Below are 41,310 nucleotides of genomic sequence, written 5' to 3'. Positions count from 1 at the left end.
AGGGAGGTGGAGGGGGTCGTGCAGGGGTGGTGTCCGGGACGTAAAGCGTGATTTGTGGCGCTCGCCTACGAGTCACTCGGCAGCCGGGCCGCACGCGCCGTAAATCATGCAGTCCAGGACACCATCCCGGAACGACACCCGGCGACAACCCGCACGGAACCACCGGCCCCCGCCCAGACCGGACGGCAACCCGCAACCCTGCCGGAGGCGACCCGCACGGAACCACCGGACCGCACCCACAACGCACCGCGCAAACCCGCAACCCCCGCCGGAGGCGCACCGCACCACCGGGCCCCGCCCAAACCGGACCGCAACCCGCAACCCCCGCCGGAGGCGACCCGCACCACCGGACCGCACCCGCAACGGACCGCACAAGCCCGCAACCCCCGCCGGAGGCGCGAGGCGCACCTCAGGAGTGGCCCAGGTCTTCCGACTCGTCCTCCTCGGCCGGGACCGAGCCGCTGTCCCGCGACGGCCGCAGCGGGAACGCGTCCGCCGCCATCGAGTCCAGGACCGGCGGCGACGGCCGCGAGGGCGTCGGCATCACGGCCGCCTCCGAGTGGCCGCCACAGCCGTACGCCAGCGAGACGACCCTGCCGTCCGCCGGAGAGAATTCGTTCGCGCAGACGCCGAAGGCCTGCCGCAGCGAGCCCGCCAGCGGCAGCAGGAAGCCGCAGGAGACGCACGGCGCCGGTGCCGCCTGGGCCATGGGCGTCTTCGCGCCGAACGCCTCGTCCCAGCGGTCGGCCGCCACATGCAGCCCGTACCGCGACAGCACCCGCGCCCGGCGCATGCCGAGTTCCTCGGCGACCGAGGCGATCGTGCCGCGTTCGATGGTCGCCGGCTCGTCGTCCTCCGCCGGCTCCGCGTCCTCCGCCTCGACGAGATCCACGAGATTCTGCGGAGTGACCGTGTCCGACACCACGGAGTTCGGCGGCGGCACGTCCTCGCCGGTGTAGCCGGGCTCCAGCCGCAGATCCTCCGCCTCGGTGGGCAGCAGGTCGCCGGGGCCCATGTCGCCGGGCCGGAGCCGCTCGCTCCAGGGCACCCATTCGGGCGCCAGCAGCGCGTCCGGTCCCGGCAGCAGGACCGTCTCGTCCAGGCTGACGGTCTTCGCGCGGGACGCCCGCGCGACCGTCACGGCCCAGCGCCAGCCCCGGTAGCCGGGCTCCTTGCACTCGAAGAAGTGCGTGACGACGCGGTCCCCGTCCGCCACCACCGAGACATGCTCTCCGACGACCCCGGGCGCGGCCACCTCCTCGGCGGCCGACCTGGCGAGGTCTACCGCCTCGGCGCACAGACGGTCAGGGATTCGGCTTCGCGTCGTCGCAGCACTCACAGGTCTCGCTTCTCTCCTACGCCGTCTCACGGGTGCGCCGGCCGATTCGCGATGTACGGGCCGAGGGCGGAGCGGACCTGAGGGCCGCATCGACGTCCACGCCCGACCTCTCCTCGGGCACACCTACCGTCATCCATTCTGCGGGATGACAAAGAGGCGCGCGGCCGAGAACAACCGCCGGTGGCGCGCTACGCACGCTACCCTCTCCGCCGCCCCCCGCCCACCTGCACGCCGCCTTTCCCGTACTTCGGGCCACACCGCAACAAGGCCGTGACCCTGCGAGGCACGATTCGGGCCTGTGCTGGAGAACCCGCGCGGAGCGCTCGCCGGTGACCTGTTCCCGACCCCGGTGAACACCTCCTGGCCCAGCGGTAACACGTTCCGGCTCGCCCGTCATGGCGCCGTCACGGCCCCGTCACGCGCGGGATCGGTTCGCACCAGGGGCCCTTGGGGCACTATGACGGAGTGGCAGCCGCAAGGTCGTCCGACGACGCAGCCGGCCCGCTCCGCAGGACGGCGCGGGCAATCGGTCGTGTCCTGCGCTATCCGTTCGCCCGTACCGCGAAGGGCATCCGCAAGGCCACGCACGCGCACGGCGCGGGCGAGTCCGGGCTCGGCAAGCTGATCGAACTGCACGCGGTGAACGGCGCGGGCGATGTCATGATCACCGTCGCTCTCGCCTCGACCGTGTTCTTCTCCGTACCGACCGACGAGGCCCGTGGCCGCGTCGCGCTCTATCTCGCCATCACGATGGCCCCGTTCGCGCTGCTCGCCCCGGTGATCGGTCCGCTCCTCGACCGCGTGCCGCACGGCCGCCGCGCCGCCATGGCGGGCGCCATGCTCACCCGGGCCGTGCTCGCCATCGCCATGTCGACCCTGGTGGCCACCGGCGGTCTGGAGCTCTATCCGGCGGCGCTCGGTGTGCTGGTCGCCTCGAAGGCGTACGGAGTGGTCCGCAGCGCGGTCGTGCCCCGGCTGCTGCCGCCGCGCTTCTCGCTGGTGCGCGCCAACTCCCGGGTCACGCTCGCCGGCCTGCTGGCCACCGGTGTGGCCGCGCCGATCGGCGCGGGACTCCAGATGATCGGGTCGCCGTGGCCGCTCTACGGCGCCTGCGTGATCTTCCTCGTGGGTACGTTCCTGGCGTTCACGCTGCCGCCCAAGGTCGACTCGGCGAAAGGCGAGCGCAAGGCGCGTCTGGTCACCCGCCAGGAGAAGCGGCCCGGTCTGCGTACGGTCGGCCCGTCGGTGCTGCACGGCCTTCAGGCCAACGCGGCCCACCGCGCGCTCTCCGGGTTTCTGATCTTCTTTCTGGCGTTCCTGCTGCGCGAACACCCGCTCTCCGGTCACAGCGCGGCCTTCTCGCTCGGTGTCGTGGGTGTCGCGGCCGGCGCGGGCAACGCGCTGGGCACCGCTGTCGGGGCCTGGCTCAAGGCGCGCGGGCCCGAACTGATCATCGCGACGATGCTGGGCATCGCGCTGTCCGCGGCGATCCTCGCGGCGCTGCTCTTCGGCGGCGCGCTGATGGCCGTGCTGTGCGCGGTCGCCGGTCTCTCGCAGGCGCTGTCGAAGCTGTCCCTGGACGCGGTGATCCAGCGGGACGTCCCGGAACAGGTGCGTACCTCCGCCTTCGCGCGCTCCGAGACGCTGCTCCAGATGGCCTGGGTGGTGGGCGGCGCGATCGGTATCGCGCTGCCGCTCAACGGCGTGCTGGGCATGTCCGTCGCAGCCGGGATCGTCGCGGCCGGAGCGCTCGCCGCCGCGCGGGGCCTGCTGACCACGGCCCGGCGCGGCTCACCGCATCCGCGCGTCGCGTGAGCGGACGGCGGCTCGCCGCACCCCCGCGCAGCGCGGGACCGGGCGACCGATAGCCTTCGGACCATGACCGTTGCGTTCTTCTCTGGTAGGGCCCGCCGGGCCGGTGTCGCCCTCGGCGCTGTCTCCGCGGGACTCCTCGTCCTGGCCGCCTGTGACAAGCCGACGCCGCTCGCGACCGTGACGGTCGGCGGCGACTCGATCAACACCGAGGCGTCCTGCTACGACGACGGCAAGGCGATCCCCGAGACCGATATCCAGTCCTGCCTGAACAAGAAGGCGGACAAGACCATCGAGATCGGCATGGACGACAAGGTCCGTTTCGGCGTCGACCCGGAGATCGCGGACAACGGCTGGACGCTCTTCATCAACGGCCAGCAGGCCGAGCAGGAGCCGTACAAGAAGACGTACCGCACCATCCCGGGCAATGCCTTCTTCACCAGCCAGACCGGTGAGACCACGAGCGACACGCAGGTCAGCATCGTGGAGACCAGCGGCAAGAAGCTGACCGGCATCTGGCACTTCGAGTTCAAGAAGAGTTCCTGACCCGACGTCCTGTCCCGGCCCGGTGACCCGTTGATCCGGGCGGCCGGGCACCTCTGGGAGGCTCCGCGTTGCGTGTGCTTGTGGTGACGGCGGTGGTGGCGGAGGCCGACTCCGTCGTCGCGGGGCTGGCGCGTTTCGCGGGCCTCGGTGTGCGGGAGATGACGGGCGGTTACGAGATACGGGGCCACGCGCAGTACGCGCCCCGTCCGTCGTCCGTGCAGATACCCGTGGTGGACGTTCTGGCGGGCGGGATCGGTCCGACGGCGGCGGCGGTCGCCACGGCGACAGCTCTGGCGTCCTCTCCGTACGACCCTCCGTACGATCTGGTGATCTCGGCCGGTGTCGGTGGCGGCTTCCCGCCGCACGCGCCGCTCGGCTCACTCGTCGTCGCGGACGCGATCATCGCCGCGGAGCTGGGCGCCGACACTCCCGACGGCTATGTGCCGATCGAGAAGCTGGGCTTCGGCAGGAGCGTTCACCGTCCGCCGGCCGAGCTGACGGGCCGTATGGCCAAGATCCTGAACGCGGATCCGGTGACCAGCGCGGTGCTCGCGCCCGTGCTCACCGTCTCCACCGTGACCGGCACCGCGGCCGGTGCGGCCCGGCTGACCGCGCGTCACCCGCGCGCCGCCGCCGAGGCGATGGAGGGCTTCGGTGTCGCGGAGGCGGCCGCCGTCCACTCCGTGCCGTGCGCGGAGATCCGCGCGATCTCCAACGCCGTCGGTCCCCGTAACCGCGCCGACTGGCGCATCGGCCAGGCGCTGGACTCACTGCGGTCCGCGTTCACGCTGCTCACCCCGGTCTTCGAGGAGCCGTCATGACCCTGCCGAATCTGCGGATCGCCTACTCGCCGTGCCCGAACGACACCTTCGTCTTCGAGGCGTGGGCCCACGGCCGGGTGCCGGGCGCGCCCGGTCTCGATGTCACCTTCGCGGACATCGACATCACGAACGGTATGGCGGAGCGCGGTGAGTTCGATGTGCTGAAGGTGTCGTACGCCGTACTGCCGTGGGTGCTCGACGAGTACGCGCTGCTCCCGTGCGGCGGCGCGCTCGGCCGGGGCTGCGGCCCGCTCGTCCTCACGAAGGAGCCGGGCACCGATCTGACCGGTAAGACCGTGGCCGTACCGAGCGAGCGGTCCACGGCCTATCTGCTCTTCCGGCTGTGGGCCGCGGATGTCGTCCCCGGTGGTGTGGGCGAGGTGGTCGTCCTGCCGTTCCACGAGATCATGCCGGCGGTGCGCGACGGCAAGGTGGACGCCGGACTCGTCATCCACGAGGCGCGCTTCACCTATCAGGATTATGGGCTGCACTCGCTCGCCGACATGGGCGAGCACTGGGAGGCCACCACGGGCCTGCCGATCCCGCTGGGCGCGATCATCGCGAAGCGCTCGCTGGGCGCCGAAACCCTCCGGCGGCTGGCCGACTCGGCCCGCGAGTCGGTCCGGATGGCCTGGGACGACCCGGAGATCTCCCGCCCGTATGTCCTGGAGCACTCCCAGGAGATGGATCCGTCGGTCGCCGACCAGCACATCGGTCTGTACGTCAATGAGTTCACCGCGGACCTCGGTGACGACGGTTACGCGGCGGTCCGCGGGCTGCTCACCCGCGCGGCGGCCGAGGGACTGGTGCCGCCCCTCGGCCCCGACGCGCTGCGTTTTGTCTGATTCGCGGAATCCGCTTCAGTGGTACGGACTCTGTGTGTGACGTCGCTCGGACGTCGAGCTCAGACGTCGAGCTGGTCCGCGACCGCGCGGAGCAGGCCCGCGATCTTCGCGCCATGGACCTTGTCCGGATACCGGCCGCGCTCCAGCATCGGCGTGATGTTCTCCAGCAGGGTCGTCAGATCCTGGACGATGGAGGCCAGTTCGTCGGGCTTGCGGCGCTGGGCCGCCGCGACGGAGGGAGTCGGGTCGAGGACCGTCACCGACAGCGCCTGGTCACCGCGCTGGCCTGCGACGACACCGAATTCCACGCGCTGGCCGGGCTTGAGTGCGTCGACTCCGGCAGGGAGGACCGACGAGTGGACGAAGACGTCGCCGCCGTCGTCACGGGAGAGAAAGCCGAAGCCCTTCTCGCTGTTGAACCACTTGACCTTGCCGGTAGGCACGTCTGTCCTCGTCCTCGTACTCGTTGGGGCGCTGGCGCGCGAAAACGGCTCTGGATAGCACTACAGCGGGTCAACCGACCCGCCACCCCCAAGGCTAATGGTCCAGGGGCTGGTGACAAGACGTCGCCGGATGGTTCCTGTCCGCTGCTGTCCGCAGGGAACTACCCTGGTGGGGTGACTGCTACTCCTTCATCCCGCGCGGCGGACGAGGCCGGACCCGGCGACCGGCTGGTCCGTGTCGGCGCGATCGTCTTCATCGTCGGCGCCGTGGCCACTCTCGCCACCGTGGCCCCGCTGTTCCTCGGCACGGACCCGTTCCCGTCGATCGCCTACGCCGTCTGCATGCTGATGGGCGTGGGCTTCGTGATCGCCGCCGCCGGTGTGCTGCGCGCGATCGCGGCGCAGCGCAGGCAGGCCAAGTCGGCGGCCACACCGGCCGCCTGAGCGCTCCGGGGCGTCACGCCGAGCGGGCCTCCGGCTCGCCCGCGGCGTAACGCTCCAGCCAGGCCGGAAACGCCGTCAGGTCCGGCAGGATCACATCCGCTCCGGCCGCGCGCAGTTCCTCCTCGTCGCACGGTCCCGTCGGTACGGCCACGGAGAGGGCCCCGGCCGTGCGCGCGCCGCGCACATCGCCGGTGTGGTCGCCGACGTACACCGTCGCGCCGTGCTCGCGCAGCGCCCGCGCCTTGGCCTCCGCCCACAGCCAGCCGACGACCGCGTCGGGCTCGATGCCGAGGTGGCTGAGATGGAGTTTGGCGTTCGGCTCGTGCTTGGCGGTGACGACGATCGCGCGGCCGCCCAGTTCCTGGACGGCCGCGACGGCCTCACGAGCACCCGGCAGCGCCGGAGTCGGAGCGATGGCGAATGTGGGATAGATCTCCCTGTAGCGGTCGCCCATCTCCGCGATCCGGTGCTCGGGAAACCAGTTCGCCAGCTCCAGTTCGAGCGGCGGGCCGAGCCGCGTGACGGCCAGATCGGCGTCGATCGGGACGCCGGTCTCGGCGGAAAGGGCCTGGTAGGCGGCGCGGATACCGGGTCGTGAGTCGATCAGTGTCATATCGAGGTCGAAGCCGACCGTGGGTGCGTGCCGAGTTGTCAGAGAGGCCATGAGAGCCATTGTGCCCAGGTCGGTGGCGCGAAACAGATGGCTAGACTTAGCCAAGCCTAACCACCCCTGGACCCGCTGCACCCGCTTCCGCTGCCCGCTCGCGCTTCCGGCCGCACCTCCTGATTGGTTCCGATGCCAGCCGCCGCCCCGACGACTCACAGCACCAGACATGTCCTGGTCGCCCGCCGTATCGGCTGGACGGCGGGCGCCGTACTGGCGGTGCTGCTCGCCGTCCTGCTGAGTCTCGCGGTCGGCGCACGGGCCGTCGCGCCGTCGGCGGTTGTCGACGCCCTGCTGCACGGCGGGCACAGCGACGACGCCGAGGTCATACGCCAACTGCGGGTGCCGCGCACGCTGATCGGTCTGATGGTCGGCGCCGCGCTGGCGCTGGCCGGCACCGTCCTCCAGGGCATCACCCGCAATCCGATCGCCGACCCCGGCATCCTCGGCATCAGCCAGGGCTCCAGCGTGGGTGTGGTGCTGGCCATCGCGTTCGCCGGAGTGCACACGCTCTCCGGCTATGTGTGGTTCGCCTTCGCGGGCGCGGCCGTCGCCTCGGTGGTCGTGTACGCCATCGCCTCCAGCGGACGCGGCGGCGCCACGCCCGTCAAGCTCGCGCTCGGCGGCGCCGCCGTCAACGCGCTGCTGGTGTCGGTGACCAGCGGCGTCCTGACGACCAGCGCCGCCGCGCTGGACGAGTTCCGCTTCTGGCAGGTCGGTTCGATCGCCGGCCGTGACGCCGAAGTGGCCGGTCAGATCTGGCCGTTCCTGCTGATAGGCACCGTGCTGGTGATATCCGTGGCGCGCGGGCTCGACGCCCTGGCGCTCGGCGACGACATGGCGAAGGGCCTCGGCCAGAATGTCGCGGCGGTCCGCGTCCTCGGCGGCCTCGGCGCGACCGTGCTCACCGGCGTGGGCGTCGCGGCGGCCGGGCCGATCGCCTTTGTCGGCCTCGCCGTTCCGCACATCGCGCGCGCGATCGTCGGCACGGACCACCGCTGGGTGCTGCCGATGGCCGCGCTGATCGGGCCGGTGATGCTGCTGGTGTCCGATGTCATCGGCCGGATCCTCTTTCCTCCGAGCGAAGTCCCGGCCGGTGTGATGACGGCTCTGCTCGGTGTGCCGTTCCTGGTCGCTCTCGTACGCCGGAAGGCGGTGCCGGCATGACGACGGCCACGGAGGCCCCGCGCCGCGCCGGCCGTGTCCGGCCGGCGGGCTACACACTCGTACGGGCCGGACGCGGATCGTTTCTCCTCCATCGCCGGGCGGCCGTCGCGGCGGTCGGGCTCGCCGTGCTGCTGGGCGCCGTCTGCGTCGCGTATCTCAGCATCGGCGAGAGTTTCGTACCGCCTTCCGAAGTGGTGAAGGTGCTCTTCGGACAGGAGTCGCCGGACGAACTGGTCGTCGGCACGCTCCGGCTGCCGCGCATGGTGACCGGACTCCTCGTCGGCCTCGCCTTCGGTGTGGCCGGCGCGCTGATCCAGACCGTCGCGCGCAATCCGCTCGCCAGCCCCGACATCATCGGCATCAGCCAGGGCGCGAGCGCGCTCACCGTCGGCGCGATGACCTTCGGCGTCACCTCGTTCTCCGTGCTGCCGTATCTGTCCGTCGCCGGCGGCCTGCTGGCGGCGGCGCTGGTCTATGTCTTCGCCTGGCGCGGCGGGCTGCACGCCACGCGTTTCGTGCTCATCGGCATCGGCTTCGCCATCGCGCTGCGGTCCGTCACCACGCTCTTTCTGACCAAGGGCGACTATCTGGTCGCGCAGCAGGCCACGGTCTGGATGACCGGTTCGCTCAACGGCCGCGGCTGGGACGAGGCGGCGCCGCTCGGCTGGCTGCTGCTGGTGCTGCTGCCGGCGGTGATGTGGGCGGCGTACGCGCAGCGCACGGTGTCGATGGACGACGACACGGCGACCGCGCTGGGAGTACGGCTCGGCCGGGTCCGGCTCGGGCTCGTGCTGCTCGGCGTGGTGCTGGCGTCGGTCGCGACGGGCGCGGCCGGGCCGGTGGACTTCGTGGCGCTGCTGGCGCCGCAGATCGCCCGGCGCATGACCCGTACCGCGCAGATCCCGCTGCTGTGTTCGGCGCTGCTCGGCGCGGTGATCGTCGTCCTCGCCGATCTGCTGGCCCGCAAGGTGCTGGCGCCGACCGAGCTGCCGGTCGGTGTGCTGACGGCGGCGGTCGGCGCTCCGTATCTGATCTGGCTTCTCGTGAAGAACCACAGCGTCCGCGGCGGTAGCGCCGGAGCAGGAGGCACAGCATGAGCAGGCTCACCGCACGGGAGCTCACGCTCGCGTACGAGGACCGAACGGTCGTACGCGAGCTGGATCTGGCCGTCCCCGACGGCCGGGTGACCGTGATCGTCGGCCCGAACGCCTGCGGCAAGTCGACGACGCTGCGCGCGCTGGGCCGGCTGCTCAAGCCGCGCGGCGGATCGGTGCTGCTGGACGGCACGGAGCTGGCGAAGATCCCGACGAAGAGGATCGCCCAGTCGATCGGTCTGCTCCCGCAGTCGCCGGTCGCACCGGAGGCGATCACGGTCGCGGACCTGGTCGCGCGCGGCCGTCAGCCGCACCAGCACTGGTGGCAGCAGTGGTCGGACGAGGACGAGCGCGCGGTCACGGACGCGATGGAGCGTACGGATGTGACGGCGCTCGCCGACCGCTCGGTGGACGAACTGTCGGGCGGTCAGCGGCAGCGGGTCTGGATCGCGATGGCGCTGGCGCAGGAGACGGATCTGCTGCTGCTCGACGAACCGACGACCTTCCTGGACATCGCGCACCAGGTGGAGGTGCTCGACCTGGTCCGCCGCCTCAACCACGACCAGGGCCGCACGGTCGTGATCGTGCTCCACGACCTCAACCAGGCGGCGCGCTACGCGGACCACCTGGTCGCGATGAAGGCCGGCCGGATCGTCGCCGAGGGCCCGCCCGGGAGCGTCGTCACGGCGGAGCTGGTACGCGAGGTCTTCGGCCTGGAGTCGGTGGTGGTCCCGGACCCGGTGACCGGGTCGCCGCTGGTGGTCCCGGGCGCGCCCTACCGGCCGGGAGCGGCCGCCGGAGCCGGCGCGCGGCGGCAGGAGGAGCGGACGGCCGGCTGAGGCGGCGCGCCGCCGGACCCGCGCTACTTCTTCCGCGCCCGCCACACCAGATACAGCGCGGAGGTCACCGCCGCCGTCCGTACCACCACCGGCCAGAGTCCCGAGAACGCCTCGGCCATGCCGTCCTCCGGAATCGCCTCGCCCCAGCGGCCGTCCAGCCGGCCCCACAGCCAGACCAGGCCGCCCGCGGCCGACACGCCCGGGAGGCCGAAGACCGCCCATTTCGCCTCGGCCCGGGAGAGCGTGCGGGAGGCGTACGCCAGGAGCCAGCCGCCACCGAGCGCCAGCCAGGAGCCGAGCACCGCGCCCACCACCAGCAGCACCGCGGCCAGCAGCAGAAACGGATTGAACAGTCCGCGGGCCCGCTCGCGCTCGCCGCGCCGCGGCAGCCGCGGACGCCACCGGAATCCGCCGGCCGGCTGCTCCGCCGCCTCGACGGCCACGGCGTCCTCCGCGTCGCCGTCCCGCTTCTCCGGATCCTCCTCGGCCTCCGGCGGCGGCTTCAGTATCTCGGGGATCTCCACTCCGCCGACAAACCCCGGCACTCCGGTGGATCTGCCCGTCCTCCCGCCCGGCGCCCCGCCCAGCGGTCCCGGCTGGACGCTCCACCAGTCGGGACCCGGACCGGTCGTGCCGGGCCCGGCCGGGCCGGCCGGTCCGGCCGTCCCTTCGGACGCCGCCGGACGCTGCTGCGATCCCGTCGCCTGCTCCGGGATCAGCGGCCCTTTGACCAGACCGGACCGCTGCTCGGGCACGGCCGGCTCGGGCACGAGCGGCTGCGGCGCGGCCGGCACCTCCGGCCCGCCGGACGGCTCCGGCGGCGGCTCCGCCCACGCCGCCGTGCCACCCGTCGAGGCCGCCCGTACCACCGAGTCCGGCGTGCCCAGCCGGCCCAGGATGCGGCGGATCGCCGCCGGGCTGTCGCTCCCGAACTTCGCGCGCTGCCGGTCGATCTCGTTCCGCAGCGCCGACACCAGCCGCATCCGGTCCCCGGACGGGAGCTGCTGGCGCTGGGCCACGTCCCCGACCCGGCTCAGATAGTCATAGACGAGCTGGTCGCTCTCGATCCCCACACAGTCCTCCGCACACCGCACACACCCGAAACCGCGCCCGCCGTCATGGCACGTACCCGCACGCGATGGTGTCGGAGTGATCCCCCTACGTCCAGTACGAAGAAGCCGGACACTCCAGTACGAAGAAGGCGGACACCGCCACTCAGGGCCCGGGGGCGCGAGCAGACCGCTCCTCAGGGGCTAACGTGGAACGTTGGGGACCCGCGAAGCCTGAGCAGGAGGCGCACGTGCCAGAAGGAACCGGCGGTACGCCACCGCGCACGCTCGCGGAGGCACTGCGCGCCCAGGGCGACGACTCTCTCGCCGCCCTGCTGCACGCCCGTCCCGATCTGCTCAATCCCGTGCCCGGCGACCTCTCCCAGCTCGCGACCCGCGCCGGCACCCGTGCCTCCGTCGTACGGGCGCTGGAGCGGCTCGACCGCTTCACGCTCCAGACCGCGGAGGCGCTGGCCGTCGCTCCCGAGCCCGCGCCGTACGCCGCCCTGAGCGCGCTGCTGACCGGCGACGAGGGCGACGCGCGGATCGAGGCGGCCCTGCCCGTCGCGGTGCGGACGCTGCGCGACCGGGCGCTGATCTGGGGCGGTGACGACCGGCTGCGGCTGGTCCGTACCGCACGTGAACTCCTCGCGCCCTCGCCCACCCATCCCTCGCCGACCGGCCTCGGTCCGACCGTCGCCGAGGCCACCGCGGGCATGTCACCGGGCCGGCTCCAGGAGATCCTGGCGGCGGCCTGGCTGCCGTCCACCCACGATCCGGTCTCCGCCGTCGCCTCGCTCACCGCGCTCTTCACCGACCGGACGCGCATGGCGGCCCTGCTCGACACCGCGCCCATGGAGGCGCTGTCGATCCTGGACCGGCTGGTCTGGGGGCCGCCGTACGGTGAGGTCACCTCCAGCCCCACGCCGCCCGTGCGATGGCTGCGCGACCGCGGACTGCTGCTGCCGGCGACCACTCGCACGGTCGTGCTGCCGCGCGAGGCCGCGCTGCATCTGCGCGCCGGGCGCGCGCACCGTACGCCGGAGCCCGTGGCGCCCGATGTCGCGCCTCGTTCCACCGACGCGACCGCCGGAGGCCGCCCGGGGCTCGTGGACAGTACGGCGGCCGGACAGGCGTACACCGCGATCGCCACCATCGAAGAGCTGGCGAAGGACTGGAACGAAGGCGGCCCGAATGTCCTGCGGGCCGGCGGTCTGTCCGTACGCGACCTCAAGCGCACCGCCACCGCGCTGGACGTCACCGAGCCCGTGGCCGCCTTCTGGGTCGAACTGGCCTACGCGGCGGGACTGCTGGCCGGTGACGGCGAGCCCGACGAGAGATACGCGCCGACACCGGCCTACGACGACTGGCAGGAGCTTCCCTCGCCGGAGCGATGGGCCCGCCTCGCCACGGCGTGGCTGACGGCCACGCGTACGGCCGGCCTGGTCGGCAGCCAGGACACCAAGGGCCGCACACTCGCCGCGCTCGGCCCGGAGCTGGACCGCGGCGCGGCGGCCGAGGTGCGGCGACGCGTGCTCGAACTCCTCGCCACCCTTCCCGAGGGCATGGCGCCCGATCCCGAGTCGCTGCTGGCCCGGCTGCGCTGGGAGCGTCCGCTGCGCGGCGCCTCGGCGGCCGGCCGGCCCGACGATCTGCGTTCGCGGCTCGCGGGCTGGACGCTGAACGAGGCGGAGATGCTCGGGCTGACCGGCCGTGGCGCGCTCTCGTCGCACGGCCGCGCACTGCTGACGCCGGTCCCTGGCGCGCAGGGCGACGGCGCGCGCACCACGGCCTCCGGTTCCGGACTCTCCGGCGCCGGTCTGCGCGCCGCCCGCGCCCTCGCGCCGCTCCTGCCCGAGCCGCTCAACCATGTCCTCCTCCAGGCCGATCTGACCGCGGTCGCGCCGGGCCCGCTGCTGCGGCCGCTCGCCGAGCTGCTCTCCGTCGCGGCGGACGTCGAGTCGAAGGGCGGAGCGACCGTCTACCGGTTCACTGCGGCGTCCGTACGCCGTGCTCTCGACGCCGGCCGGTCCGCCTCCGATCTGCACGAATTCCTCAGGGTCCACAGCCGGACGCCCGTCCCGCAGCCCCTCGCCTATCTCATCGACGACGTGGCCCGTAAGCACGGACATCTCCGGGTCGGCAGCGCCTCCGCCTATGTGCGCTGCGACGACGAGGCCGTGCTCGACGAGATCGTCGCCGACAAGCGGTCCCAGGGCATGCGGCTGCGCCGCCTCGCCCCGACCGTGCTGGCCGCCCACGCCGACCCGGCGGCGCTGCTCGAAGGACTGCGCGCGATGGGATTCGCACCGGCCGCGGAGTCCGCCGAGGGCGATGTGCTGATCACTCGCGCTCTCGCCCACCGCACCCCGCACCGCACCGCGCCGGTGCCCGTCCCGGACGGCCCGCCGGTGCCCGACGCGACACTGCTCGGCGCCGCGGTGCGGGCGATCCGGGCCGGAGACCTGGCCGCGACGGTCGTCCGCAAGCCGGTTCCGGAGCCGTCGAAGCCGGCGTCACCGGCCGGGACCAGGTCCGCCGCTCCGGCCGCTTCCGCGTCCGTCAACGGCGACCTGCCCCGTACCACCTCCGCCGAGACCCTCGCGACCGTCCAGGCCGCCGCCATGACGGGCTCGTCGGTATGGATCGGCTATGTGAACGCGGACGGCGCGGCCAGCCAGCGCGTCATCGCTCCGGTGCGGGTGGAGGGCGGCTATGTCACGGCGTACGACCACACCGCCGACGAGGTCAGGACGTATCCGCTGCACCGCATCACCGGCGTCGCCGAGCTGGCCGACGACCCGGCGTGAACCGCCCGCGTCCCGGCCGTCTCAGGACCGGGCCACGTATCCGATGAGCTTGGCCATGTTCGCCACATACGCGGCCGAACTGATGCCCAGCGGATTGTCCGTGGGCCGGTAGGGCGGCTCAAGCGGCGGGTCCTGCGGGTTGTACGGCGAGGTGTCGCGCCGGTCGCCGACGTTCTTGCTCATATACGCCCTGCCGTCGTACGGCTCCTTCGAGCCGGGTCCGCGGTACGGGTTGGTGACGGCGTCGATCGGCGTCAGCCAGTAGTCCTTCGTACCGAGACCGTCCACGAGCGCCGACGCCTCGGCGTCCGTCACCACCGGCGGCGGCAGCGGCGCGTCCCGCAGCAGGTCGGACAGTTGGAGGTCACGGACCGAGAAGTAGCGCGGCAGCGGGATCGGCCGGCCGTGCGAGAGCGGCGACCGGGCGCGCAGCGCGGCCACCTGGGCCGGTGTCATGGCGGCCAGCTCCTCGTAGGTGCTCCGGAGACCGGCCAGGTCGACGGAGCGTCCGCCGGAGTAGTGGCTCAGCGTGTTCTTGTGATCGTGGTCGTTGTAGTAGGCGCCGTTGCGGATGTTGGATCCGAAGCGGTGCACGAACCGCGCCCGGTTGGTGCCCAGTTCGACGAAGGTCGGATGCGTACGGCCGGCCAGCAGCGGGTTCTCCGCTATCTGATCGCTCGTCAGCCGGCAGCTCTCCAGCCAGGTGAGCGCCTCGGGCACCCGGCGGAGGAAGGCGCGGTCGCCGGTGAGCCGGAAGTAGTGGAAGAGCTGCTGGACGTTGGTCTGCGTGGTGTGCGTGGCGAGTGCCCGTGGCTCGTACGAGCGTGCTCCGGCGGGCGCTCCGGCGGGCCGGCCGCCCTTGGCGCGGGAGAGATGCTGGAGTCCCCAGCCGGCCTGTGGTCCCGGCTGCTGCATCCGGGCCAGACATGCCATCGCGCGCTTCACCGGCTCGATCAGATCGCGGCGGTCCAGTGTCGACACGCACATCAGCAGGAACTTGATGTTCTCGCCCAGTACGTCGTCGTTGAAGGTGACCTGCTGGGTGTAGTCGCCGTCCTCCATGCCGTGCTGGACGCCGCGCGGCAGCCAGTCGGGACGCTTCTCCGGCCAGGGCATCCGGCTGACGGCGCCCGCGAAGGCGGGAAAGCGCTGCGGCCAGCCGCCGTCCGCGACGCCGCCGCTGAACTGCGAGGCGAGTACGAAGCCGATGGCCCGGTCCAGTGACCGCTTGAAGCGCGGGTCGCGGCGCTCCGCGTACAGCCTCAGGATGAGCTGCGCGGCGGCCGACGTGCCCGCGTCGTCGAAGGTGGCGTTGCCGTAGTAGTGCTGGAACTCCTCCAGCCGCCAGCCGTTGGCGCCGATCGTCTCGTACCAGTCGCGCAGCGAGTCCTCACCGGCGAAGTCATGGATGTAGTTCCAGCCGCCGACCGGGAGTTGGGCCTCGACGAGCGCCAGGCCGGTGCGCTCGGCGGCCCGGTAGCAGACCTCCTCGCCGGTGGCGTGATACGCGTCGAGCATGCTGTGGCCGACGGACGGCGTGCCGGGCGGCTGGACCCAGCACATGGTGCGCTTGGCTTCCATCTCTCCCCAGGTGACCGAGAAGTCGGGGAGATAGTTCCAGACGTAGCCGCCACGGTACGAGACGGTCCCGTCCATGAAGGCGGCGGCGCGGGCCATGGCACGGACGGCCTCGGCGCGGTACGGCGGCCGCGGCGCGGAGGCGGATACGGGCGCGGACGCGGCCTCGGCCGTCCCGGGCCGGAGCACGGCGGGAGCCGCGAGCAGTGGGGTGACGGCGAGCTGGTTGAACGTGCGGCGGCTCAAGGGCTTCTTCATGCGGTGAAGTGCCTTCCTCACGGGTGGCCGAAGCGGACGCGGTGAACACCCTCATGTTCAGTGGACTGAACACAAGTGCCGCTTCCAACAAGGGGAAGGTAGTGAAGGCCCTCACGCTCTTCAAGTATGTGGACAGGAATTCAGTATAAGAACTCTGTGGATGCGCTCATGGATCGCGGACACGGCCCGGACACAGAGGAGCCGGCCTCGCGTTCGCGGGGCCGGCCGAGGAGCGGAGACGTACGTACGAGTCAGCGGCCGAGCCGGCCGAGGCGCCCGGTCCATGACTCCTCCCGGGCGGCGGACCGCTTCGACTTGGCCGCGACGGGCTTCGGCTGTGAAGCAGGCTTCGGCTTCGGCTGTGACGCAGGCTTCGGCTTCGGCTTCGAGGCCGGCTTCGGCTTCGACGCAGGCTTCGGCTTCGAGGCCGGCTTCGGTTCGGCGGCCGGCCCGGCCTTCGGCGCTGCGCCCGCCGGCGCGCCCAGCGCGTGGTAGCGGCGTCCGATACGGCGTCCCAGCAGCAGATATCCGAGCAGCGCGCCGCTGGTGTTCAGGATGACATCGTCCACGTCGAAGGCGCGGCCCTGGACGATCGAGCCCTGCGCCAGCTCCACCAGCGCCATCACGACCCCGGTCAGCAGCACCACGCGCACCATTCCCAGCCGGCGCGGCACAAGCACCGGAAGGATGAGGCCGAAGGGCACTCCCATCAGGATGTTGCCGCCGAGCTGCTTGCAGGCGGCGAGGAACGTGTAGTCCTCCACGTACTGCCGCAGCGAATGACCGGGCTGAAGATTGGATCCGGCGATGTCGGCGGAGGCCGGAGACGGCGTCAGGGTCAGTTCGGCCAGCACCGCGGAGAATCCCACCAGCGCGGCGAAGGCCACCACCAGAATGATCACCCGCAGCGCGGTCCGGCCCCATGCATTACTCCTCCGGGCGGCGCTCCCCGACCCGGGCCTTCCCATGTCAGCGGTCATAGCCCCCTGTTGCCCAGGCCCCGGACGGATACGCCGCGCGCGTCCGCCGGGATGAGAACCGGTGGACAGACCCGGACATCGGCCCCTGTCCGCGCCGGGACCGGGACGCCGGAAGGCGCTCTCGGCTCAGCCTGTGCGACGGCGCCGCACCCATGCGCCGCGCGATGAGGGACCATGGATAGTTCAGCCCGTCCCGTCCGCGGAGGTTTGCGTGTCCTGCCTGATCGTCCAGAGCGACAAAACCCTCCTGCTTGAGGTCGACCACGAGCAGGCGGACGCGTGCCGTCGCGCCATCGCGCCGTTCGCCGAGCTGGAGCGTGCACCGGAGCACATCCACACCTACCGGCTGACCCCGCTCGGCCTGTGGAACGCCCGCGCCGCCGGGCACGACGCCGAGCAGGTGGTCGACGCGCTCGTGGAGTACTCCCGCTATCCCGTGCCGCACGCCCTGCTCGTCGATGTCGCCGAGACGATGGCCCGCTACGGACGGCTCACTCTCTCCAAGCACCCCACCCACGGCCTTGTCCTGACCTCCACCGACCGGCCGGTGCTGGAGGAGATCCTCCGCTCCAAGAAGGTCCAGCCGCTGGTCGGCACCCGGATCGACCCGGACACCGTCGTCGTGCATCCGTCCGAGCGCGGCCAGATCAAGCAGACGCTCCTCAAGCTGGGCTGGCCCGCCGAGGACCTCGCCGGTTATGTCGACGGCGAGGCGCACGCCATCGAGCTGGACGAGTCCGGCTGGGCGCTGCGCCCGTACCAGAAGCAGGCCGTGGAAGGGTTCTGGCACGGCGGCTCCGGTGTGGTCGTGCTGCCCTGTGGCGCCGGAAAGACGCTGGTCGGCGCCGGTGCGATGGCTCAGGCCAAGGCGACCACGCTGATCCTGGTCACCAACACCGTCTCGGCCCGCCAGTGGAAGCACGAGCTGGTGAAGCGCACCTCACTGACCGAGGACGAGATCGGCGAGTACAGCGGCACCCGGAAGGAGATCCGGCCGGTCACCATCGCCACGTACCAGGTGCTGACGACCCGGCGCAAAGGCGTCTATCCGCATCTGGAGCTGTTCGACTCCCGCGACTGGGGACTGATCGTGTACGACGAGGTGCATCTGCTGCCCGCGCCCGTCTTCAAGTTCACCGCGGACCTCCAGGCGCGGCGCCGGCTCGGGCTGACCGCGACGCTCGTGCGCGAGGACGGCCGTGAGTCGGACGTCTTCTCGCTGATCGGCCCGAAGCGCTTCGACGCTCCGTGGAAGGAGATCGAGGCGCAGGGCTATATCGCGCCGGCGGACTGTGTCGAGGTACGGGTGAATCTCACCGACAGCGAGCGGCTGGCGTACGCGACCGCCGAGACGGAGGAGAAGTACCGCTTCTGCGCCACGACGGCGACCAAGCGCAAGGTCACGGAGGCGCTGGTACGCAAGCACCAGGGCGAGCAGACCCTGGTCATCGGCCAGTACATCGACCAGCTCGACGAGCTCGGTGAGCATCTCGACGCGCCCGTCATCAAGGGCGAGACCAGCAACGCGCAGCGCGAGAAACTCTTCGAGGCGTTCCGGCAGGGCGAGATCTCGGTGCTCGTGGTGTCGAAGGTCGCGAACTTCTCGATCGACCTGCCCGAGGCGACGGTCGCGATCCAGGTGTCGGGGACGTTCGGCTCCCGCCAGGAGGAGGCCCAGCGGCTGGGCCGCGTCCTGCGTCCGAAGGCGGACGGCCACGAGGCGCGCTTCTACTCGGTCGTCGCCCGCGACACCATCGACCAGGACTTCGCGGCGCACCGCCAGCGCTTCCTGGCGGAGCAGGGATACGCGTACCGCATCGTGGACGCGGACGAGCTGCTGGCCGAGAGCTGAGGGCCGGGCCGGCGCTCAGCCGGTGCCCGCGCGGGTGGTCACGCCGGTCTCCGGGCGCGGCGCCGGAAGCACGGCCCTGGCGCCCGTCCGTGCCGCTCCCGTACGCCAGGCCGCGAACGCCAGCAGGCCCAGTCCGAACAGCGGGTACGGCGATGCCAGCGGCTGCTGCCACCAGGGCAGTCGCAGATCCAGGTCGCCGCGGTGCGGTACGGCCCAGAAGCTGCGCGCCGTCCAGACCACGCCGACCGCGGCCGCCGTCCGGAGCCTGCCCTCGGCGATCAGCACGGCCAGCAGCGGCACGCACCACACCCAGTGGTGCGACCAGCTGATCGGTGACACGAGCAGCGCCGTCAGCGCGGTGACCAGCACGCCCCAGGTCTCCAGGCCGGCCCGGACGACGGCGCGGCGAGCGGTCCACAGCCCGGCGACGGCCGTGAGCCCGGCGGTCACCACCCATACCGCGCCGGGCTCCGGGCTGTGCGAGAAGCGCGCCAGCAGCCCGCGCAGCGACTGGTTGTCGACGACAAAGGTCTTGCCGACGCGGCTGGTCTCGAAGAGCCGTCCTGTCCAGAACTCGCCACTGGCCTCCGGGAGTACCAGCACGCCGAGCAGCACGGTGCCGGTGAGCGAGGCGACGGCGATCAGCCCGGACCGTACCCGTCCCGTCATCAGCAGATACACGATGAAGACGGCCGGCGTCAGCTTGATGCCCGCCGCGACACCGAGAGCGAAACCCTTGCCGAGAGCGTGTTCCGGCCTCGACAGGTCCCAGAGGACAAGGCAGGCGAGAGCGAGGTTGATCTGTCCGAAGAGGACGGTCTGGAAGACCGGTTCGAGCCAGAGCCCGAGCGCGATGGCGACGACGAGCGGCACGCGCCCGGTGCGCAGGCCCGCGAACCGCCAGGACAGATGCACGAAGAGCGCCATCAGCGCGGCGTTCCCGGCGACGAAGGCGACCTTGAGCGCGGCGACCGGCAGCCAGGTCGTCGGTACGAAGAGGATCGCGGCGAACGGCGGATAGGTGGCGGGGAGCTGCCACTCGGTGACCGTGAACCCGTAGAGATCGGTACCGTCGACGACGGCCGCGCCTTCCGCCCGGTAGACGAGCGTGTCGGCCATTTCGATGTGCTGCGCGACGCAGAGTGTGGCGAGCGCGGCCAGCGACAGGGTGAGCAGGCCCACTGCGATGAGTGAGCGGAGGGTCACGGTCCGGTAGGTCACGGCCGCGACCCTAGTGGATCAGGAGCATGACGCAGAGGCACGGTTCATGGCGGAGCGTTGTTCGCGGGCGTCGCCCGTGGGCCGGACAAGGACGCACCGGAACCGGACAGGGACCGTGCGGGGATCAACGGCGCTTGACGCCTGCCTCCTCGGCGTACTCCCCGAGTATGGACACCTGGAAAGCGGCGCTCACGAAGATCTTGACCGCGCGCAGCGCGTTGCCGAGGTGATGAGCGGGATGTGGGATGGCGCCCGTGGCGGTCGCGCCGGGAAGCGGCGGGCTCTGCCGGGCGTGGGACGGAGGGAAGGTCGCAGTACTCATACATCCATGATGGATTCCGGACATAGTTGGCACATCACTCGCCGGACGGAAGCTCGCGCGGGTGCGCGTACGACTCGGGATTTACGGGATCCCCTGTGGGACGGACGCGTGGTGTACGCCTCAGGCGTGCGGGCTCGGAGCCCGGTGCGGCGGGCGCCGGCGGGAAATCCGTTCGCCCGCCCGTCACCCACTGGCTACAATCGCCCCTCTTGCCCGCCTCCCTTGCGGAGTGCCGTCGTCCGGACGGAAACCGGACGACCGCTATGACGTGATCCACGCCGACCGGACACCGCCGGCCCGTCGTCCGACGGCCGCGGTCCGTCGGCCTGCGTACAACCGGAGGCGACACCGTGCCCGCGCACGCCACTGAGCCCGACACCACCACCGATCCGCTCGCACGCGAGCGCGCCCATCTCGGCGCCTCCCGCGCCGCGCTGCGTGCCATGCGCGAGGACGTCCAGGCGCTCGACATCCGCGATGTCACCGCGAACTGGGTCAACGCCGCCGTCCTGGAGGCGCAGATCGAGGAGCGCGTCAAAGCCCTCGCCGACCTCTCGCACACTCCGCTCTTCTTCGGCCGTCTCGACTATCTGCACGCCGTCGGCGCGGCGGAGGCCGAGGGCGCGGAGGGCGAGCGCTTCTACATCGGCCGGCGCCATGTCCACGACGCCGACGGCGACCCCATGGTCATCGACTGGCGCGCGCCCGTCTCGCAGCCCTTCTACCGGGCGTCGAAGAAGGACCCGCTGGATGTCGCGCTGCGCCGCCGCTTCGGTTACACCGCCGGTGATCTCACCGCGTACGAGGACGAGCATCTCTCCGACCCGGCCGAGGCCGCGCAGTCCAGCAAACTGCTCCAGGCCGAGATCGAGCGCCCGCGTGTCGGTCCCATGCGGGACATCGTCGCGACCATCCAGCCCGAACAGGACGAGATCGTCCGGAGCGGACTCGGCGGGACCGTGTGTGTCCAGGGCGGGCCCGGCACCGGGAAGACGGCCGTCGGTCTGCACCGGGTCGCCTATCTGCTGTACGCGCACCGCGAGCGGCTGGCGCGCACCGGCACGCTGGTCATCGGACCGAACGCGTCCTTCCTGCACTACATCGAGCAAGTCCTTCCCGCTCTCGGCGAGTTGGAGGTCAGGCAGTCGACGGTGGACGATCTGGTCGCCTCGGTGGAGGTGCGGAGCACGGACGCCGCGGACGCCGCCGTCATCAAGGGCGACGCCCGGATGGCGGAGATCCTGCGGCGGGCGGTGCGGTCGCATGTGACGCCGCCCACGGAACCGGTCGTGGTCGTACGCGGCTCCCGGCGGTGGCGAGTGCCCGCGTACACGCTCGAAGAGATCGTCGGCCAGTTGCTGGAGCGGGACATCCGCTACGGCGCCGCGCGCGAGGCCCTGCCTCAGCGGATCGCGCACGCCGTGCTCGTACAGATGGAACAGGCGGGCGAGGCGCCCGACGACCGGGTGCAGGACGCGGTGGCCCGCAATCCGGCGGTGAAGGCGGCGGTCAAGGCGATCTGGCCGCCGGTCGAACCGGCGAAGCTGGTGCTGCGGCTGCTGTCCGACGCGGAGTTCCTGGCCGCGCACGCCGAAGGAGTGCTGACGGCCGACGAGCAGAAGACGATCCTGTGGGCGAAGCCGGCGCGGAGTGTGAAGTCGGTGAAGTGGTCACCGGCGGACGCGGTGCTGATCGACGAGGCGGGTGATCTGGTCGCTCGCACGCACTCGCTCGGGCATGTGGTGCTGGACGAGGCGCAGGACCTGTCTCCGATGCAGTACCGGGCGGTGGGACGGCGCTGCTCCACCGGCTCGGCGACGGTGCTGGGCGATCTGGCCCAGGGAACGACACCGTGGGCGACGGCGAGCTGGGCGGACGCGCTGCGGCATCTCGGCAAGACGGACGCCGTGGTGGAGGAGCTGACGGCGGGCTTCCGTGTGCCGCGCGAGGTGATCGCGTACGCGTCCCGGCTGCTGCCCGCGATCTCGCCGGGCCTGGCGGAGGTCGAGTCGGTGCGAGAGGCGCCGGGCTCGCTGTCGGTACGTGCGGTCGCCGCGGACCCCACAGGCCCCGCAGACCCCGCGGACCTCGACGCGGCGGTGGTCGCGGCGTGTGTGGAGTCGCTGGCGCACGAGGGATCGATCGGGCTGATCGCGGCGGACGCGCGGATCCCGGCGCTGGCGGAAGCGCTGGAGGCGGCGGGGATGCCGTATCTCGCGCCGGGCGAGGAGACGACGGCCTCCTCGCGGCTGACGCTGGTGCCCGCCTCGCTGGCGAAGGGGCTGGAGTACGACTACGTGGTGCTGGACGAGCCCGCGGCCGTCGTGGACGGCGAACCCGACGAGCGCACGGGCCTGCGGCGGCTGTATGTGGCGCTGACCCGCGCGGTCTCCGGCCTCACGGTCCTGCACGCGGCGCCGCTGCCGGAGGCGCTGGAGGCATAAGGCGGAAGGCCTACGGCGCTCCGGTCCCGGACGGCGCCGGGACCGGAGCGCGCGGCCGGGACCGCCGCGCGCCCCGCGCCGTCACACCGCCGCCGTCACACCGCCGCCGGCGCGCTCACGCGTCGAGCGCCGCGCGCCATTCGCGTACCGCCTCCGACGACACGGCGCCCGACCAGCCGGCCGGACGCGCCGCTCCGCCGATGTGGAAGGCCGTGATGCCGGCCGCGCTGAGCGCGGGCAGGTGGTCCAGCCGCAGCCCGCCGCCGACCAGCATCCGGGGGCCGTAGCCCGGATCTCCACGCTCCGCCGCCGCCGCTTCGGTCAGCAGCGTCGGCAGGCCCTCGTCCACACCCGCCGGCGAGCCGGCCGTGAGATAGGTGTCCAGGCCCGGCAGGTCCGCGAGCTGCTTGCGCAGCGCGTCCCGGTCCGCCGCCCGGTCGATCGCCCGGTGGAACGTCCACCGGCAGCCGTCCAGCTCCGCGACCAGCCGCTCCACCGTCACCAGGTCCGGTGATCCGTCGGCGTCGAGGAAACCGAACACGAATTCCTCCGCGCCCTCCGCACGCAGCCCGCGCGCCGAGTCCACCAGCGCGTCGATGTCGCCCACCGCGAAACCGTCGGTCGGCCGCAGCATCACCCGCAGCGGGATGCCGACCGCGGCGCGGATCTTCGCGAAGGTCTCGCGGGGCGGGGTCAGACCGTCCGCCGCCATGTCGGTGACGAGCTCAAGGCGGTCCGCACCTCCGCTCTGGGCGGCGACCGCGTCCTCCGCGTCGAGAGCGATCACCTCCAGGACTGCACGCTTGCTCATGGGACCTCATTCGTAGGGATGGCCGGGCTGTTCCGTCCATAAGCTCATGGACATCATGAACTTATAGGTCTAGTCCAATGTCCAAGCCTACGGGGCATCCCGGCCCTGGCGCATCAGCACAGCCGTGCCAGTGGCCGACGGGGACTCCGGGACCAGCACCGTGTCCGGTTCATGTGTGCCCGGAATGGCGAGATCCATGGCGGTCGATACCCCATGCGGGTATCGATTCAGGTCGCGATCACTCTTGCTTCGCACACACCATGGGGGTATACCTGAAAGGAGAGATACCCCTAGGGGGTAAGATGTGACATCGGTCTATGACAAGGAGCCGTCAGCCATGAGCCCCACGAAGACCAGCGGCGCACCGGCCGAGGTCGAGCTGACGATCGGCGGCATGACCTGCGCCTCCTGCGCGGCCCGTGTCGAGAAGAAGCTCAACCGCATGGACGGCGTCGAGGCGACCGTCAACTACGCCACCGAGAAGGCCAAGGTCAGCTACTCCGGCGACGATCTCTCGGTCCAGGACCTGATCGACACCGTCGAAGCTACCGGCTACACGGCCCAGGAGCCCGCTCCTCGACAGACGGACACCGCCGCGGCGACGGAGGACGAGGAAGGCGGCGAGCTCAGGACGCTCCGGCAGCGGCTTGTCACCGCCGTGGTCCTCTCCGTACCCGTCATAGCGATGGCCATGATCCCGGCCCTCCAGTTCACCTACTGGCAGTGGCTGTCGCTCGTCCTCGCCGCACCCGTCGTCGTCTATGCCGGCTGGCCCTTCCACCGCGCCGCCTGGGTCAACGCCCGCCACGGCGCGGCGACGATGGACACTCTGATCTCCGTCGGTACGTCGGCCGCGTTTCTCTGGTCGCTCTGGGCGCTGTTCTTCGGTACGGCGGGCATGCCCGGTATGACTCATGCCTTCGAGCTGACCGTCGCCCGTGGCGACGGCGCCGGGAACATCTATCTCGAAGCCGCCGCCGGAGTCACCGCCTTCATCCTGGCCGGGCGTTTCTTCGAGGTCCGCTCCAAGCGCAAGGCCGGCGCCGCGCTCCGCGCGCTGCTGGAGCTGGGCGCCAGAGAAGTCACCGTCCTGCGCGACGGGCGCGAGATCACGCTGCCCACGGCGGAGCTGAAGCCCGGCGACCACTTCCTCGTACGGCCCGGCGAGAAGATCGCCACCGACGGCACCGTCGTCGAGGGCTCCTCCGCCGTCGACGCCTCGATGCTCACCGGAGAGTCCATGCCCGTGGAGGTCGCGGCCGGCGACACGGTGACCGGTGCGACGCTCAACGCGGGCGGCCGGCTCGTCGTCGAGGCCACTCGCGTCGGCTCCGACACCCAGCTCGCGCGGATGGCGCGCATGGTGGAGGACGCGCAGAACGGCAAGGCCGCCGCTCAGCGCCTCGCCGACAAGATCTCCGCCGTGTTCGTGCCGGTCGTGATGGCTCTCGCGCTCGCCACGCTCGGCTTCTGGCTCGGCAGCGGCGCGGGCCTGACCGCCGCGTTCACCGCCGCCGTGGCCGTCCTGATCATCGCCTGTCCCTGTGCCCTCGGCCTGGCCACTCCGACCGCGCTGCTGGTCGGCACCGGCCGCGGCGCGCAGCTCGGCATCCTGATCAAGGGACCCGAGGTGCTGGAGTCCACGCGCCGCGTCGACACGGTCGTCCTCGACAAGACCGGCACGGTCACCACCGGCCGGATGACCCTGCTCGCCACGCACACCGCGCGGGACACCAAGGAGTCCGAGGTGCTGCGGCTGGCAGGCGCGCTGGAGCACTACTCGGAGCACCCGATCGCCCGCGCCGTCGCCGAAGGCGCCGCGGCGCGCGTCGGCGCTCTGCCCGCGCCCGCGGACTTCGCGAACATCCCGGGCCTCGGCGTCCAGGGCGTGGTCGAGGGCCATGCCGTCCTGGTGGGCCGGGCGAAGCTGCTCGCACAGTGGGAGATCGGCCTCCCGGAGGAGCTGGAGCGGGCCGGGCGGTCCGCCGAGGCGGCGGGCCGTACGGCGATCGCGGTGGCCTGGGACGGCGAGGCGCAGGCCATTCTCGAAGTCGCCGACGCGGTCAAGGAGACCAGCCCGGAGGCGATCCGCCGGCTGCGCGAGCTGAAGCTCGTCCCCATCCTGCTCACCGGCGACAACAAGGCCGTGGCCGAGTCCGTCGCCGCCGAGGTGGGCATCGACCAGGTGATCGCGGAGGTCATGCCCGAGGACAAGGTCGAGGTCATCAAGAAGCTCCAGGCCGAAGGCAGGAGCGTCGCCATGGTCGGTGACGGCGTCAATGACGCCGCCGCACTCGCCCAGGCGGATCTCGGCCTCGCCATGGGCACCGGCACCGACGCCGCCATCGAGGCCGGTGACCTCACGCTCGTACGCGGAGATCTGCGCACCGCCGGCGACGCCATCCGGCTGGCCCGCCGCACTCTCGGCACGATCCGTACGAATCTGTTCTGGGCCTTCGCCTACAACGTCGCCGCGCTGCCGCTCGCCGCGGCCGGCCTGCTGAATCCGATGATCGCGGGAGCGGCCATGGCCTTCTCCTCGGTCTTCGTCGTCGGCAACTCGCTGCGGCTGCGCGGCTTCAGGGCCTCCTGACAGACGGCGCGGCCGGGTCCCGGAGGGTCTCCTTCCGGGACCCGGGCTTATCGTCGTCGCATGCCCGACATGGCCGGTCCCGATCCGCGCAGCCGCTTCGTCACGGCGCTGCTCGCCGTCCGCGACGCACCCGGGGAAGCCGGTGAGCCCGGCGGCCCGCCGGATCCCTTCGTCTACGCCGACCGCCTGCTGGCCCGCTGGGCCGAGCCGCAGCGGCGCTACCACACCACCGCTCATCTCGTCGCGGTCCTGGATCACATCGACACGCTGGCCGAGTACGCCGACGATCCCGATCTCGTCCGTCTCGCCGCCTGGTTCCACGACGCCGTCTACCGCCCGGACCGCGAGGAGAACGAGGAACGCTCCGCCCGCCTCGCCGAGCGCGCCCTGCCCGAGGCCGGTCTGAGCCAGGACCGTACGGCCGAGGTCGCCCGGCTCGTCCGGCTCACCACCAGCCATGCCGCCGCGCCCGGCGACCGGAACGGCGCGGTCCTGTGCGACGCCGACCTCGCGATCCTGGCCTCGGCGCCCGACGCGTACGCCGATTACGCGGCCGCGGTGCGGGAGGAGTACGGCTTTGTCCCGGACGACGCCTTCCGCGCGGGCCGGGCCGCCGTACTGGAGCAACTCCTCGCGCTGCCGAGCCTGTTCCGCACACCGCACGGCGCCCGGGAATGGGAGGCGCGGGCCCGCGCGAACCTCGCGGCGGAGCTGCGGACCCGCACGGCCTGAGCGGACGGCACCGGCTGACGCGCGCGGGCCCGCACGGGAATGCGGCTGCGGGCCCCGGCGTTGTCAGGTGTCATGCCAGACTCCGCCGATCGACGCTCCCGTATGCCGCTCGCCGTCTACATCCTGGGCCTCTCGGTCTTCGCGCTCGGTACGAGTGAGTTCATGCTCTCCGGCCTGCTGCCGTCCCTCGCCGACGACATGGACGTGTCCATCCCGACCGCCGGGCTTCTCATATCGGCCTTCGCGATCGGCATGGTGATCGGCGCTCCGCTGCTCGCGGTGGCCACGCTGCGGCTCCCGCGCCGTACCACTCTGGTCGTCCTGATCTCGGTCTTCGGCCTCGGCCAGGTCGCCGGCGCGCTCGCGCCGACCTACGAGGTGCTCTTCGCGTCCCGGGTGATCAGCGCCTTCGCCTGCGCCGGATTCTGGGCGGTCGGCGCGGCCGTCGCCATCGCGATGGTCCCGCTCAACGCGCGGGCCCGTGCCATGGCCGTGATGATCGGCGGACTGTCCATCGCGAATGTGCTCGGTGTCCCGGCCGGCGCCTTCCTCGGCGAACATCTCGGCTGGCGCTCCGCGTTCTGGGCCGTCGGCGCCTCGTCCGCCGTCGCGCTGATCGGCGTGCTGACCCTGATCCCGCGCATCCCGCCGCCGGCCGAGAAGCCGCGGCTCAAGCGGGAGCTGACCATCTACCGCGACCGGCAGGTCTGGCTGGCCATCGCCATCACGGCGCTCGCCGCCGGCGGTGTCTTCTGCGCCTTCTCGTATCTCGCGCCGCTGCTCACGGACGTGGCCGGGCTGGACGACGGCTGGGTCCCGACCGTGCTCGCGCTCTTCGGCGTCGGCGCGCTCGTCGGTACGGCCATCGGCGGACGCTACGCGGACGCGCATCTCTTCGGCGTGATGATCAGCGGTGTCACCGCGTCGACGGTCCTGCTGGTCGTGCTGGCGCTCACCGCCTCGAACCCGGTCGCCGTCGTCATCCTGACCTTCTTCCTCGGTGTCTCGGCCTTCTACACGGCTCCGGCGCTCAACGCCCGTATGTTCAACATCGCGGCCGCGGCGCCCACTCTCGCCGGCGCCACCGCCACCGCCGCCTTCAATCTGGGCAACGCGGGCGGCCCGTGGCTCGGCGGGGCCGCGATCGACGCGGACTTCGGCTTCGCCTCCACCGCCTGGGCGGGCGCGGCGATGGCGGTGGGCGCCATCGGCCTGGCGGCCCTGTCCCTGCGCCATCACCGGAAGGGCGGCAGCAGGATCGTCACGGGCTCGTCCGTGGCGTCCGCCGCCGCGGACGACCGGGCCCAGGTCTGAGCCCGCGCCGCCGGTCGTCCCGGCCGGAGCGCGCCGTCAGGCCGCCGGTCGGCCCTTGGGCCGTCGCAGCCCCGCCTCGGTGATCCTGCGTACGAGTTCCTTGGAGCCGACCTCCACCGCGCCCGCGGTCACCGCGTCCGGATAGCGGTGCGACGGGACGTCGTAATGGTCGCGTTCGAACGCGCGCCGCGGGCAGCCGATCGACGCGGCGAAGGCGTGCAGCTCCGCGAATGACACATCGCTCACCATGTGTGACCACATCCGGCCATGGCCCGGCCAGGTCGGCGGGTCGATATAGACCGTCACGAGGTCTCCGTCCGGCCCACGGTGTCCAGCGCGCCGACGGCCGCGACCACCATTCCCGCCTCCGCGCAGACCCATCGCGGATCGGGCCCCAGCTCCGGATCGACATCCAGCGCGTGCGGCTCGGTCTCGGTGCACACCGGGCAGAGCGGCCAGCGCCCGTACCGCTCCAGCAGCGCGTCCTGGACGTCCTGCGCGACCAGCCCGGTCACATAGGAGGCGCCGTCCGGCCACTGCTCGACCCACCAGCGGCGGTGCGACACGGACTCCTCGACCAGCGACACGACGTCCGGCCTGGCCACACCGTCCGCCGCGAGATCGGCCAGGATCAGAGCACGGGCGCCGTGCAGTGCCTGCTCCAGCGGGTTCACATCAAGGTTCGCGTCGTCCATCCCGCCATTTTCACACCGACCGCCGGAGAGCGTCCGCGATCAGCGGCGACCGGCCCCTGCCGCTCGCCGTCCGGACCGGCCGTCATGGCGTCGTGGCGGCGTGGCGTCGTGGCGTCGTGGTGCAGTGCCGTCGTGGCGCCCATCGGACAGGGGGTTGACCGCGGACGGTCTTGAAAATATCTTTCACTCGTGACCCAAGTCGTGAAGGAAAGTTTCAGCGGTGTTACCCCGCCCGCTCCCGCGGCCCTCGCGGCCAAGGTGCGGACCCTCGCGCCGTCCATGACCCGCTCCATGCAGCTTGTCGCCGAGGCCGTGGCCGGCGACCCGGCCGGCTGCGCGGCCCTCACCGTCACCGGTCTCGCCGAGCTGACCGGCACGAGCGAGGCCACGGTGGTCCGCACCGCCCGCCTCCTCGGCTATCCCGGCTACCGCGATCTGCGGCTCGCGCTCGCGGGCCTCGCCGCCCAGCAGGAGTCGGGCCGCGCTCCCGCCGTCACGGCGGACATAGCGGTCGACGACCCGATCGCGGACGTCGTCGCCAAGCTCGCCTACGACGAGCAGCAGACCCTGGCCGACACGGCCGCCGCGCTCGACACCGTCCAGCTCGGCGCCGTCGTCGCCGCGTCGGCCGCCGCCCGCCGGATCGACATCTACGGCGTCGGCGCGTCCTCCCTGGTCGGACTGGACCTCGCGCAGAAGCTGCTGCGTATCGGCCTGATCGCGCACGCCCACACCGACCCGCACCTCGCCGTCACCAACGCCGTGCAGCTCCGCTCCGGCGATGTGGCCATCGCGATCACACACTCCGGATCCACCGGCGATGTCATCGAGCCGCTCCGGGTCGCCTTCGACCGGGGCGCCACGACGGTCGCGATCACCGGCCGGCCCGACGCGCCCGTGTCGCAGTACGCCGACCATGTGCTGACGACCTCCACCGCGCGGGAGAGCGAGCTGCGCCCGGCCGCCATGTCCAGCCGTACGAGCCAGCTCCTCGTCGTCGACTGCCTGTTCATAGGGGTCGCCCAGCGCACCTACGAGACGGCCGCGCCGGCGCTCTCCGCCTCGTACGAGGCCCTCGCGCACCGCCACAGTCCGCGCAGCACCCGCTGACCGGCGCACCGGCCGCGCCCGCACCGGAACACCCGCCCGCACCCGCACCCGCACCCGCACCCGCAGAAGAAAGAGCCGCTGCTTCATGACCTCCACGCCCGCCGACGCCGCGACACCCCGGTACGACGACCTCCGCGCGCAGCTCGACACACTCACCACCGAGGCGTTCCGTCCGGAGCTGGCCGAGATCGACCAGCTTCCCACCCTGGAAATCGCCAAGATCATGAACGGCGAGGACAGCACCGTCACCGCCGCCGTCGCCGCACAGCTTCCGCTGATCGCCGCCGCCATCGACGCCACCGCCGAGCGGGCCGCCCGCGGCGGCCGGCTGATCTACGCGGGCGCGGGCACGGCGGGACGGCTCGGTGTGCTGGACGCCAGCGAGTGCCCGCCCACCTTCAACACCGACCCGGAGCAGGTCGTCGGCCTGATCGCGGGCGGCCCCACCGCGCTGGTGACGGCCGTCGAAGGCGCGGAGGACTCCAAGGAGCTGGCCGCCGCCGATCTGGACGGCCTGAAGCTCACCGCGGCCGACACGGTGGTCGGGATCTCCGCCTCCGGACGCACTCCGTACGCGATCGGCGCGGTCGAGCACGCCCGTCGCCTCGGCGCGCTCACCATCGGCCTGTCGTGCAACGCCGGCAGCGCGCTGGCCGCGGCGGCCGAGCACGGCATCGAGGTCGTCGTCGGCCCCGAACTGCTGACCGGCTCCACCCGCCTCAAGGCCGGTACGGCGCAGAAGCTCGTCCTCAACATGCTCTCGACGCTCACCATGATCAGGCTCGGCAAGACCTACGGAAATCTGATGGTCGACGTCCGCGCGTCGAACGAGAAGCTCCGCGCCCGCTCCCGCCGCATCGTCGCGCTCGCGACGGGCGCGACCGACGACGAGATCGAGACCGCCCTCACCGCGACCGGCGGGGAGGTGAAGAACGCCATCCTCACCATCCTCGGCGAGGTCGACGGCCCCACCGCGGCCTCGCTCCTCGCCGACTCCGACGGCCATCTGCGCGCCGCGCTCCAGGCCGCCCACACCAGCACCGGCTGAACGTCCCGCACCACCACCTCGCACAGCAAGGCACCACGCACCATGGCAACAGACAAGAACCGCGCCACGGCCGAAGCGATCCTGCCGCTCGTCGGCGGCGCCGGAAACATCTCCTCCATCGCGCACTGCATGACCCGGCTACGCCTCGGTCTGCGCGACCGTTCCCTTGTCCAGGACGAAGCGCTCAAGGCGCTGCCCGCCGTCATGGGCGTGGTCGAGGACGAGACGTACCAGATCGTCCTCGGCCCGGGCACGGTCGCCCGGGTCACTCCCGAGTTCGAGTCGCTGGTGGAGGAGGCGCGGGCGGCCGTCCCTGCCTCCGCTCCGGCTGCCACCACCGGCTCCGCCACCGCCGCCACCACCACCGCCGCCACCGGCGCCACCACCGCCGACGAGCTGGCCGCCCAGGGAGCCGCGATCAGAGCGGCGCGGAAGGCCAAGAACGCCACTCCGTTCAAGCTCTTCCTGCGCCGGATCGCCAATATCTTCGTGCCGCTGATCCCGGCACTCATCGGCTGCGGCATCATCGCCGGCCTCAACGGCCTGCTCACCAACCTCCACTGGCTTCCGGCGATAGTCCCGGCGCTCGCCGCGCTGGCCTCCGGCTTCATGTCGCTGATCGCCGTCTTCGTCGGCTACAACACGGCACGGGAGTTCGGCGGTACGCCGATCCTGGGCGGCGCGGTCGCGGCGATCATCGTCTTTCCCGGCGTCGCGAACATCGACGCGTTCGGCCAGAAGCTCGCTCCGGGCCAGGGCGGTGTGCTGGGAGCGCTCGGCGCGGCGGTTCTCGCCGTGTACGTGGAGAAGTGGTGCCGCCGATGGGTCCCGGAGGCGCTGGACGTCCTGGTGACTCCGACGCTGACCGTTCTCGTCTCCGGTCTGGTCACCATCTTCGGCCTGATGTATGTGGCCGGTGAGGTCTCCACGGCCATCGGCGACTTCGCCAACTGGCTCCTGGCGAACGGCGGCTCCGGCGCGGGCTTTGTCCTCGGCGGCCTGTTCCTGCCGCTGGTGATGCTGGGCCTGCACCAGGCGCTCATTCCCATTCACACGACACTGATCGAACAGCAGGGCTACACCGTCCTGCTGCCCATTCTCGCCATGGCCGGCGCGGGCCAGGTCGGCGCGGCGGTGGCGGTCTACTTCCGCCTTCCGCGCAACGGCTCGATCCGCCGGACCATCAAGTCGGCTCTTCCGGCCGGTTTCCTGGGCGTCGGCGAGCCTCTGATCTACGGGGTCTCGCTTCCGCTGGGCCGCCCGTTCATCACGGCCTGCGTCGGCGGCGCGTTCGGCGGCGGCTTCGTGGGCCTGTTCAACCAGCTCGGCGCGGCCGTCGGTTCGACGGCGATCGGACCGTCCGGCTGGGCGCTGTTCCCGCTGCTCGACGGCGACAAGGGCCTGGGCGAGATGGTCGTGATCTATGGCGGTGGCCTGCTGGTGGGCTATGTCGCGGGCTTCGTCGCCACGTACTACTTCGGCTTCACCAGGACGATGCTGAGCGAGCTCAATGTCACCACCGACGCGGTCGCGGTCGCGGAGCCGGAACCGGTGACGGCGGACGTACCGGCTCCGGCGGCGCCGCGGCAGGCACCGGCCAGAGCCTGACCGTACGGTCTCGCCATCCGGACCAGGGCCTGACCGTATGCGCTCGGAGTCCGGAGTCCGGAGTCCGGAGTCCGACGGCTCATGGCTGAGGGCGGCATCCCGGACGGGGCGCCGCCCTCAGCCATGTCCGACCACTCCTCCGTCAGGACGCCGTACCAGCGCCTCTCTGAGATATCAGGGAGTGTGGAACTATAAGAGGAATGGACGTCTATGTGGTGATTGGATCCTGGCATGCCCGGCTCTGACGGAGGGGTGCCCTACGCGATATCAGAGGCACCCGGCCCGCCGGGAGCGGCGATCGCGGTGATCGACGCGGAAGGATCCGTGATCGGGTGGACGGAGGCCGCGGAACAGCTTCTGGGCTACCGGGCCTCGGAAGTGGTGAACACTTCCGCCACAGATCTGCTGATGTTCGACGGAGCCAGGCCGGCTCCGTCGGCGTTGTCCGCGCTGGCCGGCGTGCGGGAGCCCTGGTCAGGGATGGTGCAGGCCCGGCACCAGGACGGCCGCACGATCCATATGAGCGTGTGGGCGTCTCCGCTGGCCGCCGCGGACGGCAGGCGGGACTGGTTCATATCGGCAGCCGACCTGTCCGAGACGCCGCTGCCTTCGAGCACCAACGAAGCGGTGCTGAAATCACTCCTCGATCACTCACCGATCGGCATGGCCGTCTGGGACGCCGATCTCCGCTGCATCTGGCTGAACAGCACGGACGAGCGCCGGGTCGGCCCGCTCCGCCACCAGCGGCTGGGCCTGCGGGTGGCGGAGTCACTGCCGGGATTCGACACTGACTCGGTCGAAGCCTCGATGCTCCAGGTCCTCAAGGACGGCAAACCGGTGATCGACCACGAATACCGCTGGGCCGCCGAGGACGGGAAGGACGAGCGCGTGTTCTCGTCCTCCTTCTTCCGCCTCGACGGACCCGGCGGCAGCCCGCTCGGCGTGTGCTCGATGGTCGTGGACATCACCACCAGTGCGGCGCGTCAGCGCCTCACCGTCCTCAGTGAGGCGGGCACCCGCATCGGCACCACTCTGGATGTCATGAGCACCGCGCAAGAACTGGCGGATGTCGCCGTACCGCTGCTCGCGGACTATGTCACGGTCGACCTGGCCGAGTCGGTCCCGCTCGGCGAGGAGCCCCTGGTACGTCTGGAGGCCACGGACAACAGCGTCCCGGTGTTCCGCCGTGCCGGAGTGACCTCCATCCACGCCGGGATTCCCGAGTCCATGTGGCGTCGCGGAGATCCGGTGTTCGTGCCGCCGTCATCTCCCTTCACCGCCGTCCTGAACTCGGGAAAAACGCACTTCGAGCCCGTTCTGGACTACTCTCCCGGCACCTGGCTCGACCAGGACCCGGGCCGGGCCAGGACCATCCACGAGAACGGCATGCACTCGCTGATGATCCTTCCGCTCAAGGCGCGCGGCGTGATCCTGGGCATCGTGGTGTTCATCCGTACGGACACGCCCGCGTCCTTCTCCCGGGACGATCGGCTGCTCGCCGAGGAAATCGTCATCCGGGCCGCGCTGAGCCTGGACAACGCGCGCCGTTACACACGTGAGCGGACGACGGCTCTGGCGCTCCAGCGCTATCTGCTTCCCCGTAACCCGTCGGGCGGCAGCGCCGTCGACGTGGCCTGGCGCTATCTCCCGGCCGATGTGCACGACGGAGTCGGCGGCGACTGGTTCGATGTGATCCCGCTGTCCGGCGCGCGGGTCGCGCTGGTGGTCGGCGATGTCGTCGGACACGGCATCAACGCCGCGGCGACGATGGGCCGGCTCCGCACCGCCGTACACACCCTCGCGGACATGGACCTGCCGCCCGAGGAGGTGCTCGCCCGCCTCGACGACCTCGTCGCCCGGCTGACGGACGAGGACGCCGGGCCCAAGGGCTACGCCGCGCCGGTCATGGGCGGCACCTGCGTATACGCCGTCTACGACCCGGTCACCCGGCGCTGCACCATGGCACGCGCCGGACACCCGCCGCCCGCGATCGTCGACCCGGACGGCAACGTCACCTTCCCCAAGGTGCCCTCCGGCGCACCGATCGGCCTCGGCGTCGGACTGCTGTCCTTCCAGCCCGTCGAGATGGAACTGCCGGAGGGCAGCATGATCGCGCTCTACACCGACGGTCTCGTCGAGACGCGCGAGGCCGACATAGACGTCGGGCTGAACCGTCTGCGGGCCGCTCTCACCAGGGCCGAAGGCACGCTGGAGGAAATCTGCTCGGACGTGGTCGACACCGTGGTGGCGAAGGCGCCGGCCGAGGACGATGTCGCGCTGCTGCTGGCCCGCACCCGCTCGCTGAGTACGGACCAGTACGTCTCCTGGGAACTGTCCACGGAGCCGGCCGTCGTCGGCAAAGCCAGGTCCCTGGCCGTCCGTCAGCTCTCCACATGGGGACTGGAGGAGCTCAGCACGACCGTGGAGCTCATCGTCAGCGAACTGGTCACCAACGCCATCCGTTACAGCTCCGGCGCCATCCGGCTCCGGCTGATCCGGCACAAGTCACTGACGTGCGAGGTCTCGGACGGCGACAGCAATTCACCGCGTCTGCGCCACGCCCTCTCGACCGACGAGAACGGCCGTGGTCTCTTCCTCATCGCGGAGCTGTCCCGCCGGTGGGGCACCCGTATCGCGCCCGGCGGAAAGATCGTCTGGGCCGAACTCACCCTGCCCACCGATTCACCGCCCACTCCGTCCTCCCGGTGACCGACGAAGACAACAGCCCCAGACACGACGCGCCTCCTCCGATGGCGCGTCGGCACTGGCTCGGACGGCAGAGGTTCCCGGTTCGAGCGAGAGGCCCCAAGGGCTGTCCCGTAATCCCTGGTGGATCAGCGCACGCGGCGTCAGATGCGGTGGATCGCACAGCGGAGGGGCGTCCCGATCCTGGGCGTATAGGGGCGTTCCGACAACGCGGCAAGGCGCCGTAGCTGTCGTCGCGCGCCCGCCTGGGATCACGGGACAGCCCTCAGTTCACGATGTGCGGCCCCTGTGCCGGCTCGCAATACGTCAGTCCCTCGCTGTCCACCAGACGGCTTCGGCTGTACGCCTCCCACTGGAGACCAAGACCGCAGAGTGTGCAGTGACCAGCGAAGCGGCGGTAGCCGGGGGCAGGTTCGGGGGTGCTATCGGGTGTAGTCATCCGCTCAACATAAGACACCGCACTGACAGCAGGCGGACATGCGCTGTAGCGACTGCCCCGAGCCCGCCACCAATCGGAGCCGTTGCGACCGTCACCGCCAGGTCCACGAACAGCGCGCGACGGCCCATGCTCGGCGTGCTCGCCGCACGGTCCCGGTCCGGGTGTTCTCGGGGGCCGCTCGACTCCGTGCACTGGTGTCCGCTCGTGGTGGTGCGCACTGTGCGAGGTGCGGTTCGCTCGTCCTCGCGGACGTGGTGGCCGTTGGCCACGTGCGACCGCTCGCGCTCGGGTGAGGGCACGGACGGGAACGTTCAACCGTTGTGCCGTGCCTGCTCCCACTTGACCAAGAGCGACGAGGACTCCTCGCGCGATGAGGGCGGAAACCGCGTGTGACGGTTCCCGCCCTCCCGGGCTTCTTCTCTTTGTCAATCGCTCGGGCGTGGCAGGACCTTCGTCGTCCGGTGTGGTGCAGACACAGCGGAGCCCCACCATGCATCGCACGATGGGGCCGCTGCGATCCGGTGCGGGTTGGTCGACTTGTCAGACGGCGCCGAACTCTCCGGCCTTGACGCTCGCCACGAAGAAAGCGAACGAACCGGCGGGAAAGGCCAGAACCGGACCGGTCGGGTTCTTGGAGTCACGTACGGGGACGACGCCGCGCGAAGCGACGAGGTTGGCGGCGACCTCGATGCACTGGCCGCCGTTGTTGCTGTAGGAGGACGTGAACCAACGCGGGATTTCGGTGTTCACGGGGTGCCCTTTCGTAACTGCTCGATCATGGCCACGGACATCGCCTGTGATGCGGCTTCGGCCTGTAGCTGATGGTAGGCCGTCACCATGGGCAGTACGAACCTCACGAACTCGGCGAGCACACCGAGCACGCCGGGCAGCTCTGGACCTCAAGGAGCAGAGCAATGGCAAGCGCCATGCCACAGGGCGGTTCCTGTAGCGGCTGTGAAGAGCGCGACCCGTCAATGTTCCTGCCCGCCCAACAGCCGTACTTTGGCCACGGTGAACCGGGCGGAGACCAGGACCCGCACGAACAGCCCTCGGGGCATCCGCAGGAAGGAGCGACGGGGGCGCGTAGTCCCTCGCAACTGGCTAAGAGCCCCGTCCGGCCAAGTACCGGGCGGGGCTTCTGTGTGCCCGAGTTGTGTACGTGATGCGGGGCTTACGTGATAGGCATTGACGATCTTGTTGCACGACCAGGGGAGGGACCGCGTGAAGCGGAAAACGTGGATCATCACGGGGGTTGCGGTGCTCGCGTTCGGCGGAGTGCTGTCACTGTTCGAGGACGAGCCGGACAAGGCAACGGCCGAGCCCAAGCCGTCCGCTTCGGCGCCTGCGAAGCCCGACGAGAAACCGAGCGCGGAGCCGTCCAAGCCCACGGGCATCCCCTCGCCCAACGCCGCACAGACCGGAGCCCTGATACTCGCTCTGTACGCCGTGGAACCGGGGCTGGTGCCCGAGGAAGACAGGGCAGTTGATCGGGCCCGGAACGTCTGCCTGGACATCACGGGGGGCAAGGATGCGGCAACCGTCCAGCGCAACGCCAAGAGCCGGTTCGAGGGGGGCACCGTGCCGAGCCTCACCGACGACCAGGCCGCCGACATCGTGACCGCCGTTAAGTCGTCGTTCTGTAAGTGACCGAACGCAAGACGCCCCGTCCGGCCAAGTGCCGTGCGGGGCTTCGGTGTTCGTTGACGTGCAGGTATCCTCAGAACTGGTAGTCAGAGGTGTTGGGGTCCGCGAGCGTCACCCAGCCCTTGCCGTCGGGCAGCCGGTGGTCGGCCACCAGCGTGGCGCCGAGCACGAGAAGGCGGTCGACCTCCTCGTGCCGCGTGCGGTCCTGCGGCTGGAGGTCCAAGTGCACCCTGTTCTTCACGGACTTGGTGTCCGGAACAGCTATGAACAGCAGCGTCACGCCGTCGCCGCCGGTGAGCATGACGATGTCGTTGAGCATGGCCTTGCGGCGGTCACCGAAGCCCGGAGCCTTGACGGCGACGGACTTGAAGGTGCCACGGATCTTGTTGACGACCAGGGTCGACAGCGCCTCGCCCTCGACGTCCTCCGCGATGATCAGCAGGGGCTTGCCCGACTGCATGACCTTCTCCAGCAGCGGAAGGAGGTCCTTCACGTTGCTGATCTTGGACCCACGTCGCTGTGCCCGTGGACGAGATGACTCACGCGATGATCGCTCAGCCGCAGATCCTCGCCCGGATCACGGCTCGGGTCGGCGCGCAGATCATCCACCAGACCGACCAGGAGCACACCGACTGGACGCGGGACGACTACACGCACCAGGCGTACCGCGCGGCGTGGGGCGAGCCGCCCGCCCGGTACTGGATCACGCACGCGGAGGTGGCTCGCCGGCTCGCCATCCTGCGAGGGAAGTACGAGGCGGCGGGCTTCCGCCGGATGGGTCTCGCGCACAGCATCACGTTCGAGTCCGTCCCCGCGTAGCGGCTAGCTGAGTGCCTGCCGCATCACCGTGAGCGGGTCCAGTTCCGGGAAGCGCTGCCGGATCTGCCGCTGTGCCTGAGAGATCAGGTCATCCAGGAGGACCGGAGCCGCGCCGTACAGCACGTCATGCAAGTACGGCACCACCGCGGAAGGGTCGGGCGGTAGTCGCAGCTCGACCGTCAGCGGAGCGCCTTCACTCTTGTAGCGCTTCGCGGGCAGCCCGACCTTTTCGGGGTGGACACACACCGGTGTCCCGTCGCTCAAGTACCGGTGTCCGTCAGCCTTGTTGAACGGGCATGCCGGGGTCGGACGCTCGAACACGTCGAACTCACCAACCGCATGGAACCGCGACGGACAGATGCCGCACGCGCGGTGGTGGACGTCGCCGTTCACGAAGGGCTCGGGCATGACCGGAGCCTAGCTTTCACCAGCGCCACAGACGCCCGTTTCGGACCGCACCATCCCCTCCCGGGGCATGGGCGCCGCGAGCGGGTCGCAAGACCCGTTGCGGGGCCGCTGGGCGAGTTCAGCAACGGATGAGGGACCAAACCACGGTACGCACTGTGCAAGGTTCCGCCCGCCCCGTCCGAGTGCCACCCCCGTGGCGCACGGGCGGGGCGTCCCTCTCCGACCCCTCGTACGGGGCGGGCCCGTACTCCACGGCGACGTGCTGCGCACCCCGTCGCGTCCCACTCAGCGAGAAACGCCCGAGGGCGGCACCCCTTCGCAGGGATGCCGCCCTCGGTCAGGACGGTTGATCAGCCGGAGGCAGATCAGAAGTCCATGTCACCGCCCGGCATGCCGCCGCCCGGAGCGGCCGCGCCGGCCTTCTCGGGCTTGTCGGCGATGACGGCCTCGGTGGTGAGGAACAGCGCCGCGATGGAGGCCGCGTTCTGCAGAGCGGAACGCGTCACCTTCGCGGGGTCGATGATGCCCTCGGCGATCATGTCGACGTACTCGCCGGTCGCGGCGTTCAGGCCGTGACCGACCGTCAGGTTGCGGACCTTCTCGACAACGACGCCACCCTCAAGACCACCGTTGACGGCGATCTGCTTGAGCGGGGCCTCCAGCGCGAGCTTGACGATCGCGGCACCGGTGGCCTCGTCGCCTTCGAGCTCCAGCTTCTCGAAGACCGAGGAAGCCTGCAGCAGGGCCACACCACCACCGGCGACGATGCCCTCCTCGACGGCAGCCTTGGCGTTGCGCACCGCGTCCTCGATGCGGTGCTTGCGCTCCTTGAGCTCGACCTCGGTCGCGGCACCGGCCTTGATGACGGCCACGCCGCCGGCCAGCTTCGCGAGGCGCTCCTGGAGCTTCTCACGGTCGTAGTCCGAGTCGCTGTTCTCGATCTCGGCGCGGATCTGGTTGACCCGCCCGGCGACCTGCTCGCTGTCACCGGCACCGTCGACGATGGTCGTCTCGTCCTTGGTGATGACGACCTTGCGGGCACGGCCCAGCAGGTCCAGGCCGGCGTTCTCCAGCTTGAGACCGACCTCCTCGGAGATGACCGTGCCGCCGGTGAGAATGGCGATGTCGTTGAGCATGGCCTTGCGGCGGTCACCGAAGCCCGGAGCCTTGACGGCGACGGACTTGAAGGTGCCACGGATCTTGTTGACGACCAGGGTCGACAGCGCCTCGCCCTCGACGTCCTCCGCGATGATCAGCAGGGGCTTGCCCGACTGCATGACCTTCTCCAGCAGCGGAAGGAGGTCCTTCACGTTGCTGATCTTGGAGTTGACGATCAGGATGTACGGGTCGTCCAGGGACGACTCCATACGCTCCATGTCGGTGGCGAAGTACGCCGAGATGTAGCCCTTGTCGAAGCGCATACCCTCGGTGAGCTCAAGCTCCAGGCCGAAGGTCTGGGACTCCTCGACGGTGATGACGCCTTCCTTGCCGACCTTGTCCATGGCCTCGGCGATCAGCTCGCCGATCTGGGTGTCGGCGGCGGAGATGGAGGCGGTCGAAGCGATCTGCTCCTTGGTCTCCACGTCCTTGGCCTGCTCCAGCAGGGCGCCGGAGACGGCCTCTACGGCCTTCTCGATGCCACGCTTGAGGGCCATCGGGTTGGCGCCGGCGGCCACGTTGCGCAGGCCCTCGCGGACGAGCGCCTGGGCGAGCACGGTCGCGGTGGTCGTACCGTCGCCGGCGACGTCGTCCGTCTTCTTGGCGACTTCCTTGACCAGCTCGGCGCCGATCTTCTCGTACGGGTCCTCAAGCTCGATCTCCTTGGCGATGGAAACACCATCGTTGGTGATCGTGGGGGCGCCCCACTTCTTCTCAAGGACGACGTTGCGACCCTTGGGGCCAAGGGTGACCTTGACGGCGTCGGCGAGCTGGTTCATCCCGCGCTCGAGACCGCGCCGTGCCTCCTCGTCGAACGCGATGATCTTGGCCATGTGAAGTGGTCCTCCCGGACAGGGGGTCTCCCCAGGCCGCCAGGCCCAGGGGGCGGGTGGATCGGACCGTACCGGCGCCCGCGACGGACGACCTGAGAGCCGTGCGGTTCCTTGCCCCGCAGGCTCTTCGGGCCTCACCGACCCGGTCCTCAAGCTGTCACTCTCACTTGCAGAGTGCTAATGCCAATGATTAGCACTCGACCCCTGCGAGTGCAAGCTTGTCCTGCCGACACGACCCCTCGGACGGACGACTCGGGACCCGGGACACGGGACGCGGAACACCGGACGAACGCCCGGGAACGCACGAGGGGCCCGCATCCCATCTCTGGGACACGGACCCTTCGGCGTGAGTGCGTCGGTGGCCGATCGCGCCGGAATCAGACGGCGAGCTTGACCATGTCCGCCTGCGGACCCTTCTGGCCCTGCGAGATCTCGAACTCCACTCGCTGACCTTCTTCAAGGGTGCGGTACCCGTCCATCTGGATCGCGCTGTAGTGGACGAAAACATCCGCACCACCGTCGACCGCGATGAAGCCGTACCCCTTCTCCGCGTTGAACCACTTGACGGTGCCCTGAGCCATGCCTAACTCCCCTATTACTGGCCCTTACCGGGGGCCACACTTCGCGTCGGAACGCGTCGACCGCGGCTGAATGTATCTGCCCAACTGCCCTCTGCAACAGGTCAATCGGACGAGAATTCTGGGCATGGCCGAACAGGCATAGCGATGAATTCGCTGCGTTCCAGGGCAAGTCGGGCCGGGCAAAGCGCACGTATAGCGCAAATGTCACCTGGACTTTGACCCCATGTTGTCGCGTTCTCATATGCGCCGGACACAGGCGGACGAGGGGCCTTCCCACACTGTA

The 41,310-nt window shown here is 70.9% G+C and carries 35 protein-coding genes and 2 pseudogenes; 20 read left to right on the top strand and 17 right to left on the bottom strand.

Features of this window, described 5'->3' with window-relative positions:
• Positions 1–409: 409 nt before the first annotated feature.
• A complete protein-coding gene (locus PV679_RS24925; protein ID WP_319682611.1) occupies positions 410–1,339 on the bottom strand; it encodes a DUF3027 domain-containing protein in 930 nt (309 codons plus the stop codon).
• A gap of 447 nt (positions 1,340–1,786) precedes the next feature.
• On the opposite strand from PV679_RS24925, the gene PV679_RS24920 reads away from it, so the two are divergent.
• The 4 genes from PV679_RS24920 (at position 1,787) to PV679_RS24905 (ending at position 5,363) form a co-directional block, all read left to right on the top strand.
• The gene (locus tag PV679_RS24920; RefSeq protein WP_416069791.1) at positions 1,787–3,154 is read left to right on the top strand and encodes an MFS transporter; all 1,368 of its coding nucleotides are present in this window, start codon (positions 1,787–1,789) and stop codon (positions 3,152–3,154) included.
• A 63-nt stretch (positions 3,155–3,217) separates the two neighbouring features.
• Positions 3,218–3,697, top strand: coding sequence for a DUF2771 domain-containing protein (locus tag PV679_RS24915; protein WP_319682609.1), 480 nt, complete (start codon positions 3,218–3,220; stop codon positions 3,695–3,697).
• A 68-nt stretch (positions 3,698–3,765) separates the two neighbouring features.
• Positions 3,766–4,518 carry a futalosine hydrolase gene (locus tag PV679_RS24910; RefSeq protein ID WP_319682608.1) on the top strand — a complete coding sequence of 251 codons (753 nt, stop codon included), beginning with the start codon at positions 3,766–3,768 and terminating at the stop codon, positions 4,516–4,518.
• Complete coding sequence (locus tag PV679_RS24905) at positions 4,515–5,363, top strand: 1,4-dihydroxy-6-naphthoate synthase (RefSeq protein WP_319682607.1); 849 nt, start codon at positions 4,515–4,517, stop codon at positions 5,361–5,363. The genes PV679_RS24910 and PV679_RS24905 overlap by 4 nt, the downstream gene beginning before the upstream one ends.
• Before the next feature lie 59 nt (positions 5,364–5,422).
• On the opposite strand, the gene PV679_RS24900 is transcribed toward PV679_RS24905, so the two are convergent.
• Positions 5,423–5,806 (bottom strand): cold-shock protein, encoded by a 384-nt coding sequence (locus PV679_RS24900; RefSeq protein ID WP_046507938.1) that lies wholly within the window; start codon positions 5,804–5,806, stop codon positions 5,423–5,425.
• 174 nt (positions 5,807–5,980) lie between these two features.
• Between PV679_RS24900 and PV679_RS24895 the strand changes: the two genes are divergently transcribed.
• Positions 5,981–6,250 (top strand): hypothetical protein, encoded by a 270-nt coding sequence (locus PV679_RS24895; RefSeq protein WP_319682606.1) that lies wholly within the window; start codon positions 5,981–5,983, stop codon positions 6,248–6,250.
• A 13-nt stretch (positions 6,251–6,263) separates the two neighbouring features.
• Here PV679_RS24895 and PV679_RS24890 read toward each other — a convergent pair whose 3' ends face one another.
• Positions 6,264–6,914 carry an HAD family hydrolase gene (locus PV679_RS24890; RefSeq protein WP_319682605.1) on the bottom strand — a complete coding sequence of 217 codons (651 nt, stop codon included), beginning with the start codon at positions 6,912–6,914 and terminating at the stop codon, positions 6,264–6,266.
• Between the two features lie 132 nt (positions 6,915–7,046).
• Here PV679_RS24890 and PV679_RS24885 point away from each other — a divergent pair, with 132 nt between their 5' ends.
• From PV679_RS24885 to PV679_RS24875, 3 genes are read left to right on the top strand one after another with little or no spacing between them, the layout of a single operon-like run.
• The gene (locus tag PV679_RS24885) at positions 7,047–8,081 is read left to right on the top strand and encodes an iron ABC transporter permease (protein WP_319682604.1); all 1,035 of its coding nucleotides are present in this window, start codon (positions 7,047–7,049) and stop codon (positions 8,079–8,081) included.
• The gene (locus PV679_RS24880) at positions 8,078–9,178 is read left to right on the top strand and encodes an iron ABC transporter permease (RefSeq protein WP_319682603.1); all 1,101 of its coding nucleotides are present in this window, start codon (positions 8,078–8,080) and stop codon (positions 9,176–9,178) included. The genes PV679_RS24885 and PV679_RS24880 overlap by 4 nt, the downstream gene beginning before the upstream one ends.
• Positions 9,175–10,014 carry an ABC transporter ATP-binding protein gene (locus PV679_RS24875; protein ID WP_319682602.1) on the top strand — a complete coding sequence of 280 codons (840 nt, stop codon included), beginning with the start codon at positions 9,175–9,177 and terminating at the stop codon, positions 10,012–10,014. Before PV679_RS24880 ends, PV679_RS24875 begins: the two co-directional genes overlap by 4 nt.
• Positions 10,015–10,037: 23 nt before the next feature.
• On the opposite strand, the gene PV679_RS24870 is transcribed toward PV679_RS24875, so the two are convergent.
• Positions 10,038–11,087, bottom strand: a complete 1,050-nt coding sequence (locus PV679_RS24870; protein ID WP_319682601.1) for a hypothetical protein — start codon at positions 11,085–11,087, stop codon at positions 10,038–10,040.
• A 227-nt stretch (positions 11,088–11,314) separates the two neighbouring features.
• Between PV679_RS24870 and PV679_RS24865 the strand changes: the two genes are divergently transcribed.
• The gene (locus tag PV679_RS24865) at positions 11,315–13,873 is read left to right on the top strand and encodes a helicase C-terminal domain-containing protein (RefSeq protein WP_319682600.1); all 2,559 of its coding nucleotides are present in this window, start codon (positions 11,315–11,317) and stop codon (positions 13,871–13,873) included.
• 21 nt (positions 13,874–13,894) lie between these two features.
• Here PV679_RS24865 and PV679_RS24860 read toward each other — a convergent pair whose 3' ends face one another.
• Positions 13,895–15,709: a pectate lyase gene (locus PV679_RS24860; protein ID WP_319682599.1), complete on the bottom strand. Its 1,815-nt coding sequence runs from the start codon at positions 15,707–15,709 to the stop codon at positions 13,895–13,897.
• 251 nt (positions 15,710–15,960) lie between these two features.
• On the bottom strand, positions 15,961–16,611 hold the full coding sequence (locus PV679_RS24855) for a VanZ family protein (RefSeq protein WP_416069790.1): 651 nt from the start codon (positions 16,609–16,611) through the stop codon (positions 15,961–15,963).
• Positions 16,612–16,900: 289 nt separating this feature from the next.
• On the opposite strand from PV679_RS24855, the gene PV679_RS24850 reads away from it, so the two are divergent.
• Positions 16,901–18,541, top strand: a complete 1,641-nt coding sequence (locus PV679_RS24850) for a DNA repair helicase XPB (RefSeq protein WP_319682597.1) — start codon at positions 16,901–16,903, stop codon at positions 18,539–18,541.
• Positions 18,542–18,556: 15 nt separating this feature from the next.
• On the opposite strand, the gene PV679_RS24845 is transcribed toward PV679_RS24850, so the two are convergent.
• Positions 18,557–19,717 carry a glycosyltransferase 87 family protein gene (locus PV679_RS24845; protein WP_416069793.1) on the bottom strand — a complete coding sequence of 387 codons (1,161 nt, stop codon included), beginning with the start codon at positions 19,715–19,717 and terminating at the stop codon, positions 18,557–18,559.
• Between the two features lie 169 nt (positions 19,718–19,886).
• Positions 19,887–20,084: a hypothetical protein gene (locus PV679_RS24840; protein WP_319682596.1), complete on the bottom strand. Its 198-nt coding sequence runs from the start codon at positions 20,082–20,084 to the stop codon at positions 19,887–19,889.
• A 350-nt stretch (positions 20,085–20,434) separates the two neighbouring features.
• Here PV679_RS24840 and PV679_RS24835 point away from each other — a divergent pair, with 350 nt between their 5' ends.
• A complete protein-coding gene (locus tag PV679_RS24835; protein ID WP_319682595.1) occupies positions 20,435–22,528 on the top strand; it encodes a HelD family protein in 2,094 nt (697 codons plus the stop codon).
• Positions 22,529–22,643: 115 nt separating this feature from the next.
• Here the strand turns inward: PV679_RS24835 and PV679_RS24830 are convergent, their stop codons facing one another.
• Positions 22,644–23,339, bottom strand: a complete 696-nt coding sequence (locus PV679_RS24830) for a copper homeostasis protein CutC (RefSeq protein ID WP_319682594.1) — start codon at positions 23,337–23,339, stop codon at positions 22,644–22,646.
• Positions 23,340–23,676: 337 nt separating this feature from the next.
• Here PV679_RS24830 and PV679_RS24825 point away from each other — a divergent pair, with 337 nt between their 5' ends.
• The 3 genes from PV679_RS24825 to PV679_RS24815 all read left to right on the top strand — a co-directional run bounded on the left by PV679_RS24825 (position 23,677) and on the right by PV679_RS24815 (position 27,978).
• Positions 23,677–25,932 carry a heavy metal translocating P-type ATPase gene (locus tag PV679_RS24825; RefSeq protein ID WP_319682593.1) on the top strand — a complete coding sequence of 752 codons (2,256 nt, stop codon included), beginning with the start codon at positions 23,677–23,679 and terminating at the stop codon, positions 25,930–25,932.
• 69 nt (positions 25,933–26,001) lie between these two features.
• On the top strand, positions 26,002–26,664 hold the full coding sequence (locus tag PV679_RS24820; RefSeq protein ID WP_319682616.1) for an HD domain-containing protein: 663 nt from the start codon (positions 26,002–26,004) through the stop codon (positions 26,662–26,664).
• A gap of 102 nt (positions 26,665–26,766) precedes the next feature.
• Entirely contained in the window at positions 26,767–27,978 is a 1,212-nt protein-coding gene (locus PV679_RS24815; protein WP_319682615.1) for a Cmx/CmrA family chloramphenicol efflux MFS transporter, read from the top strand.
• A gap of 36 nt (positions 27,979–28,014) precedes the next feature.
• On the opposite strand, the gene PV679_RS24810 is transcribed toward PV679_RS24815, so the two are convergent.
• On the bottom strand, positions 28,015–28,284 hold the full coding sequence (locus tag PV679_RS24810; protein ID WP_319682592.1) for a DUF4031 domain-containing protein: 270 nt from the start codon (positions 28,282–28,284) through the stop codon (positions 28,015–28,017).
• A complete protein-coding gene (locus tag PV679_RS24805) occupies positions 28,281–28,673 on the bottom strand; it encodes a hypothetical protein (protein WP_319682591.1) in 393 nt (130 codons plus the stop codon). Before PV679_RS24805 ends, PV679_RS24810 begins: the two co-directional genes overlap by 4 nt.
• Before the next feature lie 189 nt (positions 28,674–28,862).
• Here PV679_RS24805 and PV679_RS24800 point away from each other — a divergent pair, with 189 nt between their 5' ends.
• From PV679_RS24800 to PV679_RS24785, 4 genes are all read left to right on the top strand, one after another.
• On the top strand, positions 28,863–29,783 hold the full coding sequence (locus PV679_RS24800) for a MurR/RpiR family transcriptional regulator (protein WP_319682590.1): 921 nt from the start codon (positions 28,863–28,865) through the stop codon (positions 29,781–29,783).
• A gap of 85 nt (positions 29,784–29,868) precedes the next feature.
• Positions 29,869–30,831 carry an N-acetylmuramic acid 6-phosphate etherase gene (gene murQ / locus PV679_RS24795; protein ID WP_319682589.1) on the top strand — a complete coding sequence of 321 codons (963 nt, stop codon included), beginning with the start codon at positions 29,869–29,871 and terminating at the stop codon, positions 30,829–30,831.
• A 42-nt stretch (positions 30,832–30,873) separates the two neighbouring features.
• Complete coding sequence (locus PV679_RS24790; RefSeq protein WP_319682588.1) at positions 30,874–32,439, top strand: PTS transporter subunit EIIC; 1,566 nt, start codon at positions 30,874–30,876, stop codon at positions 32,437–32,439.
• Positions 32,440–32,670: 231 nt separating this feature from the next.
• Positions 32,671–35,148, top strand: coding sequence for a SpoIIE family protein phosphatase (locus tag PV679_RS24785; protein ID WP_319682587.1), 2,478 nt, complete (start codon positions 32,671–32,673; stop codon positions 35,146–35,148).
• 976 nt (positions 35,149–36,124) lie between these two features.
• Here PV679_RS24785 and PV679_RS24780 read toward each other — a convergent pair.
• Both PV679_RS24780 and PV679_RS24775 read right to left on the bottom strand, forming a co-directional pair.
• On the bottom strand, positions 36,125–36,334 hold the full coding sequence (locus PV679_RS24780; protein ID WP_319682586.1) for a DUF397 domain-containing protein: 210 nt from the start codon (positions 36,332–36,334) through the stop codon (positions 36,125–36,127).
• Positions 36,331–36,438 (bottom strand): annotated as a pseudogene (locus PV679_RS24775) (transcriptional regulator); the annotation flags it as partial. The gene PV679_RS24780 and the pseudogene PV679_RS24775, both read right to left, overlap by 4 nt.
• A 367-nt stretch (positions 36,439–36,805) precedes the next feature.
• Between PV679_RS24775 and PV679_RS24770 the strand changes: the two are divergent.
• The gene (locus tag PV679_RS24770) at positions 36,806–37,231 is read left to right on the top strand and encodes a DUF732 domain-containing protein (protein WP_319682585.1); all 426 of its coding nucleotides are present in this window, start codon (positions 36,806–36,808) and stop codon (positions 37,229–37,231) included.
• A gap of 70 nt (positions 37,232–37,301) precedes the next feature.
• On the opposite strand, the pseudogene PV679_RS36240 reads toward PV679_RS24770, so the two are convergent.
• Positions 37,302–37,736 (bottom strand): annotated as a pseudogene (locus tag PV679_RS36240) (VOC family protein); the annotation flags it as partial.
• 26 nt (positions 37,737–37,762) lie between these two features.
• Between PV679_RS36240 and PV679_RS24755 the strand changes: the two are divergent.
• On the top strand, positions 37,763–38,047 hold the full coding sequence (locus PV679_RS24755; protein WP_319682614.1) for a hypothetical protein: 285 nt from the start codon (positions 37,763–37,765) through the stop codon (positions 38,045–38,047).
• Between the two features lie 3 nt (positions 38,048–38,050).
• On the opposite strand, the gene PV679_RS24750 is transcribed toward PV679_RS24755, so the two are convergent.
• The 3 genes from PV679_RS24750 to PV679_RS24740 form a co-directional block, all read right to left on the bottom strand.
• Positions 38,051–38,455, bottom strand: coding sequence for a hypothetical protein (locus PV679_RS24750; protein ID WP_319682584.1), 405 nt, complete (start codon positions 38,453–38,455; stop codon positions 38,051–38,053).
• Positions 38,456–38,820: 365 nt separating this feature from the next.
• Entirely contained in the window at positions 38,821–40,446 is a 1,626-nt protein-coding gene (gene groL, locus PV679_RS24745; RefSeq protein ID WP_319682583.1) for a chaperonin GroEL, read from the bottom strand.
• Between the two features lie 377 nt (positions 40,447–40,823).
• Positions 40,824–41,027, bottom strand: a complete 204-nt coding sequence (locus PV679_RS24740) for a cold-shock protein (protein ID WP_005315736.1) — start codon at positions 41,025–41,027, stop codon at positions 40,824–40,826.
• Between the last annotated feature and the right edge of the window lie 283 nt (positions 41,028–41,310).

It is taken from the genome of Streptomyces sp. AK02-01A (assembly GCF_033795305.1).
Classification (GTDB): Bacteria; Actinomycetota; Actinomycetes; order Streptomycetales; family Streptomycetaceae; genus Streptomyces.
The sequence above is the reverse complement of the archived record's forward strand: the minus strand, read 5'-3'. Positions and strand labels throughout refer to the sequence as shown.

Coding starts and splice junctions, on each gene's coding strand:
- PV679_RS24830 (WP_319682594.1), bottom strand. CDS start 23,339: ATGAGCAAGCGTGCAGTCCTGGAGGTGATCGCTCTCGACGCGGAGGAC.
- PV679_RS24875 (WP_319682602.1), top strand. CDS start 9,175: ATGAGCAGGCTCACCGCACGGGAGCTCACGCTCGCGTACGAGGACCGA.
- PV679_RS24860 (WP_319682599.1), bottom strand. CDS start 15,709: ATGAAGAAGCCCTTGAGCCGCCGCACGTTCAACCAGCTCGCCGTCACC.
- PV679_RS24890 (WP_319682605.1), bottom strand. CDS start 6,914: ATGGCCTCTCTGACAACTCGGCACGCACCCACGGTCGGCTTCGACCTC.
- murQ (WP_319682589.1), top strand. CDS start 29,869: ATGACCTCCACGCCCGCCGACGCCGCGACACCCCGGTACGACGACCTC.
- PV679_RS24820 (WP_319682616.1), top strand. CDS start 26,002: ATGGCCGGTCCCGATCCGCGCAGCCGCTTCGTCACGGCGCTGCTCGCC.
- PV679_RS24915 (WP_319682609.1), top strand. CDS start 3,218: ATGACCGTTGCGTTCTTCTCTGGTAGGGCCCGCCGGGCCGGTGTCGCC.
- PV679_RS24785 (WP_319682587.1), top strand. CDS start 32,671: ATGCCCGGCTCTGACGGAGGGGTGCCCTACGCGATATCAGAGGCACCC.
- PV679_RS24790 (WP_319682588.1), top strand. CDS start 30,874: ATGGCAACAGACAAGAACCGCGCCACGGCCGAAGCGATCCTGCCGCTC.
- PV679_RS24805 (WP_319682591.1), bottom strand. CDS start 28,673: ATGGACGACGCGAACCTTGATGTGAACCCGCTGGAGCAGGCACTGCAC.
- PV679_RS24885 (WP_319682604.1), top strand. CDS start 7,047: ATGCCAGCCGCCGCCCCGACGACTCACAGCACCAGACATGTCCTGGTC.
- PV679_RS24815 (WP_319682615.1), top strand. CDS start 26,767: ATGCCGCTCGCCGTCTACATCCTGGGCCTCTCGGTCTTCGCGCTCGGT.
- PV679_RS24755 (WP_319682614.1), top strand. CDS start 37,763: ATGACTCACGCGATGATCGCTCAGCCGCAGATCCTCGCCCGGATCACG.
- PV679_RS24905 (WP_319682607.1), top strand. CDS start 4,515: ATGACCCTGCCGAATCTGCGGATCGCCTACTCGCCGTGCCCGAACGAC.
- groL (WP_319682583.1), bottom strand. CDS start 40,446: ATGGCCAAGATCATCGCGTTCGACGAGGAGGCACGGCGCGGTCTCGAG.
- PV679_RS24750 (WP_319682584.1), bottom strand. CDS start 38,455: ATGCCCGAGCCCTTCGTGAACGGCGACGTCCACCACCGCGCGTGCGGC.
- PV679_RS24740 (WP_005315736.1), bottom strand. CDS start 41,027: ATGGCTCAGGGCACCGTCAAGTGGTTCAACGCGGAGAAGGGGTACGGC.
- PV679_RS24880 (WP_319682603.1), top strand. CDS start 8,078: ATGACGACGGCCACGGAGGCCCCGCGCCGCGCCGGCCGTGTCCGGCCG.
- PV679_RS24840 (WP_319682596.1), bottom strand. CDS start 20,084: ATGAGTACTGCGACCTTCCCTCCGTCCCACGCCCGGCAGAGCCCGCCG.
- PV679_RS24825 (WP_319682593.1), top strand. CDS start 23,677: ATGAGCCCCACGAAGACCAGCGGCGCACCGGCCGAGGTCGAGCTGACG.